The organism is Reyranella aquatilis (genome assembly GCF_020880995.1).
Lineage (GTDB): Bacteria > Pseudomonadota > Alphaproteobacteria > Reyranellales > Reyranellaceae > Reyranella > Reyranella aquatilis.
In genome coordinates this window covers 114,645-171,560 of sequence record NZ_JAJISD010000001.1, presented here as the reverse complement: position 1 = coordinate 171,560, position 56,916 = coordinate 114,645, and the positions used below count along the sequence as shown (strand labels likewise).

Annotated in this window: 52 protein-coding genes, 4 tRNA genes and 1 pseudogene (2 of these 57 running past the window's edge); 8 read left to right on the top strand and 49 right to left on the bottom strand. The window is 65.9% G+C overall.

Translation table 11 applies throughout. From position 1 onward, the window contains the following. The 3 genes in view from LJ725_RS00785 to proS are tightly spaced (at most 19 nt apart) and all read right to left on the bottom strand, a layout consistent with a single transcriptional unit that may run on beyond the window. Positions 1 to 1,038: the 5' portion of an ABC transporter permease gene (locus LJ725_RS00785; RefSeq protein WP_230548713.1), read on the bottom strand. The gene continues 222 nt to the left of window position 1, outside the view; only the first 1,038 of its 1,260 coding nucleotides appear in the window; the start codon lies at positions 1,036 to 1,038; the stop codon falls past the left edge of the window. Then, positions 1,031 to 2,341 (bottom strand): lipoprotein-releasing ABC transporter permease subunit, encoded by a 1,311-nt coding sequence (locus tag LJ725_RS00780; RefSeq protein ID WP_230548712.1) that lies wholly within the window; start codon positions 2,339 to 2,341, stop codon positions 1,031 to 1,033. The genes LJ725_RS00785 and LJ725_RS00780 overlap by 8 nt, the downstream gene beginning before the upstream one ends. A gap of 19 nt (positions 2,342 to 2,360) precedes the next feature. Then, the gene (proS, locus tag LJ725_RS00775; protein ID WP_230548711.1) at positions 2,361 to 3,674 is read right to left on the bottom strand and encodes a proline--tRNA ligase; all 1,314 of its coding nucleotides are present in this window, start codon (positions 3,672 to 3,674) and stop codon (positions 2,361 to 2,363) included. 152 nt (positions 3,675 to 3,826) lie between these two features. Here proS and LJ725_RS00770 point away from each other — a divergent pair, with 152 nt between their 5' ends. Then, complete coding sequence (locus LJ725_RS00770; protein ID WP_230548710.1) at positions 3,827 to 5,119, top strand: NCS2 family permease; 1,293 nt, start codon at positions 3,827 to 3,829, stop codon at positions 5,117 to 5,119. Positions 5,120 to 5,365: 246 nt separating this feature from the next. On the opposite strand, the gene LJ725_RS00765 is transcribed toward LJ725_RS00770, so the two are convergent. From LJ725_RS00765 to LJ725_RS00605, 33 genes are all read right to left on the bottom strand, one after another. Then, on the bottom strand, positions 5,366 to 5,611 hold the full coding sequence (locus tag LJ725_RS00765) for a DUF1467 family protein (protein ID WP_230548709.1): 246 nt from the start codon (positions 5,609 to 5,611) through the stop codon (positions 5,366 to 5,368). Positions 5,612 to 5,623: 12 nt separating this feature from the next. Beyond that, complete coding sequence (gene mce / locus LJ725_RS00760) at positions 5,624 to 6,028, bottom strand: methylmalonyl-CoA epimerase (RefSeq protein ID WP_230548708.1); 405 nt, start codon at positions 6,026 to 6,028, stop codon at positions 5,624 to 5,626. 24 nt (positions 6,029 to 6,052) lie between these two features. Then, positions 6,053 to 7,705, bottom strand: coding sequence for a ribonuclease J (locus LJ725_RS00755; protein ID WP_230548707.1), 1,653 nt, complete (start codon positions 7,703 to 7,705; stop codon positions 6,053 to 6,055). Continuing rightward, complete coding sequence (locus tag LJ725_RS00750; RefSeq protein ID WP_230548706.1) at positions 7,702 to 8,472, bottom strand: type III pantothenate kinase; 771 nt, start codon at positions 8,470 to 8,472, stop codon at positions 7,702 to 7,704. Before LJ725_RS00750 ends, LJ725_RS00755 begins: the two co-directional genes overlap by 4 nt. A gap of 12 nt (positions 8,473 to 8,484) precedes the next feature. Beyond that, positions 8,485 to 9,210, bottom strand: a complete 726-nt coding sequence (locus tag LJ725_RS00745; protein WP_230548705.1) for a biotin--[acetyl-CoA-carboxylase] ligase — start codon at positions 9,208 to 9,210, stop codon at positions 8,485 to 8,487. Between the two features lie 5 nt (positions 9,211 to 9,215). Continuing rightward, positions 9,216 to 10,658, bottom strand: coding sequence for an NADH-quinone oxidoreductase subunit NuoN (nuoN, locus tag LJ725_RS00740; protein WP_230548704.1), 1,443 nt, complete (start codon positions 10,656 to 10,658; stop codon positions 9,216 to 9,218). A 19-nt stretch (positions 10,659 to 10,677) separates the two neighbouring features. Next, positions 10,678 to 12,192, bottom strand: coding sequence for an NADH-quinone oxidoreductase subunit M (locus LJ725_RS00735; protein WP_230548703.1), 1,515 nt, complete (start codon positions 12,190 to 12,192; stop codon positions 10,678 to 10,680). A gap of 7 nt (positions 12,193 to 12,199) precedes the next feature. Next, on the bottom strand, positions 12,200 to 14,167 hold the full coding sequence (nuoL, locus tag LJ725_RS00730; RefSeq protein WP_230548702.1) for an NADH-quinone oxidoreductase subunit L: 1,968 nt from the start codon (positions 14,165 to 14,167) through the stop codon (positions 12,200 to 12,202). 12 nt (positions 14,168 to 14,179) lie between these two features. Continuing rightward, entirely contained in the window at positions 14,180 to 14,488 is a 309-nt protein-coding gene (gene nuoK / locus LJ725_RS00725) for an NADH-quinone oxidoreductase subunit NuoK (protein ID WP_230548701.1), read from the bottom strand. Continuing rightward, positions 14,488 to 15,102 carry an NADH-quinone oxidoreductase subunit J gene (locus LJ725_RS00720; RefSeq protein WP_230548700.1) on the bottom strand — a complete coding sequence of 205 codons (615 nt, stop codon included), beginning with the start codon at positions 15,100 to 15,102 and terminating at the stop codon, positions 14,488 to 14,490. The genes nuoK and LJ725_RS00720 overlap by 1 nt, the downstream gene beginning before the upstream one ends. Positions 15,103 to 15,124: 22 nt before the next feature. Beyond that, a complete protein-coding gene (gene nuoI / locus LJ725_RS00715) occupies positions 15,125 to 15,613 on the bottom strand; it encodes an NADH-quinone oxidoreductase subunit NuoI (protein WP_230548699.1) in 489 nt (162 codons plus the stop codon). Between the two features lie 13 nt (positions 15,614 to 15,626). Next, positions 15,627 to 16,652 carry an NADH-quinone oxidoreductase subunit NuoH gene (gene nuoH, locus LJ725_RS00710; protein ID WP_230549679.1) on the bottom strand — a complete coding sequence of 342 codons (1,026 nt, stop codon included), beginning with the start codon at positions 16,650 to 16,652 and terminating at the stop codon, positions 15,627 to 15,629. Between the two features lie 16 nt (positions 16,653 to 16,668). Beyond that, entirely contained in the window at positions 16,669 to 18,717 is a 2,049-nt protein-coding gene (nuoG, locus tag LJ725_RS00705) for an NADH-quinone oxidoreductase subunit NuoG (protein WP_230548698.1), read from the bottom strand. Positions 18,718 to 18,732: 15 nt separating this feature from the next. After that, positions 18,733 to 20,016: an NADH-quinone oxidoreductase subunit NuoF gene (gene nuoF, locus LJ725_RS00700; RefSeq protein WP_230548697.1), complete on the bottom strand. Its 1,284-nt coding sequence runs from the start codon at positions 20,014 to 20,016 to the stop codon at positions 18,733 to 18,735. 4 nt (positions 20,017 to 20,020) lie between these two features. Further along, complete coding sequence (locus tag LJ725_RS00695) at positions 20,021 to 20,602, bottom strand: complex I 24 kDa subunit family protein (RefSeq protein WP_230548696.1); 582 nt, start codon at positions 20,600 to 20,602, stop codon at positions 20,021 to 20,023. 12 nt (positions 20,603 to 20,614) lie between these two features. Beyond that, on the bottom strand, positions 20,615 to 21,799 hold the full coding sequence (locus LJ725_RS00690) for an NADH-quinone oxidoreductase subunit D (RefSeq protein ID WP_230548695.1): 1,185 nt from the start codon (positions 21,797 to 21,799) through the stop codon (positions 20,615 to 20,617). A 1-nt stretch (position 21,800) separates the two neighbouring features. Then, on the bottom strand, positions 21,801 to 22,442 hold the full coding sequence (locus LJ725_RS00685) for an NADH-quinone oxidoreductase subunit C (RefSeq protein ID WP_230548694.1): 642 nt from the start codon (positions 22,440 to 22,442) through the stop codon (positions 21,801 to 21,803). Next, positions 22,442 to 22,975, bottom strand: a complete 534-nt coding sequence (locus tag LJ725_RS00680) for a NuoB/complex I 20 kDa subunit family protein (RefSeq protein WP_408015711.1) — start codon at positions 22,973 to 22,975, stop codon at positions 22,442 to 22,444. Before LJ725_RS00680 ends, LJ725_RS00685 begins: the two co-directional genes overlap by 1 nt. Then, the gene (locus LJ725_RS00675) at positions 22,966 to 23,331 is read right to left on the bottom strand and encodes an NADH-quinone oxidoreductase subunit A (RefSeq protein ID WP_068198877.1); all 366 of its coding nucleotides are present in this window, start codon (positions 23,329 to 23,331) and stop codon (positions 22,966 to 22,968) included. The genes LJ725_RS00680 and LJ725_RS00675 overlap by 10 nt, the downstream gene beginning before the upstream one ends. A gap of 45 nt (positions 23,332 to 23,376) precedes the next feature. Beyond that, positions 23,377 to 23,453, bottom strand: a tRNA-Asp gene (locus LJ725_RS00670). A gap of 140 nt (positions 23,454 to 23,593) precedes the next feature. Further along, a tRNA-Val gene (locus LJ725_RS00665) sits at positions 23,594 to 23,668 on the bottom strand. A 46-nt stretch (positions 23,669 to 23,714) separates the two neighbouring features. After that, complete coding sequence (locus LJ725_RS00660) at positions 23,715 to 23,987, bottom strand: HU family DNA-binding protein (protein ID WP_230548693.1); 273 nt, start codon at positions 23,985 to 23,987, stop codon at positions 23,715 to 23,717. A 175-nt stretch (positions 23,988 to 24,162) separates the two neighbouring features. Continuing rightward, positions 24,163 to 26,562, bottom strand: coding sequence for an endopeptidase La (gene lon, locus LJ725_RS00655; protein ID WP_230548692.1), 2,400 nt, complete (start codon positions 26,560 to 26,562; stop codon positions 24,163 to 24,165). Positions 26,563 to 26,736: 174 nt separating this feature from the next. After that, positions 26,737 to 28,008 carry an ATP-dependent Clp protease ATP-binding subunit ClpX gene (gene clpX, locus LJ725_RS00650; RefSeq protein ID WP_068198887.1) on the bottom strand — a complete coding sequence of 424 codons (1,272 nt, stop codon included), beginning with the start codon at positions 28,006 to 28,008 and terminating at the stop codon, positions 26,737 to 26,739. A gap of 144 nt (positions 28,009 to 28,152) precedes the next feature. Next, a complete protein-coding gene (locus tag LJ725_RS00645; protein ID WP_230548691.1) occupies positions 28,153 to 28,803 on the bottom strand; it encodes an ATP-dependent Clp protease proteolytic subunit in 651 nt (216 codons plus the stop codon). Positions 28,804 to 28,880: 77 nt separating this feature from the next. After that, a complete protein-coding gene (gene tig / locus LJ725_RS00640) occupies positions 28,881 to 30,230 on the bottom strand; it encodes a trigger factor (protein ID WP_230548690.1) in 1,350 nt (449 codons plus the stop codon). 18 nt (positions 30,231 to 30,248) lie between these two features. After that, a tRNA-Leu gene (locus LJ725_RS00635) sits at positions 30,249 to 30,333 on the bottom strand. A gap of 88 nt (positions 30,334 to 30,421) precedes the next feature. Continuing rightward, the gene (locus tag LJ725_RS00630) at positions 30,422 to 31,864 is read right to left on the bottom strand and encodes an NAD(P)H-hydrate dehydratase (RefSeq protein WP_329958342.1); all 1,443 of its coding nucleotides are present in this window, start codon (positions 31,862 to 31,864) and stop codon (positions 30,422 to 30,424) included. A gap of 83 nt (positions 31,865 to 31,947) precedes the next feature. After that, a tRNA-His gene (locus tag LJ725_RS00625) sits at positions 31,948 to 32,024 on the bottom strand. A gap of 56 nt (positions 32,025 to 32,080) precedes the next feature. Then, positions 32,081 to 32,575, bottom strand: coding sequence for a hypothetical protein (locus LJ725_RS00620; protein WP_230548688.1), 495 nt, complete (start codon positions 32,573 to 32,575; stop codon positions 32,081 to 32,083). A 131-nt stretch (positions 32,576 to 32,706) separates the two neighbouring features. Beyond that, a complete protein-coding gene (locus LJ725_RS00615; RefSeq protein ID WP_230548687.1) occupies positions 32,707 to 33,342 on the bottom strand; it encodes a TetR/AcrR family transcriptional regulator in 636 nt (211 codons plus the stop codon). 3 nt (positions 33,343 to 33,345) lie between these two features. Further along, positions 33,346 to 33,999 (bottom strand): TetR/AcrR family transcriptional regulator, encoded by a 654-nt coding sequence (locus LJ725_RS00610; protein WP_230548686.1) that lies wholly within the window; start codon positions 33,997 to 33,999, stop codon positions 33,346 to 33,348. Between the two features lie 155 nt (positions 34,000 to 34,154). Beyond that, positions 34,155 to 35,318 carry an aminotransferase gene (locus LJ725_RS00605; protein ID WP_230548685.1) on the bottom strand — a complete coding sequence of 388 codons (1,164 nt, stop codon included), beginning with the start codon at positions 35,316 to 35,318 and terminating at the stop codon, positions 34,155 to 34,157. A gap of 200 nt (positions 35,319 to 35,518) precedes the next feature. Here LJ725_RS00605 and LJ725_RS00600 point away from each other — a divergent pair, with 200 nt between their 5' ends. The 4 genes from LJ725_RS00600 to LJ725_RS00585 all read left to right on the top strand — a co-directional run bounded on the left by LJ725_RS00600 (position 35,519) and on the right by LJ725_RS00585 (position 39,992). After that, positions 35,519 to 35,857 (top strand): P-II family nitrogen regulator, encoded by a 339-nt coding sequence (locus LJ725_RS00600; protein ID WP_068191833.1) that lies wholly within the window; start codon positions 35,519 to 35,521, stop codon positions 35,855 to 35,857. Between the two features lie 55 nt (positions 35,858 to 35,912). After that, positions 35,913 to 37,319, top strand: coding sequence for a type I glutamate--ammonia ligase (gene glnA, locus LJ725_RS00595; RefSeq protein WP_230548684.1), 1,407 nt, complete (start codon positions 35,913 to 35,915; stop codon positions 37,317 to 37,319). A gap of 616 nt (positions 37,320 to 37,935) precedes the next feature. Next, on the top strand, positions 37,936 to 38,802 hold the full coding sequence (locus LJ725_RS00590) for a hypothetical protein (protein WP_230548683.1): 867 nt from the start codon (positions 37,936 to 37,938) through the stop codon (positions 38,800 to 38,802). Continuing rightward, on the top strand, positions 38,799 to 39,992 hold the full coding sequence (locus LJ725_RS00585) for a CaiB/BaiF CoA transferase family protein (protein WP_230548682.1): 1,194 nt from the start codon (positions 38,799 to 38,801) through the stop codon (positions 39,990 to 39,992). The genes LJ725_RS00590 and LJ725_RS00585 overlap by 4 nt, the downstream gene beginning before the upstream one ends. Here LJ725_RS00585 and LJ725_RS00580 read toward each other — a convergent pair. Genes LJ725_RS00580 through LJ725_RS00560 form a run of 5 tightly spaced genes read right to left on the bottom strand, consistent with a single transcriptional unit; the run spans position 39,989 to position 45,680 of the window. Continuing rightward, entirely contained in the window at positions 39,989 to 42,409 is a 2,421-nt protein-coding gene (locus LJ725_RS00580) for a glycoside hydrolase family 2 protein (protein WP_230548681.1), read from the bottom strand. The genes LJ725_RS00585 and LJ725_RS00580 overlap by 4 nt on opposite strands. Next, a complete protein-coding gene (locus tag LJ725_RS00575) occupies positions 42,406 to 43,380 on the bottom strand; it encodes a DUF1839 family protein (protein ID WP_230548680.1) in 975 nt (324 codons plus the stop codon). Before LJ725_RS00575 ends, LJ725_RS00580 begins: the two co-directional genes overlap by 4 nt. Next, a complete protein-coding gene (locus LJ725_RS00570; protein ID WP_230548679.1) occupies positions 43,364 to 44,287 on the bottom strand; it encodes an amino acid--[acyl-carrier-protein] ligase in 924 nt (307 codons plus the stop codon). The genes LJ725_RS00575 and LJ725_RS00570 overlap by 17 nt, the downstream gene beginning before the upstream one ends. Continuing rightward, positions 44,284 to 45,444 carry an acyl-CoA dehydrogenase family protein gene (locus tag LJ725_RS00565; RefSeq protein WP_230548678.1) on the bottom strand — a complete coding sequence of 387 codons (1,161 nt, stop codon included), beginning with the start codon at positions 45,442 to 45,444 and terminating at the stop codon, positions 44,284 to 44,286. Before LJ725_RS00565 ends, LJ725_RS00570 begins: the two co-directional genes overlap by 4 nt. Then, on the bottom strand, positions 45,441 to 45,680 hold the full coding sequence (locus LJ725_RS00560; protein ID WP_230549678.1) for an acyl carrier protein: 240 nt from the start codon (positions 45,678 to 45,680) through the stop codon (positions 45,441 to 45,443). Before LJ725_RS00560 ends, LJ725_RS00565 begins: the two co-directional genes overlap by 4 nt. 233 nt (positions 45,681 to 45,913) lie before the next feature. On the opposite strand from LJ725_RS00560, the gene LJ725_RS00555 reads away from it, so the two are divergent. Then, entirely contained in the window at positions 45,914 to 47,602 is a 1,689-nt protein-coding gene (locus tag LJ725_RS00555; protein WP_230548677.1) for a serine aminopeptidase domain-containing protein, read from the top strand. Here LJ725_RS00555 and LJ725_RS00550 read toward each other — a convergent pair. The 4 genes and pseudogenes from LJ725_RS00550 to LJ725_RS00535 form a co-directional block, all read right to left on the bottom strand. Further along, positions 47,576 to 48,658, bottom strand: a complete 1,083-nt coding sequence (locus LJ725_RS00550) for an SGNH/GDSL hydrolase family protein (RefSeq protein ID WP_230548676.1) — start codon at positions 48,656 to 48,658, stop codon at positions 47,576 to 47,578. The two genes, LJ725_RS00555 and LJ725_RS00550, sit on opposite strands and share 27 nt — an antisense overlap. Further along, positions 48,658 to 49,497: pseudogene (locus LJ725_RS00545) on the bottom strand (TauD/TfdA dioxygenase family protein). Before LJ725_RS00545 ends, LJ725_RS00550 begins: the two are co-directional and overlap by 1 nt. Positions 49,498 to 49,601: 104 nt before the next feature. Beyond that, positions 49,602 to 50,564: a Bug family tripartite tricarboxylate transporter substrate binding protein gene (locus LJ725_RS00540; RefSeq protein ID WP_230548675.1), complete on the bottom strand. Its 963-nt coding sequence runs from the start codon at positions 50,562 to 50,564 to the stop codon at positions 49,602 to 49,604. Then, a complete protein-coding gene (locus tag LJ725_RS00535) occupies positions 50,561 to 51,916 on the bottom strand; it encodes an arylsulfatase (protein WP_230548674.1) in 1,356 nt (451 codons plus the stop codon). The genes LJ725_RS00540 and LJ725_RS00535 overlap by 4 nt, the downstream gene beginning before the upstream one ends. Positions 51,917 to 52,017: 101 nt before the next feature. Here LJ725_RS00535 and LJ725_RS00530 point away from each other — a divergent pair, with 101 nt between their 5' ends. Then, a complete protein-coding gene (locus LJ725_RS00530) occupies positions 52,018 to 52,923 on the top strand; it encodes a LysR family transcriptional regulator (protein ID WP_230548673.1) in 906 nt (301 codons plus the stop codon). Here LJ725_RS00530 and LJ725_RS00525 read toward each other — a convergent pair. Further along, a complete protein-coding gene (locus tag LJ725_RS00525; protein WP_230548672.1) occupies positions 52,920 to 53,429 on the bottom strand; it encodes a hypothetical protein in 510 nt (169 codons plus the stop codon). The genes LJ725_RS00530 and LJ725_RS00525 overlap by 4 nt on opposite strands. 45 nt (positions 53,430 to 53,474) lie before the next feature. Between LJ725_RS00525 and LJ725_RS00520 the strand changes: the two genes are divergently transcribed. Next, the gene (locus tag LJ725_RS00520) at positions 53,475 to 54,524 is read left to right on the top strand and encodes an alkaline phosphatase D family protein (protein ID WP_230548671.1); all 1,050 of its coding nucleotides are present in this window, start codon (positions 53,475 to 53,477) and stop codon (positions 54,522 to 54,524) included. A 628-nt stretch (positions 54,525 to 55,152) separates the two neighbouring features. Here LJ725_RS00520 and LJ725_RS00515 read toward each other — a convergent pair. The 3 genes from LJ725_RS00515 to nirB all read right to left on the bottom strand — a co-directional run. Beyond that, a complete protein-coding gene (locus LJ725_RS00515; RefSeq protein ID WP_230548670.1) occupies positions 55,153 to 56,136 on the bottom strand; it encodes a tripartite tricarboxylate transporter substrate-binding protein in 984 nt (327 codons plus the stop codon). Positions 56,137 to 56,284: 148 nt separating this feature from the next. Beyond that, on the bottom strand, positions 56,285 to 56,620 hold the full coding sequence (gene nirD, locus LJ725_RS00510; RefSeq protein ID WP_230548669.1) for a nitrite reductase small subunit NirD: 336 nt from the start codon (positions 56,618 to 56,620) through the stop codon (positions 56,285 to 56,287). After that, positions 56,620 to 56,916, bottom strand: the end of a protein-coding gene (nirB, locus tag LJ725_RS00505; protein WP_230548668.1) for a nitrite reductase large subunit NirB. It continues 2,154 nt past the right edge of the window; only the last 297 of its 2,451 coding nucleotides appear in the window; its start codon lies beyond the right edge, outside the window; the stop codon is at positions 56,620 to 56,622. Before nirB ends, nirD begins: the two co-directional genes overlap by 1 nt.

The window sequence follows — 56,916 nt, the reverse complement described above, 5'->3', positions numbered from 1 at the left end:
GCAGAGCAGCAGACCGAGCGCGGCCCCGATCGCCGTGCCGACGACGCCGACCGCGGCGGCGGCCATGAAAAACGCGCGAACGATCGTACCCGGCCCAGCTCCCATGGTGCGGAGGATGGCGATGCTGCCGCGCTTCACGCGAACCAGCATTGTGAAGCTCGCCACCACGTTCATGGCGGCGACCACCACGATCAGGGTCAGGATGATGAACATCATCACGCGTTCGACCTGCAGCGCCCCGACGAACCGGGCGTTGAGGCCGAGCCAGTGCGAGACGCGGAGATCCTCCCGCCCGAGCGACTGACGCAGTTCCTGCGCCACCCGCGGGGCGGCCTGGGGATCCTTCAGGAACAGGTCGATCGAGCTCACCGTGTCCTTGGCGTACTCGAGGTTCTCCTGCAGCACCTCCAGCGGGACGAAGACCAGGGTGCTGTCGAACTCGTAACGCCGGGTCAGGAAGCTCGCGAGGATGTCGTAGTCGGTGTAGCGCGGCGCAATCGTGCCGCTCTCGTTCAACTGGTGGGTCACCACGGTGAGCGGCTCGCCCACGCGAACCTGCATCTGCTGGCGCAGCCGTTCGCCGATCACCAGGCCGGGCTTGGGCCCGAACTCCGCGAGGTCGCCGAAGATGATGTTGCGGACGACGATCTCGCGATCAAGGAGATCCGCGCGCCGCACGCCGCGAAGCTGCGCCCCGCGGGTCTGGCCATGTCCCGTGACCAGTGCCTGCCGTTCCAGGGTGAGTCGCACTGCTTCGACCCCGGGAACCTGCTTGAGCCTGGCGAGCAGTTCAGGAGTGGCCTGCAGGAGACCGCCCCGTGCCGCGACGATAACATGGCCGTTCATGCCGATGATCCGGCCCAGCAGCTGCTCGCGGAAGCCGCCCATCACCGAAAGAACGGCGATGAGCGTTCCCACGCCCAGTGCCACCCCGATCAGCGAGAACATGGCGATGAAGGACACGAATCCCTCGCGCTGGCGCGTGGCGAGGTAGCGCCAGGCGAGCCAGCGCTCGACGGTGGGCGCCCGTTCACTCACGGCGCAGCCCCTCGACCGGATCGAGGCGCGCCGCGCGCGCCGCGGGATACAGCGAGGCCAGAAGAGCGAAAACCAGCGCCATGGCCGCGATGCCCGCGACCTCGCTCCATTCGATCTGCGACGGCAATTCGGCCAGCAGGTAGAGCGTCTGGTCGAACAGCACGATATCGAAGGTCCGTTGAAGCCACTGCCGGATCGCCTCGATGTTGCGGGCGAAGGCAAGTCCGAGCACAACCCCAAGGACGGTGCCGGCGCCGCCGATCGCCAACCCGTCCAGCAGAAAGATCCGCATGATCGCGGCGCGGCTGGCGCCCATGGTGCGCAGGATGGCGATGTCGGCGGTCTTGGTGCGGACCAGCATGACCAGGCTGGACACGATGTTGAAGGCCGCCACGATGACGATCATCGTCAGCACCAGGAAGATCATGTTGGTCTGGGCGACGACTGCCGAGAAGAAGCCGGCATTGGCCTGGAACCAGTCGAAGACCCAGCCTTCCGATCCCACCGCCTGCATAAGCAGCCGGCGCGTCGCGTCGGTCGAGCCCTTGCCGGCGACGAATACCTCGATGCCGGTGACGTTGGGGCCGAGATTCAGCATGTGCTGCGCATCCTGCAGCGGCGCATAGATGAAGTTGGAATCGTAGTCGTACATGCCCGTGCAGAAAATCGCCGCGACCTTCACCGCAGCGGAACGCGGCATGACGCCGAGCGGGGTAGCCACGGAGACGGGCGACACGAGCTGCAGACGGTCACCGACTTTGAGATTCATCAGTTCGGCGAGACGCCGGCCGATCACCACCGAGAAGTCGTCGCCGAAGCCCTTGAGGGTTCCCCAGTCGATCGGCTTGTCGCCCTCCACCTTGCACAGTGCCCGGTAGCGCTCGCGGCTTTCGGGCGTGCCCTCGATCGCCGATGCGAGCGGCGCGCGATTGCGCAGATCATCGGGACGCATCCCGCGCAGCACGACTCCGCGCACGCGATCGCCCGCAACCGCCATGAGGTTGCCCTCGGCCGTCGGCGTGGCCGATGCGACGCCCGGTACCGCCGCCATGCGCGTCAGGAGATCGGGCGTCGGCTCGAGGGCGCCGCGGTTGGACTGGACCCCCAGCTGCCCGCTGATGCTCGACATCTGGGCCAGCATCTCGACCCGGAAGCCGTTCATCACCGACATGACGACGATCAGCGTCCCCACGCCCAGCGTGATGCCGATCAGCGAAAAGCCGGCGATGACAGAGATGAACCCCTCGTCGCGGCGCGCCCGCAGATAGCGGAAGGCGATCAGGCGCTCGACGGCGGAGCCCATGTGAGAGCCTGCTCCCCGTTCAGCCGAACCGCGCGAGAACCTGCTCGGGTGCCATTTCCTCGCGGGCGCCGGTCCTGCGGTTCTTGACCTCGACCTTGCCCGAGGCCAGGCCCTTGGGGCCGACGATGACCTGCCAGGGAATGCCGATCAGGTCCATGTCGGCGAACTTGCCGCCCGGACGCATGTCGCGATCGTCGTGCAGCACCGAAACGCCCTTGGCGCCGAGCGCCTCGTAGAGCTTCTGGCAGGCCCCGCCGACGGCACCGTCGTCCGGCTTCAGGTTGACGATCGCCACCTTGAAGGGCGCCACCTCGTCGGGCCAGACGATTCCGGCGTCGTCGTGGCTCGCTTCGATGATGCCGCCGACCAGGCGCGAGACTCCGATGCCGTAGGAGCCCATCTCGACCGTGATCTGCTCACCGCCCGGGCCGGCGACCACCGCGTTCATCGGCTTGGAGTACTTGGTGCCGAAATAGAAGATGTGGCCGACCTCGATGCCGCGCGCCGCCAGTCGCTCGCCCTCGGGCAGTGCCTCGAAGGCCTTGGCGTCGTGCATCTCGTCGGTCGCGGCGTAGAGCGACGTCCACTCGTTCACGATGCCCTGCAGGTCCGCCGAATAGTCGATCTTGCGGCTGAGGATGTCCTTGTCGACCAGGCCCTTGTGGCAGAACACGGCGCTCTCGCCGGTCTCGGCCAGGATGATGAACTCGTGGCTGAGGTCGCCGCCGATCGGCCCGGTGTCCGCGCGCATCGGAATCGCCTTCAGCCCCATGCGGGCGAAGGTGCGCAGGTACGCCACGAACATCCGGTTGTAGGAATGGATGGCGCCGGCCTTGTCGATGTCGAACGAGTAGTTGTCCTTCATCAGGAACTCGCGCCCGCGCATCACGCCGAAGCGCGGGCGGACCTCGTCCCGGAACTTCCACTGGATGTGATAGAGGTTCTTCGGCAGGTCGCGATAGCTCTTCACGCCCTCGCGGAAGAGCACGGTGATCATCTCCTCGTTGGTCGGCCCGTAGAGCATCTCACGGTCATGCCGGTCCTTGATGCGAAGCATCTCGGGCCCGTAGGCGTCGTAGCGGCCGCTCTCGCGCCACAGGTCGGCCGACTGGATGGTCGGCATCAGCACTTCCTGGGCGCCGGCTGCGTCCTGCTCCTCCCGTACGACCCGCTCGATGTTGCGCAGGACGCGAAGGCCGAGCGGCAGCCAGGCATAGATGCCGGCGCTGGTCTGGCGAACGAGGCCGGCGCGCAGCATCAGCCGGTGCGAAACGATCTGCGCTTCCGACGGAGTCTCCTTCATCGTCGGCAGAAAGTACTGGCTCATGCGCATGCGGAATCGATCCTCGGTCCGGGTCTCGGGGTGGCGGCGGACTGTAGGGAACGGGCCGGCCAAACGCAAACCGGCGCCGGTTCGGCTGGCTTTTCACAAGTCGATGCCCGCACACTTGTCCGCATGCCGGGCGCGACAACAGGGGGACCGCGATGCTCGAACAACTCTTCAAGCTGAAAGCCAACGAAACGAACGTCCGGACCGAACTGGTGGCCGGCCTGACGACGTTCCTGACGATGGCCTACATCATCTTCGTCAATCCCTCGATCCTGGCCGAGGCCAAGATGCCGTTCGGGGCGGTGTTCGCCGCGACCTGCGTCGCGGCGGCGGTCGGCTGCTTCCTTATGGCCTTCCTCGCCAACTACCCGATCGCGCTGGCACCGGGCATGGGGCTCAACGCCTACTTTGCCTTCGGCGTGGTCGGCGGCATGGGACACAGCTGGCAGGTCGCGCTGGGCTGCGTGTTCATTTCCGGCATCATCTTCCTGATCATCAGCGTGCTTCCGATCCGCGAATGGATCGTCAATGCAATTCCCAAGTCGCTGAAGATGGCGATCGCCGCCGGCATCGGACTGTTCCTTGCCCTCATCGCGATGAAGAATGCAGGGATCGTGGTCGGAAATCCCGCTACGCTGGTGGCGCACGGCAAGATGACGAGCTGGCCGGTGGTGATGGCCGTGCTGGGCTTCGCCATCATCGTCGCGCTGGAGTATCGCCGCGTCATGGGCGGCGTGATCATCGGCATCTTGATCGTCACCGTCATTTCCATCCTGGCGGGACAGCAGAAGTTTGCCGGGATCTTCTCGGCGCCGCCGTCCATCGCGCCGGTCTTCCTTCAGATGGATCTCGCGGGTGCCCTGCAGGTCGGCCTCGTTACGGTGGTCTTCGCCTTCCTGTTCGTCGATCTCTTCGACAACACGGGCACGCTGATCGCGCTGGCCCATCGCGGCGGCTTCATGCGGCCCGACGGCACCGTCCCGCGGCTGCGCGGCGCGCTGATCTCGGACAGCGCCGCGGCCATGATCGGCGCGGCCGTCGGCACATCCACGACGACGAGTTACATCGAGAGCGCGTCGGGCATCAATGCGGGGGGGCGCACGGGGCTGACGGCGTTCGCCGTCGGCGTGCTGTTTCTCGGCGCGCTGTTCCTGTCGCCGCTGGCCGGATCTATCCCCGCCTACGCAACCGCGCCCGCCTTGCTGTACGTCGCCTGCCTGATGGCGCGCGGTCTCACCGAGGTCGAGTGGAACGACATCACCGAAGCGGCGCCGGCGGTGATCACGGCCATCACGATGCCCTTCACCTTTTCGATCGCCGACGGCATCGCCTTCGGCTTCATCTCGTACGCCGGAATCAAGATTGCCGCAGGCCGATATCGAGATGTACATCCCGCCGTAGCAATTCTCGCTGTCCTGTTCGTGATCAAATACATGGTCATCGGATGATCAGCGAAACGGTGCGGACATTTGTTTGTCCGCGAACGACCTTCGCAAAAAGAATCTTCTGCCCGACCCCCACCAATCGAAAGAAAAGGTCTTGGCAACCGGCTGGCGGCACGCTAAACAGCCTCAGCCTTGGGCACTGTCCGGGTTTAGGGAGGAGAGCGGCTCAAGCCGCCTACGACGAGTTTCGGGGGTTAAAGGGACGGCGGATCGATGATCCGCCGTTTTCCTTTTGGCGCAGGCCGGGTGTCAGGAGCCCTCGAGTCGCCGGAAGCTGAACACGTCGGCCTGGTGGAGGCCGTAGAAGGCCAGCCACAGCACACCCGCGACGATCGTCGTTATGACCGCCTTTCGCAGCAGTTCCGGGCGCTCGGGAGCGCCTCTCTCCTCGCCCTTCCCGGGATTCGCGGCCTTGCGGACGCCCAGTGGCAGGACGCAGAACAGGATCGTCCACCAGATCACGAAGTAGACCATGACGCCTGTGGCCAAGCCCATGGCGCGGCTCCCTCAGACCTGTTCGAGTTCGATCAGGGTACCGGTGAAGTCCTTGGGATGCAGGAAGAGAACGGGCTTGTCGTGCGCGCCGATCTTGGGCTCGCCGTCGCCTAATACGCGCGCACCCTGCGATTTCAGTTTGTCGCGCGCGGCGTAGATGTCCTCGACCTCGTAGCAGACGTGATGGATGCCGCCGTCGGCATTGCGCGCGAGGAAATTGGCAATCGGCGACTTCTCGCCGAGCGGATGCAGCAGCTCGATCTTGGTGTTGGGCAGTTCCACGAACACGACCGTCACGCCGTGGGCGGGCTGCTCTTTGGGCGCACTCACCTTGGCTCCCATGACGGAGCGGTACAGTTCCGAGGCCTTGGCAAGGTCCGGAACGGCGATCGCGATGTGGTTGAGGCGTCCGATCATCGTCTTCTCCAGCGGCTGCGCGCCTTAGATGCGGACGATGTGCACGTCCGTCAACGGCTTCTTGCCGAGGTGCGCCCGCACGACGCGCCGCACGGCCTGCCGCGCCGCCTCCTCGATGCGCCCGTCGTCCGAGCGTTCAGAGGCCCTGAGACCGGCCAGCATGCCGTCAAGCGCCTCGACGATGGCCTCTTCCAACTCGCCGTCCTTGTCGTCGATGCCCCGCAGCGAGACCTTGGGCGGCGCCAGGGGCTTGCCCTTCCGGTCGACCACCAGCGTGGCTGCAGCGGCGCCGTTCCACAGGAGCTTGCGGCGCTCGCGCAGCGATTCGCCGTCGAGCGGGATCAGCCCGTCGCCATCCCGCGCCAGCCGGCCGGAAAAGACATGGTCGATGATCTCGGCCGGTCCGGGCGCCAGCCGCACCAGGGTCCCGTTGGGGGCCACGATCGTCTCCGGCACCTGGCAGGCGCGGGCGAGTTCGGCATGCTCCATCATGTGCCGGACCTCGCCATGGACCGGCAGCGCGATCTTCGGCCGGACCCACTGATAGACGCGGACCAGTTCATCCCGCGCCGGATGGCCCGACACATGAATGTCGGCCTCGCGATCGGTGATCACCTTCACGCCGCGGGCCATCAGGGCGTTCTGGAGCCGCCCGACCGAATGTTCGTTTCCCGGGATGACGCGCGACGAGAAGATCGCCGTGTCGCCCGCTTCCAGGACGAGGTCCCGGTGCTCGCCGCCGGCGAGCTTGGACATCGACGCGCGCGGCTCCCCCTGGCTGCCGGTACAGATGAACAGGACCTTGTCGCGCGGCAGGTAGCCCGCCTGCTGCTCGGAAACGCACTCGGGGAAGTCGAGCAAGTACCCGCATTCCTGGGCGGCTTCGAGCATGCGGTTCAGTGCCCGGCCCGACAGGACCGGATGACGTCCGGCCGCGACCGCCGCGAGGGCGATGCTCTCCACTCGCGCCAGGTTGGAGGCAAAGCAGGTCACAGCCACCCTGCCCTTGTGCCCCCGGACCAGCTTTTCGAGGTTCGTCCGCACGCGGGCCTCGGAGCCCGCCTCGCCCTCGACGAAGACGTTGGTGCTGTCGCACACCATCGCAAGCGCCCCCTCGTCGCCGATGCGTTTCAGCATGGCTTCGTCGGTGAGGTCGCCCAAGAGCGGCTCGGGATCGATCTTCCAGTCGCCGGTGTGGAAGACCGTGCCGAACTTGGTGCGGATCGCCAGCGCGTTCGGCTCGAGGATCGAATGCGTCATGGTGATCATCTCGAGCTCGAACGGCCTGAGATCGAACTTGCCGCCGAGCGGGATTTCCGTGACCGGCACCTGGTCGCGCAGCCCGGCGTCGATCAGCTTGCGCTTCAGCACCGAGGCCGCGAAGGGTGTCGCATAGACCGGCGCCTTGAGTCGCGGCCACAGGTCGGCGACAGCGCCGAGATGGTCCTCATGGGCGTGGGTCAGGACGATGCCCACGAGATCCTTTCGGCGCTCGACGATGAACTCGGGATCCGGCATCACCACTTCGACGCCAGCCATTGTGCCGTCGGCGAAGCCGATGCCGAGATCGACCATCAGCCATTTGCCGGCCGTGCCGTAGAGATTGAGGTTCATGCCGATCTCGCCGGCCCCGCCCAGGGCGAGGAACAGCAGCTCGTCGTTCGACGGGACGGTCATCCGCGGTTGCGCCGCCAGATCTCCAGCAGGCCGAGCGACATCAGGTCCGGCTCGATGAAGTCGAACAGCCCGATCTCGTCCTTGAACACGCTGGCCAGACCGCCGGTGGCGATCACCTTCATCGGCTCGCCATACTCGTCGCGGATCCGCCGGATCAGGCTCTCAATCAGGCCGACATAGCCCCAGAAGATACCCGACTGCATGTTCGCCACGGTGTTCTTGCCGATCACGTGGGCCGGCTTCTCGACCCGGATGCGCGGCAGCCGCGCCGTCATGAGGTAGAAGGCCTCGATGGTCAGCTCGACGCCCGGGGCGAATACGCCGCCGATGAAGTTGCCGTCCTTGTCGGCGAGGTCGAAGGTCGTGGCGCTGCCGAAATCGATGGTGATCAGCGGCCCACCGTACTTGGTGTGACCGGCGATCACGCCGACCAGCCGGTCCGCGCCCGCCTCTGCCGGCCGGTCGATCAGCACCTTGATGCCGAGGTCGCAGTCGGGCTCGCCGACGATCAGGAGCTTGTTGTGGAAGTAGTTCTCGCAAAGGCGGCGCAGGTGGGGGTTCACCGCCGGCACGACGCTGGCCAGGATCGCGCCCTTGATCGACTTGGGGTCGAAGCCCTGCAGGTTCATGAGCTGCGTGACCCAGGCCGCATACTCGTCGGCCGTGCGCTTGGACTCGGTGCGCAGCCGCCACGCGGCGACGATGCGATCCTTGTCGAACACGACGAACTTCGAGTTGGTGTTGCCGACGTCGATGGCAAGCAGCATCCCGTTCTCTCCTCAGGCCGCCCGGCCCAGCAATTCACCCGACACGATCCGGCGCGGGCCGGCCTCGGTATCCAGCAGCAGCGCGCCCTCGCGGTCCAGGCCCGCGAACCGGCCACGCACCAGCCCTTCGCCCAGCCGGACGTCGACCTCCGCGCCCAGCGGCCCCGCCTTCGCCAGCCATTCGCCCCGCACGGCCTCGAAGCCGTCGCGGCGCCATTGCGCCATCCGTGCCGCCAATGCCCGCGTCAGCCCTTCCAGGGCCGCCTCGACGGTACCGCCCAGCGCCGCACCGGGATAGCGCATCTCGGGAAGCTGCGGCGCGAAGCTCACGTTCACGCCTATTCCCGCCACCACATGCTCGGCCAGCCCGTCCTGGCCGATGGCGCTCTCCAGGAGGATGCCGGCGACCTTGCCGCCGTCCACCAGCACGTCGTTGGGCCATTTCAGGCGCACCGTCCGACCCGCCGGCACGAGGTCGCCGACCGCCAGCGCTGCCACGAAGCCCAGTTCGACGGCGCGCGGCGCGGCACAGGCCGGCCGCAGGATCGTCGTGCTGTAGAGATTGCCCACCGGCGAGGCCCAGTTGCGTCCCCGCCGGCCGCGTCCGCCCGTCTGCTCGCGCGCCCACACGACCGTGCCTTCGGGCGCGCCGTCGTCGGCGAGCCTGGTCGCCTCGTCGTTGGTGCTGCCGACGCTTTCGAGAGCGACCAGCCTCCACCCGTCCGGTAGGACGGGCACCGAGTTCACTGGAAAAGGCCCTTGGCGGCCGCTTCGGCGATCAGGCTGAGGGGCTGGGGAACCAGCGAGAAGATCGCGATCAGGAAGGCCGCCACCAGGGCGACCACGCGGTTGACCCCGAAGGACGGCCGATCGATCGCTTCGGCCGGCTCGTCGAAGTACATCACCTTCACGATGCGCAGGTAGTAGTAGGAGGCGACCACCGAGGCGAGCACGCCCAGCCCCGCCGGCACGAACAGCTTGGCCTCGACCGCGGCCATGAAGATGTAGAGCTTGCCCCAGAAGCCCGCGAGCGGCGGGATGCCGGCCAGCGAGAACATGAAGATCAGCATGCCGAACGCCATCATCGGCTGGCTGCGCGCCAGGCCGGCCAGGTCGGAGACCTCCTCCACCATGATGTTGCGGCGCTTCATCATCAGGATGGTCGCGAACACGCCCAGCGTCATCACCATGTAGATGGCGAGGTAGAAGACCACCGCCTGGATGCCCTTCTCCGTGCCACTGGCGACGCCCAGCAGAACGTAGCCGACGTTGCCGATCGACGAATAGGCCATCAGTCGCTTGATGTTCTGCTGACGGAGCGCCGCGAAGGCGCCGAGCGCCATCGAGAAGACCGAGGCCACGACGATGATCTGCTGCCACTGCGCGAACAGCGGCTTGAACGGCCCCATCAGGACCGAGACAAGCAGCGACATGGCGGCGATCTTCGGGGCGACGGCGAACAGCGCCGTGACCGGCGTCGGGGCCCCCTCGTAGACGTCCGGCGTCCACATGTGAAACGGCACGGCGGAAACCTTGAAGGCGAGGCCCGCGACCACGAACACGAGGCCGATGATCACCCCGATCTCTGCAGAGCGGCCGTCGGCCAGCGCCCCGGAGATCTGCACAAAGGCCGTGCCGCCGCAGAAGCCGTAGATCAGCGACGAGCCGAACAGCAGCATGCCCGAGGCGACCGAGCCCAGAACGAAATACTTCACGCCCGCCTCGGTCGAGCGGACGCTGTCGCGCTGGAAGGCCGCGATGACGTAGAGCGCCAGCGACTGCAGTTCGAGGCCGACATACAGGGCCATGAGGTCGTTGGCCGAGATCATCAGCATCATGCCGAGCGTGGCGAGGGCCACGACCAGCGGATACTCGAAGCGCCAGGCCTTGGCCTGTTCGAAATAGGCGCGCGACATCAGGATGGCCACGGCGGAGCCCACCAGCACCAGTGCCTTCATGGTGGCGGTCAGCCGGTCGGCGATGAACAGCGAGGCGAAGGCCGTGCCCTCGCGATACGGCAGGAACAGCAGGGCGGCCGTCACCAGCAGAGCGACCGCGGTCGCGACCGACACGAAGGCCGTGGCGATCTCGCCGCGCACCACGCCGTAGATCAGCAGCAGCGCGGTGGCCGCCGCGAGGAAGAGTTCCGGCCGGGCCAGGGCCCAGTTTTCGAGACCGACAATCATGTTCATCACTCCCGGCCGCTCACGGCGCCAGCGCCGCGGTACGGGCGAGCTTCAAGGCCGCCTGATAGTCGCCGACCAGCTTGTCCACGGCCGGCGCCATCGGATCGAGGAAGGAATTGGGATACACGCCCATCCAGATCGTGAGCAGGATCAGCGGCAGGAAGATCGCGATCTCGCGCTTGTTCATGTCGAGGATGCCCTTGAGCGAATCCTTCGTCAGTTCGCCGAACACGATCTTGCGGTAGAGCCAGAGTGCGTAGGCCGCGCCCAGGATCAGGCTGGTCGAGGCGAGGAAGGCCACCCAGGTATTGACCTTGAAGGCGCCGAGCAGCACGAGGAACTCGCCGACGAAGCCGGACAGACCCGGCAGGCCGACGCTGGCCAGGGTGAAGAACAGGAAGGTGAAGGCGTAACGCGGCATGCGGTGCACGAGGCCGCCATAGGCGGCGATCTCGCGGGTGTGCATGCGGTCGTAGACCACGCCGACGCAGAGGAAGAGCGCGGCCGAGACGATGCCGTGGCTCAGCATCTGGAAGATCGAGCCCTGCACGCCCTGCATGTTCATGACGAAGGCGCCGATCGTCACGAAGCCCATGTGGGCGACCGACGAATAGGCGATCAGCTTCTTCATGTCCTCCTGCACCAGCGCGACCAGCGAGGTGTAGATCACGGCCACGATAGACAGGCCGAACACCAGCGGCGCGAAGTACTGAGTCGCCTCAGGGAACAGCGGGATCGAGAAGCGCAGGAAGCCGTAGCCGCCCATCTTCAGCAGCACGCCGGCCAGAATGACCGAGCCCGCCGTCGGCGCCTCGACGTGCGCGTCCGGCAGCCAGGTGTGAACGGGCCACATCGGCACCTTGACCGCGAACGAGGCGAAGAATGCCAGCCACAGCCAGCACTGCCAGGTGAACGGCAGATTGAGCTTCTCCATCGCCGTCGGCAGGTCCGTCGTGCCGACCTGCCAATAGACGGCGATGATCGCGAGCAGCATCAGCACCGAGCCGAGCAGCGTGTAGAGGAAGAACTTGAAGGCCGCGTAGACGCGCCGCTTGCCGCCCCACACGCCGATGATCAGGAACATCGGGATCAGGACGCCTTCGAAGAACACGTAGAAGAGTGCCAGGTCGAGCGCGCAGAACATGCCGACCATGAAGGTCTCGAGCACGAGGAACGCGATCATGTATTCCTTGACGCGGACCTTGATCGATTCCCAGCTTGCCAGGATGCAGATCGGCGTCAGCAGCGTCGACAGAAGGACGAAGAACAGCGAGATGCCGTCGATACCGGCGTGGTAGCCGATATTGAGTGCCGGGACCCAGGCGACCTTCTCCTCGAATTGGAAGCCCGCCTTGGTCGGGTCGAAGCGCACCCAGAGCAGCAGCGAGATCAGGAAGGTCACCGTCGTCGTGACGATCGCAACGCTGCGGCAGTTGCGGTCGACGGCCTCCTTGGGGCCGTTGACGATCAGGCAGAACAGCGCCCCCACCAGCGGCAGGAACGTGATCAGGGAAAGGATAGGCCAGCTCGACATCGGGGCCTTACCTCGCCGACAGCATGAAGTATGTGACCAGGCCGGCAACGCCGACCAGCATCACGAACGCGTAGTGATAGAGATAACCGCTCTGGAAGCGCATCAGCATGCCCGCCATGTCCTGCGCCCGCGCCGCGACATTGTCCGGTCCGAGCCCGTCGATCGTGGCGGCATCGCCCTTCTTCCAGAAGAACCGGCCCAGCGCCAGCGAAGGCTTCACGAACACCGCGTCGTACAGCTCGTCGAAGTACCACTTGTTGTAGAACAGCGCGTGCAGGCGCGGGAACGCCTTGATGGTGCGGTCAGGCAGGTCGGTACGAACCACATAGTAGTAGTAGCTGAGCGCGATGCCCGAGAGCGCCAGGACCAGCGGCAGCAACTTCACCCAGAGCGGCACCTCGTGCGCGTGGTGCAGCACCTCTTCCGTCGCCTTCACGGCGAGCGAATTGCCCCAGAACGCCTTCCAATCGTGCCCGACGAACCAGTCGTAGCCGACGAGACCCGAGAAGGCCGCGCCGATGCCCAGCACGTAGAGCGGGATCATCATGACGATCGGCGATTCGTGCGCGTGATCCCAGGTGTGATGATCGCCGCGATACTTGCCGTAGAAGGTCATGAACATCAGGCGCGTCGAGTAGAAGGCGGTCATGAAGGCCGCGATCACGCCCAGCCAGAAGGCGATCATGCCCACCGTGGTGTGCACGCCAAACGCCGCCTCCAGCATGATGTCCTTGGAATAGAAGCCGGCGAATCCCAGGCCGTTGCCGAGGATGAACGGGATGCCGATGCCCGAAAGCGCCAGCGTGCCGACCCACATCAGGATGAAGGTCTGCGGCGCCTTCTCGCGCACGCCGCCCATCAGCCGCATGTCCTGCTCATGGTGGAGACAGTGGATGACCGAGCCCGAACCAAGGAACAGCAGCGCCTTGAAGAAGGCGTGGGTCGTGAGGTGGAACATGGCGGCCGAGTAGCCGCCCACGCCGCAGGCGAAGAACATGTAGCCGAGCTGGCTGCAGGTCGAGTAGGCGACGACCCGCTTGATGTCGAACTGCGTCAGGCCGACGGTGGCGGCGAAGAAGGCCGTCGCGGCGCCGACCAGGGTCACGACCATCGAGGCGGTCGGGGCCAGTTCGAACAGTGGCGACAGGCGGCACACCATGAAGACGCCGGCGGTCACCATGGTGGCGGCATGGATCAGCGCCGACACGGGCGTCGGACCTTCCATGGCGTCCGGGAGCCACGTGTGCAGCCCGAGCTGGGCCGACTTGCCCATGGCGCCGACGAACAGCAGCAGGCAGGCGGTCTCGAGCGCCGGCAGGTCCATGCCGAGGAACTGGATGCGCATCTGCGCCATCTGCGGCGCCTTGCCGAAGATCTCCTCGAAGCCGACCGAGCCCGACAGCATCCAGACGGCGAAGATGCCGAGCGCGAAGCCGAAGTCGCCGACGCGGTTCACGATGAAGGCCTTCATCGCCGCGGCGTTGGCCGAGGGCTTGTCGTACCAGAAGCCGATCAGCAGATAGGACGCGAGGCCCACCCCTTCCCAGCCGAAGAACAACTGCACGAGGTTGTCGGCCGTCACCAGCATCAGCATGAAGAAGGTGAACAGGCTGAGATACGCCATGAAGCGCGGGATGCTGGGGTCCTCTTCCATGTAGCCGATGGAATAGATGTGGACCATCGACGACACGCCCGTGACGACGATCAGCATGACGGCCGTCAGCGTGTCGACGCGCAACGCCCAGGAGATGTCGAGCGTCCCGGAGTCGATCCAGGAGAACAGCTTCACGACGAACAGCTTTTCGGTGCCGAACCCGATCTTCACGAAGACGAAGACCGAGAGGGCTGCCGCGATCAGCAGGGCCGCGCAGGTCACGACCTGCGCCGGGCGGGCGCCGATGACGCGACAGAAGAGGCCCGCGATCGCCGCCGCGACCAGCGGCAGGAAGACGATGAGCTTGATGGCGAGATCCATGATGAGTGCGCCCTAGCCCTTCATCGCGTTGATGTCCTCGACCGCGATGGTCCCGCGGTTTCGGAAGTAGACCACCAGGATCGCCAGCCCGATCGCCGCCTCGGCGGCGGCCACGGTGAGGACCAGCATGGCGAAGACCTGGCCGACGACGTTGCCCTGGAAGACCGAGAAGGCCACCAGGTTGATGTTCACCGCCAGCAGCATCAACTCGACGCACATCAGGATGACGATGACGTTCTTGCGATTCAGGAAGATACCGAGGATGCCCATCGTGAAGAGCACCGCGGCAACGGTCAGGTAGTGGCCCAGTCCGATGGTCATCACACCCCTCCCCGCGTCGGGACCTTGACCACCGAGATGGCCTGCTCCTTCGTGCGGTTGATCTGCTCTCCGGCACGCTGGCGGCGGACGCCCGGCCGGCTGCGCAGGGTGAGCACGATGGCGCCGATCATGGCGACCAGCAGCACCAGCCCCGCCACCTGGAAGAGGTAGAAGTACTGCGTGTAGAGCACGCGGCCGATGGCGCGGGTATTGTCGATCGCGGCCACATGCGGACCATGCGCGTTCAGCGCCGCGACCGTAGTCGATCCGCTGCCGATGATGCCCACGCCCAGCAGGAGCTCGGCGAACAGGACCGCACCGATCAGAGCGCCTACCGGGAAGTATTCCAGGAAGCCCTCGCGCAGCTCCGTGAGGTTGATGTCGAGCATCATGACCACGAAGAGGAAGAGCACCGCCACGGCGCCGACATAAACGATGACCAGAATCATCGCGATGAACTCGGCGCCGATCAGCAGGAACAGGGCCGCCGCGTTGAAGAACGCGAGGATCAGGAACAGCACCGAATAGACGGGATTGCGCGACGTCACGACCATGGCGGCGGAGGCCACCGTGATCGCGGCAAAGACGTAGAAGGCCAGAGCCTGGAGTATCATGATCTCTCTCCCCCGGCCCGGCTCAGCGATACGCCGCGTCGGAATGGAGATTGGCCGCGATCAGGCTCTCCCAGCGGTCGCCGTTCGCGAGCAGCTTGTCCTTGTTGTACATGAGTTCCTCGCGCGTCTCGGTCGAGAACTCGAAGTTCGGACCCTCGACGATGGCATCGACCGGGCAGGCCTCCTGGCAGAAGCCGCAATAGATGCACTTCGTCATGTCGATGTCGTAGCGCGTGGTGCGGCGGCTGCCGTCGTCGCGCGGCTCGGCCTCGATGGTGATCGCCTGCGCCGGGCAAATGGCCTCGCACAGCTTGCACGCGATGCACCGTTCCTCGCCGTTTGGATAGCGGCGAAGCGCGTGCTCTCCGCGGAAGCGCGGGCTGAGTGGCCCCTTCTCGTAGGGATAGTTCACCGTCACCTTGGGCTTGAACATGTACTTCAAGGTGAGGACGAAGCCTGCCACCAGCTCGGACAGGAGAAAGGCGCGCGCGGTACGGTCGAGGGAAGCCATCTGGCGATTGCTCCTAAGGCTTCGGCAGCCAGCCGCCGAACTGCAGGACGGCGGCGGTGAGGACGACCCAGGCGAGCGAAACGGGCAGGAACACCTTCCAGCCCAGCCGCATCAGCTGGTCGTAGCGGTAACGGGGCAGCGTCCCCTTGGTCCAGCTGAAGATGAACAGCAGGAAGGCGATCTTGAGGGCGAACCAGATGACGCCGGGCACCAGCGTGAACGGCGCATAGGGAATCGGCGAATGCCACCCGCCCAGGAACAGGACCGCGCCCAGAGCCGAAAGCAGGATCATGTTGGCGTATTCGCCGAGGAAGAACAGGCCGAAGGTCATGGCCGAGTATTCGGTGTGGAAACCGGCCACAAGCTCGGCTTCCGACATTGGCAGGTCGAACGGCGTGCGGTTCGTCTCGGCCAGCGCCGAGATGAAGAAGATCACGAACATCGGCAGCAGCGGCAGCCAGAACCAGTTCCAGAACCAGCCCGACTGGGCCAGAACGACCTTGGAGAGGTTCAGCGAGCCGACGCACAGAAGGACAGTGACCAGCACGAAGCCGATGGAGACCTCGTAGGAGACCATCTGCGCCGCCGAGCGCAGGGCGCCGAGGAACGCGTACTTCGAATTGGACGCCCAGCCGGCGATGATGATGCCGTAGACGCCGAGCGAGGAGATCGCGAACAGGTAGAGGATGCCCACATTGATGTCGGCGATGACCCAGCCGTTGTCGAAGGGCACGACCGCCCAGGCGACCAGCGCGGTCATGAAGGCGATCATCGGTGCGATCACGAACAGGATGCCGTTGGCGCTCGACGGGATGATCGTCTCCTTGAGCACCAGCTTGAGGCCGTCGGCCATCGGCTGCAGCAGGCCGAAGGGGCCGACAACGTTGGGGCCACGCCTGAGCTGGATCGACGCCCAGATCTTGCGGTCCGCATAGGTCATGTAGGCGACCGCCAGCAGCAGCGGCACGGTCACGGCCAGGCACTGCAGCAGGATCAGGATCGCAATGCCGAGCCAGTTGGTCGTGAAGAAGGTGTGGATATCGGCGAACATGCCCCTACTCCGCCGCCATGAGGTGCGACCGCGAGGCCATGCAATCCGCCATGATCTTCGAGGCGCGGCTGATCGGGCAGGTCATGTAGAAGTTCGCGACCGCCGACTTGAACGGCACGTCGGTGGTCGCGCCGGCCTTGCCGAACGGGCCCCAGGCGGCGGGCGCCTGCTGGTCGATGGCGGCGAAGACCTTGTTGACGGCCACGAGGCGCGACCGGACCTGGTGCAGCGTGTCGTAAGGCAGGGTCTTGCCAAGCCGCTCCGACAGCGCGCGCAGGATCGCCCAGTCCTCCCGGGCGTCGCCCGGCGGATAGCCGGCCCGGCGGCCGACCTGAACGCGGCCTTCGGTATTCACGTATATGCCGGGCTTCTCGGTATAGGCCGCGCCCGGCAGGATCACGTCGGCGCGATGGGCACCGGCATCGCCATGATGGCCCTGGTAGATCACGAAGGCCTTGCCGAGCTTGGTCGTGTCGATCTCGTCGGCCGCGAGCAGGAAGACCGCCTCGATTTCCTTCTTCTGGCAACCTTCCAGGATGCCGGCGACGTCACGGCCGCCCTCGCCCGGCACAAGGCCAAGGTCGAGGCCGCCGACGCGGGCCGCCGCGGTGTGCAGCACCGCAAAGCCGTTCCAGTCCTCTCGCACCGCGTTCAGCTTTTCGGCCAGCTCGCGCGCCATGGCCAGAACCGCAGCGCCATCCTCACGGGACAGCGCGCCCATGCCGACGATGATCAGCGGGTGCTTTGCGCCCTGCAGTTTCTGGGCAAAATCGAGCTTTCCGTCGACCAGGTCACGCAGGGTCGCGGGGCCGGCGCCGAGACGCACGACCGGATAGGTCAGGTCTTCCGCAGGACCGATGCTCGCGATGGCGACGTTGCCGTGGACGTAGCGCTTGCGGATACGCGCGTTCAGCACCGGCGACTCGGCACGCGGGTTGGTGCCGACCAGCAGGATCGCGTCCGCCTGGTCGATGCCACGGACGCCCGGATTGAAGATATAGCTGCCGCGCGGACCGTCGAGCTTCGCGCCGTCCTGGCGGCAGTCGATGTTCGGCGAACCGAGCGCGGTCAACAGGTCCTTGAGGGCGATCATCGATTCGGCGTCGCACTGGTCGCCGGCGATGGCGGCGATCTTCGAGCCCTCCATCCCGTTCAGTTTGGCCGCGATGGCGCCGAACGCCTCATCCCAGGTCGCCTCGACAAGCTTGTTGCCCTTGCGGACATAGGGGCGGTCGAGCCGCTGATGACGCAAGCCGTCGATCGCGTGGCGCGTCTTGTCGGAGATCCACTCCTCGTTCACGTCGTCGTTCAGCCGCGGAAGGACGCGCATGACCTGCGCGCCACGGGTATCGATGCGGATGTTGGAGCCGAGTGCGTCCAGCACGTCGACCGACTCGGTCTTGGTCAGTTCCCAGGACCGCGCCTCGAAGGCATAGGGCTTCGACGTGAGCGCGCCGACCGGGCAGAGATCGACCAGGTTGCCGGACAGCTCGGTCGCGAGGGCCTGCTCGACATAGGTCGTGACTTCCATGCTCTCGCCGCGGCCCGTCGCGCCCAGCTGCTCGACGCCCGCGACCTCGGTCGCGAAGCGGATGCAGCGCGTGCAATGGATGCAGCGGTTCATCGAGGTCTTGACCAGCGGACCCAGCTCCTTGTCGGGCACCGCACGCTTGTTCTCGTGATAGCGGCTGCGGTCGAAACCGTAGGCCATCGCCTGGTCCTGCAGGTCGCACTCGCCACCCTGGTCGCAGATCGGGCAGTCGAGCGGATGGTTGATCAGCAGGAATTCCATCACGCCCTTGCGTGCCTTCTGCACGGTCGGCGTCTGGGTGAAGATCTCCTGCTTGTCGGCCACGGGAAGCGCACAGCTCGCCTGCGGCTTCGGCGGGCCCGGCTTCACCTCGACCAGGCACATGCGGCAGTTGCCGGCGATGGACAGGCGGTCGTGATAGCAGAAGCGCGGAATCTCGAGGCCGGCGAGCTCGCAGGCCTGCAGCACGGTGATGCCGGCCGGCACCTCCAGTTCGACGCCGTCGATCTTGACCTTGGGCATTGACTGCTCCCCGCCCTACTCGGCCGCCAGTTTTTCGGTGCGCGCGCGGATGCGGCGCTCCATCTCGGGGCGGAAATGCCGGATCAATCCCTGGATCGGCCAGGCTGCCGCATCGCCCAGCGCGCAGATCGTGTGGCCCTCCACCTGCTTGGTGACGTCCTCGAGCGCGTCGATCTCTTCGATGCGCGCATTGCCCGTCACCATGCGTTCCATCACGCGCCACATCCAGCCGGTGCCCTCGCGGCACGGCGTGCACTGGCCGCAGCTTTCGTGCTTGTAGAAGTAGCTCAGCCGCGCGATCGCCTTCACGACATCGGTCGACTTGTCCATGACGATGACCGCCGCCGTGCCCAGGCCCGACTTCTGGTCACGCAGAGAGTCGAAATCCATCAGCTGGTTGTCGCAGATCGACTTCGGCAGCAGCGGCACCGAGGCGCCGCCCGGGATCACCGCCAGCAGATTGTCCCAGCCGCCGCGCACGCCACCGCAATGGCGCTCGATCAGCTCGCGCAGGGGAATGCCCATCTCCTCTTCCACGTTACACGGCCTGTTCACGTGGCCGGAAATGCAGAAGAGCTTGGTGCCGGTGTTGTTCGGACGGCCGATGCCCGCGAACCAGGCCGCTCCGCGGCGCAGGATGGTCGGGGCGACGGCGATCGATTCGACATTGTTGACGGTGGTCGGGCAGCCGTAGAGGCCGGCGCCGGCCGGGAATGGCGGCTTCAACCGCGGCATGCCCTTCTTGCCCTCGAGGCTCTCGAGCAGCGCAGTCTCCTCGCCGCAGATGTAGGCCCCGGCGCCGCGATGGACGTAGAGATCGAAATCCCAGCCCGAGCCGCAGGCGTTCTTGCCGAGCAGGCCCGCATCGTAGGCTTCCTTGATGGCGGCGATCAGGTGCTGGGCCTCGTTGTAGAACTCGCCGCGCACGTAGATGTAGCCGGCATGGGCGCGCATCGCGAAGCCAGCGACCAGGCAGCCCTCGATCAGCAGGTGCGGATCGTGGCGCATGATGTCGCGATCCTTGCAGGTGCCCGGCTCCGACTCGTCGGCGTTCACCACGAGATAGTGCGGACGATCCTTCACTTCCTTGGGCATGAAGGACCACTTCATGCCGGTCGGGAAACCGGCGCCGCCGCGGCCGCGCAGGCCGGACTTCTTCATCTCGTCGATGATCCAGTCGACGCCCTTGTCGAGGATCGCCTTGGTGTTGTCCCAGGCGCCGCGCGCCCGCGCGCCGGCCAGGCGCCAGTCGTGGACGCCGTAGATGTTGGTGAAGATGCGGTCCTTGTCGCTCAGCATCGCTCTACTCGCCCTTCAGGGTCGTCAGGCCGCCTTCGGGCGCCGAGGTCTGGCGGTCCACCTGCGGCCCGGGCTTCGGCGTCTCACCGCGCCGGAACGCGTCGAGCACCTTGTTCATCGAGGCCTCGTCGAGGTCCTCGTAGAAATCGTCATTGATCTGCACGACCGGCGCGTTGACACAACCGCCGAGGCACTCGACCTCCTGCACGCTGAAAAGCTCGCCGTCGGCGGCGTGCTGGCAGGCCTTCATCACCGCGTCCGAGCCGCGCAGCCAGCAAGGCGTCGTGGTGCAGACCTGCAGCAGGTACTTACCCTTCGGGCGCAGCTGGAACATCGTATAGAAGGTCGCGACCTCGTAGACGCGAATCGGCGCCATATCGAGGATGCGCGCCACCTCGTTCATCGCGGCGCGCGGCAGCCAGCCGTGCTGACGCTGCGCCAGGTCGAGCACCGCAATCACCGCGCTGGCCTGTCGGCCCGGCGGATAGTGCGCGATCTGCTCCTCGACCTTCGCCATATACTCCGGCGTGAAGGAAAAGTGTGCGACCTGGGGGACGTCCTTGGGGTCGGCGGTGATCATCGCCATCGCTTCGGTCTCCTAGCGGTCGATCTCGCCGAACACGATGTCGAGCGAGCCAATGTTCGCCGACATGTCGGCGAGCTGGTGGCCCTTGGTCATCATGTCGAGCGCCTGCAGGTGCGGGAACCCGGGAGCGCGGATCTTGCAGCGGTACGGCTTGTTGGTGCCATCGGACACGAGATAGACGCCGAATTCGCCCTTGGGTGCCTCGACCGCCGTGTAGGTCTCGCCCGCCGGCACCTTGTAGCCCTCGGTGTAGAGCTTGAAATGATGGATCAGGGCCTCCATCGAGCCCTTCATCTCGCCCCGGCGCGGCGGCGAGATCTTGCGATCGTCGACGCGCACCGGACCGCCCACCGTGCGCAGTGCCTTGACGCACTGCTCCATGATGCGCGCGCTCTGGTACATCTCCTCGATGCGCACGAGGTAGCGCGCGAAGCAGTCGCCGGTCTTGCCGACAGGGATGTCGAAGTCCATGCGGTCGTAGACGTCGTAGGGCTGCGACTTGCGCAGATCCCAGGCAAGACCCGAGGCGCGGATCAGCGGCCCCGAGAAACCCCAGTCCAGCGCCTGCTCCGCAGACACGACGCCGATGTCGACGGTACGCTGGCGGAAAATGCGATTCTCGTTCAGCAGGTACTCGATGTCCTTCATGAACGGATAGAACTGCTTCAGCCAGCCATCCATCGAATCGAGCATGCCGTCCGGCAGGTCCTGATGGACGCCGCCCGGCCGGAAGTAGGCTGCGTGCATGCGCGAGCCGCTCACCTGCTCGTAGTACTCCATCAGCAGCTCGCGCTGCTCGAAGCCCCACAGCGGCGGCGTCAGCGCGCCGACGTCCATGGCGAAGGTCGTGACGTTCAGCAGATGGTTCAGGATGCGCGTGATCTCGGAGAACAGCACGCGGATGTACTGGCCCCGCTCCGGCGCCTGGATGCCCAGCAGCTTCTCCACTGCCAGCGCGTAGGCGTGCTCCTGGTTCATCGGCGACACGTAGTCGAGCCGGTCGAAGTACGGCACCGCCTGCAGGTAGCTCTTGTACTCGATCAGCTTCTCGGTGCCGCGATGCAGCAGGCCGATATGCGGGTCGCAGCGCTCGACGATTTCGCCGTCCATCTCGACCACGAGGCGCAGCACGCCGTGAGCCGCAGGATGCTGCGGCCCGAAATTCATGGTCAGTGTCTTGATTTCGACGTCGGACATGTCAGTTCGCCTTCGCCGGTGCGGGAGCAGGCGCAGCGGCCTTCTCCTGTGCCTTCTCGTCGCCGGGCAGGACCTGCGGGGCGCCTTCCCACGGGCTCAGGAAGTCGAAGCGGCGGAATTCCTGGGCGAGCTTCACGGGCTCGTAGACCACGCGCTTCTGCACGTCATCCCAGCGCAGCTCGACGAAGCCGGTCAGCGGAAAGTCTTTGCGCAGCGGATGACCCTCGAAACCGTAGTCGGTGAGGATACGGCGGAGGTCTGGATGATCGGAGAACCAGACCCCGTAGAGATCGTAGGTCTCGCGCTCGAACCAGCCGGCCGAGCTGAACACCGGCGCGGCCGACGGCACCGGCGTCGTCTCGTCGGTCGCAACCTTCACGCGGATGCGCTGGTTGTTCTTGAGGCTGAGCAGGTTGTAGACGACGTCGAAGCGCTTCTCGCGCTCGGGCCAATCGACACCGCAGATGTCGATCAGCTGCTTGAACAGACACTTCTGATCGTCGCGCAGGAAGGTGAGCAGAGCGATCACCTTGTCCGCCGACGCCTCGAGCATCAGCTCGCCGAGACGCATCTCCGTCCTGGACACCACGCCCGGCAACGCCTGGGCGATATGGTCCCCGAGTTCCTTGAGGGCCTCGCTCATCAGCGCACCAGCGTGCCCGTGCGACGGACCTTCTTCTGGAGCTGGAGCACGCCGTAGAGAAGCGCCTCGGCGGTCGGCGGGCACCCCGGGACGTAGACGTCGACCGGGACGATGCGATCGCAGCCGCGCACGACCGAGTAGCTGTAGTGATAATAGCCGCCGCCATTGGCGCAGGAGCCCATCGAGATCACGTAGCGCGGCTCGGCCATCTGGTCGTAGACCTTGCGCAACGCCGGGGCCATCTTGTTGGTGAGCGTGCCGGCCACGATCATCACGTCGGCGGCGCGCGGGCTCGGCATCGGCGCGAAGCCGAAACGGTCGAGATCGTAGCGGCTCATCCAGCAATGGATCATCTCGACGCCGCAGCAGGCCAGACCGAAAGTCAGGCCCCACATCGACCCGGTACGTGCCCAGGTGACCAGCTTGTCGAGCTGGGCGACGACGAAACCCTTGTCGGCCAGCTCGTCGTTCAATGCCCGCGACAGCGCGGCTTCGGCTGCCGTGTTGGGTTTGGCCGGAGTCATCACTCCCATTCCAGGGCTCCCTTACGCCACTCGTAGATGAAGCCCACCGTCAGCACGCCGAGGAACAGCATCATCGACCAGAAGCCGAAGAGGCCGATGTCCCCCAGAGCCACAGCCCACGGAAACAGGAACGCCACTTCCAGGTCGAAGATGATGAAGAGGATGGCGACGAGATAGAAGCGAACGTCGAACTGACCACGCGCATCGTCGAACGGCGCGAAGCCGCATTCGAAGGGCGAGAGCTTCTCGGAGTTCGGGTTCTGGCGGGCGATCAGGTAGGACCCGCCGAGCATGGCGCAGACCAGCCCGAAAGCTAGTCCGAGGAAGATCAGGATTGGCAGGTATTCCCGCAGAAGAGCTTCCATCGCCACCCCTTGCGCCCTGTTCTTATGGGCTGCCAGTGTTTGGGCTGGCGCGAGCGACGGGACTCGAACCCGCGACCTCCGGCGTGACAGGCCGGCATTCTAACCAACTGAACTACGCCCGCTTTCTCAGCCCCAAACGGCGCGCGGAGAGATATAGGAGCGCCTATTGGGTGTCAAGCATGTTGCACCCGCGAAAAGGTGCACAAATGCCCGATATTTCAACGTCTTCCGTCTCTGACGTGACGACCAGCGAAACTGGGGCTGGTGGGCGATGACGGGATCGAACCGCCGACCGCTCCCGTGTAAAGGGAATGCTCTACCGCTGAGCTAATCGCCCGATGCGCGTGGTAGCACGACGCCCCGTCGGCGCGCGAGGCAAAAGCCTAGTTGATGGCGTCCTTCAGGGCCTTGCTGGCCTTGAACCGCGGCACGATCGCCGCCGGAATCTTGATCTTCTCGCCGGTCTGGGGATTGCGCCCCTCGCCCGCCTTCCGCTTGGTCACCTGGAAGGTGCCGAACCCGACAAGCAGGACCTTTTCCTTCTTCTTGAGTGACTTGGTGATTACCGCGAGGATCGAATCGACGGCGTTTGCAGCATCGACTTTCGAAAGGTTCGTCGAAGCGGCGACGGCGGCGATCAGATCGTGCTTGTTCACGGGCGAGCCTCTGGATGGTCCGACACTCTCAAGTGTACGGGCGGGCTGAAAACGGCGTCAACGCCGGAATACCATATTTTGTGGTTGCGGCCGAAGGTCGACCGTACCGGTTGCGCAAAAATGACAAAGCCCCGGATCGCTCCGGGGCTTCGCCTGTTCGTCGTCCCGGGGACGCTCAGTGCGCCCGGGCAGCCTCCGCGCCTTCCGCCGGCTTCGGCGTCACGGCATCGAGGTCGTTCACCCATTCGATGGCGACCAGCGGCTTGACCAGGGCACGGGCCAGAACCTCGTCCACCGTCGAGACCGGGACGATCTCCAGTCCCTTCTTCACGTTGTCCGGGATTTCCGGCAGGTCGCGCTCGTTCTCCTTCGGGATGAGCACGGTCTTGAGACCGCCACGCAGCGCCGCCAGGAGCTTCTCCTTCAGGCCACCGATCGGCATGACCCGCCCGCGCAGGCTGATCTCGCCGGTCATCGCCACTTCCTTGCGCACCGCGATGCCGGTCAGGGCCGACACGATCGAGGTGACCATCGCCACGCCGGCGGACGGGCCGTCCTTCGGCGTCGCGCCTTCCGGCACGTGGATGTGGATGTCGCGCTTCTCGAAGATGTTCGACTTGATGCCGAACAGGTGCGCCCGCGAACGAACATAGGCGTTGGCCGCCTGCACCGATTCCTGCATCACGTCGCCCAGCTTGCCGGTGACCGACATGCGGCCCCTACCCGGGACCAGCACCGCCTCGATCTGCAGCAATTCGCCGCCAACCTCGGTCCATGCCAGGCCCGTCGTGATGCCGACCAGATCCTCGAGCTCCGCTTCGCCAAATCGAAAGCGCCGGACGCCTGCGTACTTGTCGAGGTTCTTGCGGCCGATCTTCACCTTGGTCGTCCCCTTCATGAGGATTTCCTTGGTGGCCTTGCGCGCGAGATTGGCGATCTCGCGCTCGAGGTTACGGACGCCCGCCTCGCGCGTGTAGTAGCGCACGAGGTCGCGCACCGCGTCGTCGTGAATCTCGATTTCGTTCGGCTTGAGACCGTTCGCCTCGACCTGCTTGGGGATCAGGTGCTTGCGCGTGATCGCGACCTTCTCGTCCTCGGTGTAACCGGCGAGACGGATGATCTCCATGCGGTCCAGCAGCGGCTGCGCCATGCGCAACGAGTTGGCCGTGGTGATGAACATCACGTTCGACAGGTCGTAGTCGATTTCGAGATAGTGATCGTTGAACGTCGTGTTCTGCTCGGGGTCGAGGACCTCGAGCAGTGCCGACGACGGATCGCCGCGGAAGTCCGCGCCGAGCTTGTCGATCTCGTCGAGCAGGAACAGCGGGTTCGACGACTTCGCCTTCTTCATCGACTGGATGACCTTGCCCGGCAGCGAGCCGATGTAGGTCCGGCGATGGCCGCGGATCTCCGCTTCGTCGCGCACGCCGCCCAGCGACATGCGCACGAAGTTGCGGCCCGTCGCCTTCGCGATCGACTTGCCGAGCGAGGTCTTGCCGACGCCCGGCGGGCCGACCAGGCACAGGATCGGGCCCTTCATCTTGTCGACGCGCTGCTGGACCGCGAGATACTCGAGGATGCGCTCCTTCACCTTCTCGAGGCCGTGATGATCGGCGTTGAGAATGTCCTCGGCGTACTTCAGGTCCTTGATGATCTTGGTGGGCTTGCGCCACGGAATCGACAGCAGCCAGTCGAGATAGTTGCGCACCACCGTCGCCTCGGCCGACATCGGGCTCATCGTCCGGAGCTTCTTCAGCTCGGCGTTGGCCTTCTCCTTCGCCTCCTTGCTGAGGCGCGTCTTCTTGATGCGCTTCTCCAGTTCGGAGATCTCGTCGCGACCGTCCTCGGTCTCGCCAAGCTCCTTCTGGATCGCCTTCATCTGCTCGTTCAGATAGTACTCGCGCTGCGTCTTCTCCATCTGACGCTTCACGCGGTTGCGAATCTTCTTCTCGACCTGCAGGACGCCGATCTCGCCTTCCATCAGGCCGAGGATCCGCTCCAGCCGCTTCGACACGGAATCGAGTTCCAGAAGCTGCTGCTTCTCGGCAACCTTGAGGGCGAGATGTGCGGAGATGGTGTCGGCGAGCTTGGCCGGCTCCTCGATCTTGTTGATCGAGACGACGACCTCCGGCGGCACCTTCTTGTTCAGCTTCACGTAGTTCTCGAATTCAGAGACCACGGTGCGCGCGGCCGCCTGCAGCTCGGCGCTGTCGCCGGGCGACTCTTCCATGTCGATCGCCTGCGCCTCGAAGAAGTCCGGACGGTCGTTGTAGCCCGTGATCTTCACGCGGCGGCCACCCTCGACCAGCACCTTCACGGTGTCGTCGGGCAGCTTCAGCAGCTGCAGGACGGTGCCGAGCGTTCCGATCGTGTAGATGTCCTCGGGGCCGGGATCGTCCTGGCTGGCGTTCTTCTGGGCGATCAGCAGGATCTGCTTGTCGTCCTTCATCACCTCTTCGAGCGCCTTGACGCTCTTTTCGCGACCGACGAAGAGGGGGACGATCATGCCGGGGAACACGACGATGTCGCGCAGCGGCAGGACGGGGTAGACGGTTCCTTGAGTGGGGGCGTTCATGATGCCTCGCAACGTACGCTGTTAGAGCTACCCGCGCCTTGGCCGGGGATCCCCTGCGGGCGATCCTCGGCGCGCGAACGCGCGCACTCGATGTCAGAGATTGGCCTGAACAGAGGGTTGTTCAAGACCCGTCGGGAAGACCGCCGGCGACGGTTGTCGCCGACGCAGCAAAACTCAGGCCGGAGCAGCGGCGACGCCTTCTTTGCGCTCACCATGCACGTACAACGGCTGGGCGCGACCCTCGATGACTTCCCGGTTGATCACCACTTCCTCGACCCCGTCGAGCGACGGCAGATCGTACATGGTGTCGAGCAGCACGGTCTCCATGATGGAGCGGAGCCCGCGGGCGCCGGTCTTGCGCTGGATCGCCTTCTGAGAGACCGCGCGCAGGGCATCGTCGGAGAACTTGAGCTTCACGTTCTCCATGTCGAAGAGACGCTGGTATTGCTTGAGCAGCGCGTTCTTCGGGCGCGTCAGGATCTCGATCAGCGCGACCTCGTCGAGATCGTCGAGCGTGGCGACAACCGGCAGGCGGCCGACGAACTCGGGGATCAGCCCGTAGCGCAGCAGGTCCTCAGGCTCGAGGTCCTTCAGGATTTCACCGGTGCGGCGATCCTCGGGTCCGCGCACCTCGGCGCCGAACCCGATCGACGTGCCCTGGCGGCGCATCGAGATGATCTTGTCGAGGCCCGCGAAGGCGCCGCCGCAGATGAACAGGATGTTGGTCGTGTCGACCTGCAGGAACTCCTGCTGAGGATGCTTGCGCCCGCCCTGCGGCGGCACGGAGGCGACGGTGCCTTCCATGATCTTGAGCAGCGCCTGCTGGACGCCCTCGCCCGATACGTCGCGCGTGATCGACGGATTGTCGGACTTGCGGCTGATCTTGTCGACCTCGTCGATATAGACGATGCCGCGCTGGGCGCGTTCGACGTTGTAATCGGCGGCCTGCAGCAGCTTGAGGATGATGTTCTCGACATCCTCGCCGACGTAACCGGCTTCGGTCAGCGTCGTGGCATCCGCCATCGTGAACGGCACGTCCAGCATGCGGGCCAGCGTCTGGGCCAGCAGGGTCTTGCCGCAGCCCGTGGGGCCGATCAGCATGATGTTGGACTTGGCGATCTCGACTTCGTTGGCCTTCCCGCCATGGCTCAACCGCTTGTAGTGGTTGTGCACGGCGACGGCGAGGATGCGCTTCGCCCGGTCCTGACCGATGACGTAGTCATCCAGGATCTGGCGGATCTCCTTGGGAGACGGCACCCCGTCCTTGGATTTGACCAGGGTGGTCTTGCTCTCTTCCCTGATGATGTCCATGCAGAGTTCGACGCATTCATCGCAGATGAAGACGGTCGGACCGGCAATGAGCTTGCGGACTTCATGCTGGCTCTTGCCGCAGAAGCTGCAATACAGGGTGTTGCGGGAATCACCCCCGGACTTGGCGGCTGGCATGTCTGTAACGCACCTCCGCTTGGGGGGCCCTACGACCTGCGGGCCCGCACACAAGCCTATGTTAAACGTGCCGCCCGGACGGCGACAACATCAAAATATGGTGTGCCGCCGTGCGAACGGGAAACAATTGGTCGCTTTTGCCGCCTAGGAGGCAGCAGCCTGAATGGTGGTCGGGGTCGGCCGCTTCTCGAGCACGTCGTCGATAAGGCCGAATTCCTTGGCTTCCAGGGGTGCGAAGAACTTGTCGCGCTCCATGGCCTGCTCGATCACCTCGATCGGCTTGCCGGTATGTTCGACGTACATCTGGTTCAGGCGCGAGCGGGTCGCAAGGATCTCCCGCGCGTGGATCTCGATGTCCGTGGCCTGGCCCTGGGCACCGCCGGAGGGCTGGTGGATCATGATCCGGGCGTTCGGGAGCGCGAAGCGCTTGCCCTTCTCGCCCGCCGTCAGCAGCAGCGAACCCATCGACGCAGCCTGGCCATAGACCAGGGTCGAGATGTGCGGCCGGATGTAGCGCATGGTGTCGTAGATCGCCATGCCGGACGTCACCACGCCACCGGGCGAGTTGATGTAGAACGAGATGTCCTTGGTGGGGTTCTCGGCCTCGAGGTAAAGCAGCTGTGCGCAGAGCACGCCCGCCACATGGTCCTCAACCGGACCATTCAGGAAGATGATCCTTTCCTTCAGCAGCCTCGACCAGATGTCGTAGCCGCGTTCTCCGCGCGCCGATTGCTCGACCACCATCGGGACGTAGTAGTTGTTGTGAACTTCCAGCGGATCGCGGTCGCGAATCATCGCGGTGGCCCCCTTGCGTAACGTTGCTCCAGAAAGTGGCAGCGCCGGCGGTCCTGTTCAAGGCCGCCGGCACAAGATCAGCCCGCTGCCTTCTCCGAGCCCTCTTCTTCCTGCTCGGCCTCACGGGCGGCCTTCAGCAGTTCCTCCGGGGTAACCGACTTCTCCGTCACCTTGGCCAGTTCGAGGATGAAGTCGACTGTCTTCTCCTCGAAGATCGGCGCCCGGAGCTGGTCCTTCATCTCGGCGTTCTTGCTGTAGAACTCGAGCACCTGACGCTCCTGGCCCTGATAGCGCATGGCCTCGCGCATCACCGCCTGGTTGAGCTCCTCCGGCGTCACGTCGATGTTGTTGGAGCGGCCGACATCGGCCAGCAACAGGCCGAGGCGGACGCGCCGCTCGGCGATGTCGCGGTACTCCTTGCGCATCTTCTCTTCGTCGTCCTCGATCTTCAGGCCGTTCTTCTTGGCTTCCTCGATGCGCTGCCAGATGGCGTTGAACTCACCCTCGACGAGGCCTTCCGGCACCGCGAACTTCTGGGTGTCCGCGAGCTTGTCGAGGAGCTGGCGCTTGATCATGCCGCGCGAGATCTGCGTGTAATCCTGGCCGATCCGCTCACCCACCGCCTTGCGCATGGCTTCGAGGTTCTCGAAGTTGTTCTTCTTCGCCAGTTCGTCGTCGACCGGCTTGTCGACGAACTCCAGCACTTCCTTGACCGTGCACTTGAAGACGGCGTCCTTGCCGGCGAGTTCCGGCGCGCCGTACTCGGCCGGGAACGTCACCTTCACGTCGACCGGCTTGCCGACCTCGGCGCCGACCAGCTGGTCCTCGAAGCCCGGGATGAACGAGCCCGAGCCCAGCTCCAGAACGTAGTCCTGCGCCGCGCCACCGGGGAACTCCACGCCGTCGACGGAGCCCACGAAATCGAGCTTGATGGCGTCGCCCTTCTGCGCCGGACGCGCCGGATCGACGGGCTTCTGCTCGCGGTTGGCCTTGCCGATGCGCTCCAGCGCCTCGTCGATGTCCTTCTCAGGCACCTCGGCCTTGAGACGCTCCAGCTCGATGCCCGAGAAGTCGAGCTTGCCGATCTCCGGCAGCACTTCGACGACGACTTCGAACTCGACGTCCTTGCCCTCTTCCAGCTGCTTCAGGTCGACGCGCGGCTGCAGCGCGGGCTTCAGGCCACGATCCTCGATCGCCTTCGCGGTGCTGGTGTTGACGGCCGCCTCGACCGCTTCGCCGAACAACGCCTGGCCGTACTGCTTCTTCAGCAGCCCGACCGGCACCTTGCCCGGACGGAAGCCCGGCAGCGCCGCGGTCTTAGCCATCTCGGCGAGGCGCTCATCGATCTTCGCCGTCAGGTCGCCGACGGGGACGACGATCTTGAACTGGTGCTTCAGGCCTTCGGCCGAGAGTTCCGTAACTTGCATTGTCTCACTTCCATTTCCTGGTGCGGGCGGAGGGACTTGAACCCCCACGCCTTGCGGCACGAGAACCTAAATCTCGCGTGTCTACCAATTCCACCACGCCCGCCCGAAGCCTGCCCAAACGACGTCCTGAGCCATCGGGGCGTGCCGCGAAGGCCGAATCGCGGGCCTCTTAGCCCGACCCCGCGGAACGGTCAATTAAAGGACGACAACGACTGCAGCGCTTGAGGCAGAAGCGCCGGCAGATCCTCGGCAATCAGCCCCGGACGCCCGAACAGGCGCGCACATTCGCCGTGCAGCCAGGCAGCAGCAGAGGCCGCGGCGAACGGCGTCAGCTCCTGAGCCATCAACCCGCCGATCAGCCCCGCCAGCACGTCGCCCGACCCGGCCGTCGCGAGAGCCGGCGATGCGTGAATATTCACGACGGCCCGTCCGTCCGGCGCGGCGATCACGGTGTCCGGTCCCTTCAGCAGGATCGTCGCTCCGCTGCGCGCTGCCGCGCGCCTCGCGCGGCCGAGCTTGTCCGCCTTTCCGGCGAGATCGGGAAACAGCCTGCGGAACTCACCTTCATGGGGCGTGAGCACCGTCGGCCCGTCGATGCTGCCAAACAGGAGGTCCGGATCCGATGCGAACACGGTAATGGCATCGGCGTCGAGGACGACCCGGCGGCGCGCCGCCAGAGCGGCGAGCGCCGCACCCCGCGTGCGATCGGTGACACCCGAGCCGGGACCGATCAGGACGGCATTGCGCCGCTCGTCGCCGAGCAGTCGCTCGAACATCGCAGCGTCGTCGATCTCGACGATCAGGTTTCCGGGCTCAGCCGCCTGGAGGGCGGTCAGTGTCGAGGGAAAGGCTCCGATCGTAACGAGCCCGGCGCCCACCCGGCGGCCGGCCAGGGCCGCGAGACGCGCCGCACCCGTCGCATGCGAGCCCGCGAGGATCGTGAGATGGCCCCGGGCGTACTTGTGATCCGCGATGTCGCCTCGCCGGAGCAGATGTGTCCACAGGGGTGGCGCATTCAGCCAAGTCTTCGGATCGATCGTTGCGAGGGCACCATCTGGAATGCAGATATCAACGATCCGCAGGTAGCCGCAGCGCCGCAAACCCTCGACGGAGTAATGGCCGGGCTTGGCGCGATGGAAGGTGACGGTCGTTTCCGCCTCGACAGCCCGGCCCAGGATTTCCCCGGTATCGCCGTGCAGGCCGCTCGGCACATCGACCGCGACGACGGTCAACTTCCGCTCGTTCACCAGGTCGATAGCCGTTCCGATCTCGCCGTCGATCTTCCGGCTGAGGCCCGCGCCGAATATCGCATCGACGACCAGCGGCGCGCCGTCGAGCAGGCCAGCCGACCACGGCTCGACCGCGCCCGTCCAGGTACTGGCCGCCCAGGCCGCATCGCCCTTCAGCGCCTCGAGGGACCCGAACAGGGCGAGGCGCACGGACCAGCCCGCCGTCCGCAGATGGCGGGCCGCCACGAAGCCGTCGCCGCCGTTGTTGCCGGGCCCGCACAGGAGAACGACGGGGCGTCGCCCGTGGCGCTGCATGACCGCCATGGCCACCGCCCTTCCCGCCCTCTCCATCAGATCGCGTCCAGGTACGCCGCTTGCGATGGCAAAGCCATCCGACTTCGACATCTCGGCACAGGTCAGGAGCGTCAGCTCATCCCGGGGAAGCAGGTCGCGATTTTCAGCCATGGGAAACTTGCAACGTGGGCGATTGGGGCGGCCGACCGGATTTGAACCGGCGACATCCAGAATCACAATCTGGCGCTCTAACCAACTGAGCTACGGCCGCCATCGTGGATCGCTCCCGACGAAGCGGCGCCTTCCTACGCTCCGGCGGCGGGAGCGTCAAGAAACAGGCGGCGTTTCCGGCAGCAGCCGGTCGATGGCGCGGGTCCAGACGCCGCAGGCATCCTCGAAGGACAGGGCAAAATGCTCGCGCATGCGCGCCCAGCTCTCGAAGTCGACCAGCGCTTCCAGCGCGAGCACGGTCTGGCGGCGTTCGCCTTCGCCGAGGGTCGAGAGTTCCGGCGTATAGACTTCCTCGAGCCGTCGTATCACGAGCTCGCGAATCAGCCGGATCCGGCTCTTGAGATCGGCCGAGTCGCCCTGGTTGGCATTGAGGGCCCGCCACAGCGGCAGCCATTCGTCGCATACGCGGCCTCGTGTCCGGACGTGCAGCCCTATCCGCTCGGCGCGGTTACCGACCATCGGCGTGCCGGCGACCTGGGCCGAGACACGCATCATCGCATCGTCCGTTGCCGCGACGCGCAGGGCGTGAAGGTCGGGGAAGCGTTCGAAGATCGATCGCACCGAATAGCCGGCGCGATGGGCGATCGACACAGCTGTGGGTATCTGCGGGCTTTCCCGGAGGAGGGCCAGGTAGGCTTCGATGATCAGCTGGCGGGTGCGTGCACTGCGAAGCCGGCGCCCGTCCGCCCTCCCGGGTGCCGCGGCGGCCCCTTCCGCGCCTGTCACGTCATTGCGCATGGGTCATTCGGATTCGGCAGGAGGCGGCCGATGGTCTGTATCCACACGAGGCAGGCATCGTCGAAGGACAGGCTGAAGAACTCACGCATTCGCGCCCAGCTCTCCACGTCGGTCAGCGCCTCCAGGGCAATCAGCATCTGCTGGCGTTCCTCCGCCGGCAGCGCGGCGAGTTCCGGCGCGAACATCATTTCCATGCGCGACGTCACGCGGTCGCGGGCGATCCGGATGCGGGCCTTGATCTCCGGCGAATCGCCCTGGTTGACGATCAGGGACCGCCATAGCGGCAGCCATCGCTCGCAGGTTTCCCCACGCGTGCGCACATGGGAGATGATTCGGGTCGTGCGGTCGCCGTCGGCGCCCCGCGGCGGCCCCAGGGCGGAAATCTGCGCCAGCGAGTAATCGATCGCCGCCACCTGCAGGGCACGGATATCCGGAAACCGCTCGAAGATCGACCGGACGGAATACCCGGCGCGTTCGGCGATCTCGGCGGCGGTCGGCACTCGCGGCGACATCTCTTCCGCCAGGGCGATATAGGCCTCGATGATCAGCTGCTTGGTGCGCTCGCTGCGCAGGCGGCGACCATCGATCTTGGCGGACTTCGGCAGGGACGTGGCGTGCAAGATTCAATCCGTTCCGGAGCTGGTTTTGGCGGGAGTCGGCGGCAGGACGCGATCAATCGCGCGGATCCACACGGCGCAACTCTCGGCATAGGAAAGGCCGTAGGTTTCGCGCATGCGCGCCCAGCTCTCGATGTCGGTCATGGCTTCGAGCGCGATGAGAAGGTTGCGCTGCTCCAATTCCGGCAGGGTTGCCAGTTCATGACGGTACATGAGACGCATGCGATCGATCGTCCGTTCCCGCGCGATCTTGATCCGCACGGTCAGCGCGTCGTTCTCGTCGATGTTGTAGATCAGAGCCCGCCAGAGTGCGACGCCGCGCTCGCATGTGCCGGCTCGCGTCTCCACCTGGGACCTGATGCGGGTGGCACGGTCGCCGTCTATGTCGCGCGCCGGCGCGAGAGCGGCCGCGTGGGCAAGCCCATAGTCCGCCGCCGCCACGCGCAACGTATGCAGATCGGGGAAGCGCTCGAAGACCGATCGAACGGAATAGCCCGCCCGCGCCGCGATCTCCTGCGCCGTCGGCATGGGCGTCGACGGGTTCTCGCGGATGAGCGCCAGATAGGCTTCGATGATGAGCTGCCGGGTACGCTCGCTCCGCAGGCGACGCCCGTCGATGCGCGCGGGCCCGAGCCTGTCGGGGCTCTCCGAAGAACTCATTCCGAACCCAATCCGGAATGCTTGGGCATACCGATCGAGCAGACATGAGTATATTTAAGCATATTCAATGCGAAAACTCTAGCCATTGTTGCTCTTGCCCTGCAAAAGCCAAACCAATTGCAGACTATAGCTCCCGCAATGCAAATACTAGGGGGCTAACTGCAAAAATGTGCCCGCAGCCGCGCGATCGCGCTGTCGAGTGTGCTGTCGTCCTTGCAGAAGCAGAACCGGGCGAAATAGCGCGGCGCTTCCTGCGACTGATAGAAGGCGCTCACCGGCACCGCGGTGACGCCGGCCTCCACCGTGATGTGCCGGCAGAACTCCTCGTCCGTCCCGTTGAAGCCGAGGGGACGGAAGTCGGCCGTGACGAAGTAGGTACCGTGGGCCGGCAAGACGTCGAACCCGATCTCCGCCAGAGCGGTCGCCAGGCGGTCGCGCTTGCGCTGCATGTCGGCGGCCAGGTTGGAAAAGTACCCATCGCCCAGCCGTAGCCCCGTCGCCGCGCCCCACTGCAGATTGGGCGGCGTCGTGAACGTCATGAACTGATGGGTCTTGGCGATCGCCTTCATCAGCTCCGGCGCAGCCGTGACGTACCCGACCTTCCAGCCCGTGAGGCTGAAGCTCTTGCCTGCGGAGCCGATGCGCACCGTCCGGTCGCGCATGCCCGGCAGGGTCATCATCGAGATGTGGCGCCGGTCGTCGAAGATGATGTGCTCGTAGACCTCGTCGCAGATCGCATAGACATCGTGCTGTTGGCAAAGGCCGGCGATGAAGGACAGTTCCTCCCGATCGAAAACCTTCGAACACGGGTTCATGGGCGTGTTGAACAGGATCAGCTTGGTCTTCGGTCCGAAGGCGGCAGCCAGTTGCTCCCGGGGCAGACGCCAGTGCGGCGGTTCCAGCCGGACCAGCTTCGGCACGCCCCCCGCCCGCCGCACCATGGGGAGATAGGAATCGTAGAGCGGCTCGATGAGAACCACCTCGTCGCCCGGTTCGATCAGGCCGAACAGGCAGTCTCCCAGCGCTTCGGTGGCACCCGAGGTGACGAGGACCTCGCTCTGCCAGTCGATGTCGAGGCCCTGGAACCGCTTCGCGTGCTCGGCCACGGCCTGACGCAATTCGGGAATGCCCATCATCGGCGGATACTGGTTATGGCCGTTCAGCAGAAAGTCGGCCGCCGCAGCCCTCACCTCCTCCGGTCCCTTGTCGTCGGGGAAGCCCTGGCCGAGGTTGACCGACTTGTGCTCACGCGCGAGCGCCGACATGACTTCGAACACCGTCGTCCCGAGGGCGGTCATGGTCGAGTTTGCGGGTTTCATGGGAGTTTCTCTTTTGCCTATTTTCGGATCAATTTGTTGCCGGATTATTGGGCGTATCGCCTTCTAAACAGTCAGTCCGAAGCAATATTTCCCGCGTGGACCTGTGGAAAATATTGGCATGAAGTATGCTTAGCTGTCTGTCATACGGGCTGTCCCAACCGGGAGGGCCCGGTGCCTGTGTGCGGAGTGTCTTTAGCCACATGAAGAAGATCGAAGCGATCATCAAGCCCTTCAAGCTCGATGAGGTGAAGGACGCCCTCAACCAGATCGGCCTCAAAGGCATCACGGTTCTCGAGGCCAAGGGCTTCGGCCGGCAGAAGGGCCATACCGAACTGTATCGCGGCGCCGAGTATGTCGTGGACTTCCTTCCGAAGGTGAAACTCGAACTCGTCATCGAGGACGAGATGGTCGAGAAGGCCGTCGAGGCGATCCGCAGCTCGGCGCACACCGGTCGCATCGGCGACGGCAAGATTTTCGTGTCGAGCATCGACGACGCGATCCGAATTCGTACTGGTGAGCGTGGTGACGCCGCCGTATGAGGACCCGGCCTTTGGGGGCTGAAGCAGTAAACCACAAGTAGAGGGACGACCGACAATGGATGCCAAACAGGTTCTGGCGATGATCAAGGAAAAGGACGTCAAGTTCGTTGACTTCCGCTTCACCGATCCTCGCGGCAAGTGGCAGCACACGGCCCGCATGGCGTCCGCCACCGACGAAGGCACCTTCGAAGACGGCGTGATGTTCGACGGCTCCTCGATCGCCGGCTGGAAGGCGATCAACGAGTCCGACATGATCCTGATGCCGGATCCGTCGACCGCCGTGCTCGATCCCTTCTCGGCCCAGACCACGCTGATCGTGAGCTGCGACGTCGTCGAGCCCTCCACCGGCCAGCTGTACGCCCGCTGCCCCCGCTCGACCGCCAAGCGCGCCGAAGCCTTCATGAAGTCGTCCGGCATCGGCGACACCGCCGTGTTCGGTCCCGAGCTCGAGTTCTTCGTGTTCGACGACGTCCGCTACGACGTCCAGATGCAGGGCAGCTTCTACAGCATCTCCTCCAACGAATCGCCGTGGAACACCGGCATCGCGGTCGAGGGCGGCAACCTCGCACACCGTCCGGCCGTCAAGGGCGGCTACTTCCCCGTCCAGCCGGTCGACACGCACAACGACCTGCGCGCCGAGATGATGTCGGTCTGCACCGACATGGGCCTGACGATGGAAATCCACCATCATGAGGTCGCCCCGGCTCAGAACGAGCTCGGCTTCAAGTTCGACACGCTCGTGAAGACCGCCGACAACGTGCAGAAGTACAAGTATTCGCTGCACAACGTCGCGCACAGCTACGGCAAGTCGCTGACCTTCATGCCGAAGCCGCTCTACGGCGACAACGGCTCGGGCATGCACACCCACCAGTCGATCTGGAAGGACGGCAAGCCGCTGTTCGCCGGTTCGGGCTATGCCGACCTGTCGGAGACGGCGCTGTACTACATCGGCGGCATCATCAAGCACGCCAAGGCGCTGAACGCCTTCACCAACGCCAGCACCAACTCCTACAAGCGCGTGATCCCGGGCTTCGAGGCGCCGGTGCTCCTGGCCTACTCATCGCGCAACCGCTCGGCCTCGTGCCGTATCCCCTACTCGGCCTCGCCGAAGGGCAAGCGCGTCGAGGTCCGCTTCCCGGATCCGTCGGCCAACCCGTACCTCGCCTTCGCGGCGATGCTGATGGCCGGCATCGACGGCATCAACAACAAGATCCATCCGGGCGACCCGATGGACAAGAACCTGTACGACCTGCCGCCGGAAGAACTGTCGAAGGTTCCGACCGTCGCCGGCTCGCTGCGCGAGGCCCTCAATGCCCTCGACGCCGACCGCTCGTTCCTCACCAAGGGCGGCGTGTTCACCGACGACCAGATCGACGCCTACATGGAACTGAAGTGGGAAGAGGTCTACAACTGGGAACATCAGCCGGCCCCGATCGAGTACAAGATGTACTACTCGATCTGATCTCGGCTCCCGAGTTCACGAGAGAAGGCCGCCCCTCACCGGGCGGCCTTTTTCGTGTAGCATCGCGAAATGACGTCCCGCCTATCGCTGGCTGTCCGGATTGTTTCACTCTTGGCAGCCCTGTCTCTGGCACTTTTCGTTGGCTATTTGGATACCATCGTCACGAGTGTGCAGGCTTACGAGCGGTGTAGTGGGCAACCCTCCCTGACGGACGATCTTGCTTTCATTCGCCGGGTCCAAGCGCAATTTCGCGACCATCCCAAGATATCCAACATGATGCAGCCTTCAGAACCACTCGATCCCACACCCGGGGGGCATGGAAGGAAGTGCTACGGAACCGTCCTCAGCCAATCGGCCAAGTGGTGTTTGCGTCCCGACGAGCAACTCTCATGGTTTGGTGCGCAGCTCGTGAGGTTCGAAGGAGCAGCAACTGTCGAGTGCCGCGTCCTGAGGTGCGGTACTTTTCTGAATACTCTCACACATGATCCTTGCCTAACCATGGACCTATACGACTAGCTTGCTAGTCCACCGATTTTTCGGATCATGGAAGGGCCCGCTGTTGCGGGCCCTTCTTTTGTTGGAGGATGCGCGCCGCAACACTTCTGAGGGAACGGACATGGGCTGGATGGACGAAGCGATGGAGACCCTGCGTCCCTGGATCGGGCGGGTTCGCACGGTCGAGGACGATATCGGCATGATGGCCGTCCGCCGCGTCGCTGCGACCTTCGACGTCGATCCCGATTCGATCAGGCGCGGCCAGGAACTGCCGCCGCACTGGTTCACCGTCTTCTTCGCCGAAACCATCCGCCAGGGCGAACTCGGTCCCGACGGCCATCCGAACAAGGGCATCGTCCTGCCGCCGATTCCGATGCCGCGCCGCATGGGCGCCGGCCGCCGGGTCGAGATCATGGGGCGCCTCAAGGCCGGCGAACCGGCGCTCAAGAAGGCCGAGGTGGCGAACATCGTCCCCAAGACCGGCCGCTCGGGCGACATCTTCGTGCTGACGATGCGCCACACGATCGAACAAGGCGACCGCACCATCGCCTCCGACACGTTCGACGCGATCTACCGCCCCGCCGTGCCGCCGGGCCAGAAGACCACCGCCACGGTGGCGACGCAGGCCCGTACCGACCAGGCCTGGACCGAGACGACGCAGCTCACCAACACGCTCAACTTCCGCTACGGCGGCATCACCTGGAACGCCCACCGCATCCACTATGACGGCGACTACACGCGCAGCGAGGAAGGCTATCCCGCGATCGTGTCCAACGGCGGGCTGTCGATGCATCTGATGGTCGATGCCGCGCTGAAGCATGCCAAGGGCGAGCTCAAGGGCTACAGCGCCCGCCTCGTCCATCCGCTGTGGGTCGGCGACTTGATCGAGGTGCGCGGCGAGCAACAGAAGGATGGCAAGCTGAAGCTGTGGGCCGCCGACAAGAACGGCGTGCTGTGCGGCGAGATGGACCTGGAGTTCGCAGCGTGAGCGGTGGTCCGCTCTCCGGCGTGAAGGTGGTCGACCTGACGACGGTGGTCGTCGGGCCGATCTGCACGCGCACGCTGGCCGACTACGGCGCCGAGGTCATCAAGGTCGAGGCGCCGGGCGGCGATCTTTTGCGCACCATGGCGCAGGGCAGCCGCAATCCCGGCATGTCGGGCAAGTTCATCAACTTCAACCGCAACAAGCGGTCGATCGTGCTCGACATCAAGAACCCGGACGGGCTCGCAGCGCTGCATCGGCTGATCGAGAAGGCCGACGTGTTCGTGAGCAACGTGCGGCCCGAGGCGCTGACGCGCGCGGGCCTCGATCATGCGAGTCTCGCGAAGAAGAACCCGCGGCTGATCCACTGCTCGATCCTCGCCTTCGGGCGTGGCGGCCGGTACTACAACCGCCCCGCCTACGATCCGATCGTGCAGAGCCTGTCGGGCGTCGCCGGCACGCTGGAGCGCGCCACCGGCGAGCCGCGCTTCGTGCCGATGGTGATGAGCGACCACACGACCGGCCTGATCGCCGCCCAATGCATCGGCTTCGCGCTTTACCGTCGCGAGAAGACCGGCCAGGGCGAGGCGATCGACGTGCCGATGCTCGAGAACATGGCCTCTTTCGTGTCGAGCGAGCATTTGGGCGCCACCACCTTCGACCCGCCGGTCGGGCCGACCGGCGACAACCGCCTGCTGAGCCCGGATTACAGGCCGCTGCCGACCAAGGACGGCTACATCACGGTCGGCCCCAACACCAACCAGCAGGCCTTCGCCTTCTTCGATGCGATCGGCCGGCCCGAACTCAAGACCGATCCGCGCTTCGACAGCGCCGCCTCGCGCACGAAGAATGCCGCCGCCTACTTCGTCGTGCGCAAGGAAGGCCTCGCCCAGCGGACCACCGCGGAGTGGCTGGAGATCTTCGACAAGGCCGACGTGCCGGCGGCGCGCTACAACACGATCGACGACCTGCTGACCGATCCGCATCTCGGCGACGTGGGCTTCTTCCAGCCCGAGGACCATCCCAGCGAAGGCCGCATCCGGCGATCTCGACGGGCCAACACGTTCTCCGGCGGCGAACGGCAGACCGAGACGCACGCGCCGACCCTCGGCGAACATACCGACGCCATCCTGGCCAGCGCCGGCTACAGCGAGGCCGAGATCGAGAAGATGCGGGCGTCGGGCGCCGTTCGCTAACTGAAGCGGACGCTCGCCGTCCGGTCGCGCTGTGGTGCGACCGAGACGATCTGGCCAGTCGGCCTCCCCTCCCGCTCGCCGGTCGGCACCAGCACCATGCGTCGCCGCTCGCCCGGCAGCAAGAAGAAGCCCTCCTCGGCGCCGCGATGGCCCGGCGCTTCGACCTGGATGCAGGGCGCGAATCTGGTCGCCTGGACCACTACGGACCATCCGGTCTCGTCCTGCTCCAGCGTTGCCGAGAGGCCGGGATCATGCGCCAGTCCTGCGCGGCCCAACGGATAGTGCGCGGCTTCGGCGAGCCGCGCGCCCGTCGAGGCATCGGACAGGGTCACCGCCGCCACGTCGAGCGCCGGCGCTCCGAAGCGGTAGGCGTAGGTGACGTCGAAGAACGATCCGATGATCTCCGCCGTGCTCAACGTCCGGGCGCCATGCGCCGGAAGCTCGACCTCGCACTCGCGCCGCATCGTCACGACGTCGCCGGCCTGCAGGCAGATCAGCAGGAGGCGTGCCCGCAAGGGGGCCGCGGTGTCATTGATCACGTGCACGTCCAGACCGTTCAGTCCCTCGTCGCTCAGCACGACCTGAATCGGCCTGAAGGCGCGGCGCAGCGCATGCCAGGCCAGCTTGGGAACACCCGTCCAGTCGATCACGCCCCAGCCCGGTCCGGGACCGAGGTCCTTGAGCATCCACACGAGTGCTCCCTCGCAGGGAGATGCCGGCCGGCGCCATTCCGCGACCACGGCCTCCATCACCTCGCCGGACACCGCCCGCGCCAGTCGCAGATAGTGAGCCGAGTCCTCGGCCCGCGCCCGGGCCGCATCGACACCGTAGAGTTGGCCCAGGTAGTGATCCCGGACCGCCACGAAATCCCAGTCGGCGCCCCGATCGTGCGGGATCATCTCCGAGGCTTGCGGCAGACCGGCGCCCGTGTTGGCGAGCGCCAGGCATTCCGAGGCGAACCGCACACCCGCCCGGCGCGCATCCTCCAGCGGCCGGCGATAGGCTCCGACTCCGTAATAGTGGGAAACGCCGGCATCGGTCCGGAACGGCAGGTCGCCGCCCTCGGGCGACTGCGCCAGGTAGGGAACGTCCGGGCAGAGAGAGTTCGCGATGCCCGGGAGGATCTCGTCGTAGAGCGGGCTGCTCCACAAAGTGGGAGGCAGTCCGAGCATTGCGGCCTGCTGGGCGATTTCGCTGCCGCCGCACAGCAGGGCCAGAGATGGATGGCTCCGAGCCCGCGAGATAAACTGCTGCGCCTCCCGCTCGACGCTCGCTCGGAAGGCCGGGTCGCCGATCGGGTAATCCATGCTGGCGAACATGAAATCGTGCCAGACGAGGATGCCGAGTTCGTCGCAGAGCGCGAAGAAGTCGTCGCTCTCGTAAGTCATCGTCCCGGCGACGCGGATCATGTTCATGTGGCAGTCGCGGGCCTGCTGCAGCCAGGGCAGAAGCACTGTGCGGTCTGCTGCCAGGGTGACGAGATCGGCGGCGCTCCAGCAGGCCCCGCGCGCGAAGACGGATTGACCGTTGATGCGAAATCCGAAGCCGCGCCCGTCGCTGCCAAGATCGATCTCGATGGAGCGGAAGCCGATGCGGCCGAGGTCGATCTCGATCTCGCCGACCAGGACACGCGCCGGGTAGAGGAACGGCTCGCCATGGGTGTGAGGCCACCATTTGCGGACGTCGCGCAGGCGCAGCCTGCCCTCCAGCCGATCCTCCCCGGTCCATCGGAGCGGTTCACTTTTTCCCCCGACCTCGAGGTGCACCGGCGGGGTCCCGCCCCGACTGACGACCTGGAGCGTGACTTCGACCACGCCGTCTGCGCCGTCCAGGGTTGCGCGCACGTCGGCCGCCCTGAGCTGCAGAGGGCCCGCCGGTTCCAGGATGTCGATCGACCGCCAGGGACCCACGGCATGGATGGGCGGCTGCCAGCCGGTCATGTGGCCCAGCAAGGTCGTGCGCACGTGCCTCAGGGCGTTGTTCGCGACTAGTGCGGTCCGCCAGCGCGCCCTGCCCTTGCGGCGTGCCAGTTCGGCATCGAGCGAGCGGAAGGCGACGAAGAGTTCGTTCTCTCCCTCGAGATCGACCTCGATTTCCTCAGCGAGGAACATGTTGTCCGAAACCAGGATCGACCGGCCGTTCAGCCAGACCTCGGCGAGGGTCGCGAGGCCGTTGAAGCGAAGCACCCGGCGGCCGCTCCCGGGGAAGTTCGTACGATACCAGATGTCCTTTTCGTGCAGCGGCGCCGGTTCCGCCTCGATCCAGCGGCCGGCCGCGCGCAGCGCCTGCGCCGCTGTGCCGGGCACGGGCGCACCGATCCAGTCGAGCGTATCCGAAAGCTCATCGGGTCGGGTCGCCGCCCCCGGCGCGGTGCAGGCCAGTCGCCATTCCGCGCCCAGGGGCCTGTAACAAGTCATCCGCTGAACCGCTCATCGAGGGTGTCGAAGACAGTATCGTAGTGGGCTGCGAGTGGCTCGAGGTCGATGGCCCGGGCGTCAAGCTTCCGCCGATGAACCATTCGCGCAAGCTGGAACTGGATGGCCTTGGCCCCTTCTGCGAGCCGCCGCCCCGCCTCCGCGGCTTCGCCAAGCCCTCCGACGCCCCGGGTGGTCAGCCAATCCAGATACGTCGCCAGCATCTCGAAGTTGGCGCCCAGCTGGCGCGGCCCATTGAAGGCGTAGAGATGGAGGTAGTCCATGTCGCGCAGCCCCAGCATTTCCATCTGCGCCGGGAGCGCAGCCTGCCATTGCCGGATCGGATGGCTTCGCGGACGATGATCCAGGTGGCTTCGAAGCAGGGCAATCGATCCGTCCACGAGCGCGCCTCCGTCGAGCGCCTTCCCGTCCCGCTTGACGAACTCGACGTAGGGAAACAGCAAGGCGGGTTCGCGGAACAGGCCATCGTAATCTTCGCCGGCGAGCTCGTAATAGCCGGTGCCATGGAAGTAACCCAGCCGCCGCTCCTGCGGATGCAGGGCGATCACCCCGATGCTGGTCTTCATGTGCGCCTTGCGATAGGCGTCGCCCGCATCGGGCAGCCAGAAGGCATCGACTTCGACCAGAACGGGATGCCCGCGCCGCAGCTGCGCCATCGACTGCGCCTCGACCGTGTCGAAGATCGGAAGCTCCTGCACCGCGAGACCGAAAAGGACCTGCAGATCCTCCGGCGGAAACTTGAAGAAGGTGAAGTGATCGCCCTCGAAATCCTGCAGCACCGTGAAGGCGAGCGCTGCCTCCGCGGGATGACCCAGGGCCGGCAGCAGTTCGATCCACAGGTCGACGTAGCAGTTCGTCTCCGGCCAGATCCTGTCGCCGCCATGCAGGGGGCTCGACCTCCAGCTGGCCGGGGTAATGCCCAGCAGGTCGGCGGCTTCAGAGTCCGAGGACATGGCGTACGCCGGCCGGCCAGTCGCCCGGCACGAAACCATGGTGGCGGAGAAGCGCCAGCGTCAGCCGCTCGACTCCGAAGCCGACACAGGCCGTGTGCGCCACGCCTCCATCTTGCGCCTCGATCGCCCAGGCGCGTCCGAACAGGTCGCGGTGATCGTTGAAGCTCACGCAGGCGGTACGCGGCGCTTCCGCCACGATCGGCACGAGCAATTCGAACTTGAGACTCCGCTCCCGCTGGCTGTTCGCGAGGATGCGCCCCACCCTGCCGAAAAAGGGATCGTTCGCGACTTCTATGGCCATTGGCAGTCCGAGGGATTCGACCAGCGACCGCGCGCGTTCCAACCAGGTTTCGCGGAATGTCGCGATCTGGGCCGGTGAACCGATCCGGACATGCTCGCGCTGCCGGAACATCTGCATCCGCGCCGGGTCGATCGAAGGCTCGTGACGGAAGCACCACGTGTAGACATCGACAAGAGCGCCCGCCTCCGGCAGTCGTCCGCGCGCGGCCACGACGGGATAGGCGCCGTAACAGGCGGCCGGCGTGAGCGCCACACCGGTCGGGCGCTGCGTGCCGGACCAGTCTTCTCCCTTTGAGAGACTGTCCAGCAACGCACGATGATCGTCGTCGCCGCCGGAGAAGCTCGCCACCGTTCCCGCCAGATGGGGAAAATTGCGGAGATAGCCGCTCTGCTCGAGTTGAAGGCTGCCGATGCCCGGCGGGAAGCGCATCACCTCTGGACGATCGACGTCGCCCACCGCGCCGATCGCCGCGTTGACCCCCTCGAGCACCCGCTCGAAGCCGCCGCTTCGACCGAACAGGCCGTCGACGCCCATCGAAATCAGGAGCCCGTGGTGCAGCAGCTCATCCCGAAAGCGCCTGTAGGCCGAGGCGGCGGGATCCGTCACGCCAGCAGCTCCGGATCGTCGCGCAGCACGAGCCCGAGGTTCGCATTGTTCGCGGCAATGCGATCGTTGCTCACCATCACGACCGCCGAATGGGCGTCTCGCAGCAGGCGGCCGATACTGAAGATCGAATCGTTGCGATAACCTTCGAGCCCGCAGATCAGCATGGCCTGCCCGACGATCCGCACCAGCTTCTCGGAACTCAGGATCTTGAGGTTGTTCATGGCGACCGCGAACGGAATGCCCGAGAGAACGTCTTCCGACGCACGTGCCTGCTCGTACTGATGCAGGCAGGACAGAAGGTCGGACTTCATCGACTGCAACTCGCCGGTGGCCTGCGCCAGGCGTCCGGCACCGGCCGGCAGCGCTCCGGGCTTCCGCTTGGCTTCCGCGCGAACGAAGGCGCGGGCCCGCGACAGGGCTTCGCTGGCGATGCCGAGCCACAGGCCGCCCCAGACGAGATGCGACATGGGCAGCATGGTCTGTGCCGATATATCGGCATAGGCGTCCGGAAGGACCTGGCCCATCTCGCCTTCCGCCAGCAGCCGGTAACCATTGGAACAGGTTCCCCGCATGCCAAGCGTGTTCCAGTTTTCCTGGAGTTCCAGGGTGGCATCGGCTCGCGGGATGACGACGAGCCTCTGGTCCGAAGCGGGCGACTGCGCGGTCCGGCGCGCCGTCGCGAGGATGGCGTCGCAATTCCCGGCATACGAGATCACGGGCGTCTGCTTGGTCAGCCTGAATTTTCCCCGCCTCTCGTCCAGCGCGCAGACACTGCTTCGGACGTCGCCGCCGACACCCACCTCGGTGGTCGCGGAAGCGAGAAGCAGCTGCTCATGTACCAGGCGCTGCATGAAGGCCTGCTGCCAGGGGCTGGTACCGGCGTGCCGCACGATGCAGGCGACCTGGATCTGGTGCATCGCATAGATCATCGCGGTCGATGCGCAGTGCCGCCCGAGTTCGTGGCAGATCGCCACCACGTCGGCGATATCCGCTGCAGGGCCGCCGGCGCTTACGGGCACCAGGATGCCGAGCAGGCCGCGCTCCTTCAGGGCGGCCAAGGATTCTGCTGGAAAACGCGCACGGGAATCGACGTCGTCGGCGTATCGGCCGGCAATCTCGCTTCCCACCGCACGCGCCGCGGCGAGCCAGGGGGTCATGCCGCCTCGTCGCGCACGCCGATCTCCGCCAGGGCCTCGGCGATGGCGTCGATGCTGGAAAAGGTCTTGCGACGCAGCAAGCGGTCGGGAAATTCGATATCGAAAGCCTCTTCCAGGGCCAGCATCAGGCTAACCGTGGCATGGGACGTCAGGCCGGCCGCATGGAGGTCCGAATCGTCCCTGATCGCTTCGACACCCTGCTGCAAGCTGCCGGCAGTCTTCAGTACCGTTCGAATTCGTACCTTGAGGGGGTCGGACACCGGAGCTCCCAGCCACCGCGAATCGAAAATTCGCAAGCATTTCCTGCGGTTTAGGATATTCTCGGGCGGGGAACAAATCAATTTGCAGCGTACCGGGACCGTGGGAAGTCCCGGAAACGCTGGTGGGTCAATGGGGTATCATGAGGCCGGTTGCGGTTAACGACTGCTTCGGGTGGCTGCACACGCCTGTCGATGAACGTGCGAGCGACGTGGCGGTCCTGATCTGCCCCGGCCTTCTGGGCGACGAGTTGGTACCGTACTGCGGGCTCCGGGTTCTCGCCGACCGGCTGGCGCGCGCCGGCTACTGGACGGCCCGTCTCGAGTATCCCGGCACTGGCGATTCCTGTGACTATGCGATCGAGCGCGCGGGAAACCACTGGACGGCCTGGCGCGAGAGCGTCGAGCAGGCGATCGACTGGCTCAAGGAAGTGAGCGGCGCCCGTTCCGTGATGCTGTGCGGCATGCGCGCGGGGGCCATGCTGGCGACGGCCGCCGCCTCGTCGCGCCCGGACGTCGCAGGCTACCTCTTCTTCGAGCCGACCGTCAGCGGCCGATCCTACGTCCGCGAGCTGACTCTCGATGCAGAGCTGCATGGTGGACGGGTGCTGCCCTCCGGCGAGATCGAAGTCGGCGAGTTCCGCTTCGGCCCGGCCACGGTGTCCACAATCGCGGCGACCGACCTGCGCGAGGCTGTGCCGAGGGCCGGCCAGAAGGTCGCGGTGTTTGCCCGAGCCGAAAGCAGACGTCTCGACGCCTTCCTCGCAGCCTGGCGACAGGCTGGAGCCGAGGCCACGACTCACGGCTGGAGCGACGACCTGAATTCCCTGATGGGACATCCGACGTTCGACGCCGTGCGTCTTCCGACTTTCCACGACGTGATCGACTGGATGAACGGCGCCTTCCCCCTCACGGCGCGCCCGGCGGCGGAGCGGGCTCTTCCCAGGCTGCCCGAGGCCGCCGTGCTGCGTCCCCCAGGCTGCGTCGAGACGACCCTGAACTTCGGGCCGGACGGACGCCTCTTCGGCATCCTCTGTGACCCGGATCGCGGTCCCTCGGGCCAGGTCGTCATCATCGTGAACGGCGGGCGCGATCCTCGCTATGGTGCGTCGCGGCAGGGCGTGGAATTCGCGAGGCGTCTCGCCCGCTCCGGCATTTCCTCTTTGCGCGCCGACTTCGCCGGACTGGGCGACAGCCTCGGCCCCGTCGGCACGGAAAACATCCTGAGCCATTCCTTCAGCGACCGGACCGCCGACATCCGTGCGATGATCAACGCGCTGCAGGCCAGAGGCTACCGCAGGTTCACCGTGCAGGGCATCTGCTCCGGCGCCTACCACGCATTCCATGCCGCGCTCGCCGAGCCCCGAATCAGCGGGCTGATGCTGGTCAACCAGCCCCTCTTCACCCTGCCGCGTCGCCCAGACGAGATCACTTATCTCGATCACCGGCGTCTGACGCCGATGTTCTACCTGCGCAAAGTGTTCAGCCCTCAGAGCTGGCAGACCCTGCTCGGGGGACGCGTCGACTTCGGCACCGTGCTGCATTCGCTCTGGGTCCGGGGCCTGCGCTCGGTGCGCCTCGGCATGCGCCGCGCCGGACGGGAGGTGGGCCTGATCCGCAAGCAGTCGTTCGCACAGTCCTCGCTTTCGGACCTCTGCCAGCGCGGCGTCAGGACGCTGTTCCTGTTCTCGCCGGCGGAAGAGGATCTCGAAATGTTCCGGCGGGAGTTCACACTGGAACCCGGCGCCCTCTCATCCTATCGCGGCGCCGAGATGCGCGTGGTGCCGCGCATGGATCACGCGCTGATCTCGTTCGAGAGCCGCCGCGACGCCAATACGGAAATGCTCGACTTCGTCGGTGCCTCGTCTGGCCCCTCAACGGCTTCCCGTGGCCAGCCCTGACGCGATCAACCGAGCGGCAAGGGAATTGGATCGCTCGTTGAAGTGCCATTCGACGAAGAATGCCTCGGGATCGCGGGCAACGCCGGCCCGGGCAAACGCGTCGTAGGTGTCGAGTATCGGCAGGCCCGCCCTGCCGGCACACCCCAACGTCGCGGCAATCCGCTTGCGCTGACGCTCGCCATCCCGCGGCCAGGCCCAATCCTCGTAGCGGGGAAGCGCCACCACAAGTGCCTGCGTGTTCTCGCGCCGCATGAGCGCAGCGAAACGCTCCATCAGCCGGCACGACAGAAGATCGCCGTTCTCGCCGGTTTCGAGCGAGTCGCCATGCCAGATTTCGTAGGCACCCAGCCGATTCATCGCGAAGTGGACGAGCAACGAATGACCGAGGATGCGACGGACCGCCTGATAGGGCGCCGTGTAGGGACCGACGGGCACCGGCACGTTGCGCAACTCCAGGCCTTCCGCCGTCGCGGCAAAGAACGGCTTGTGCCGTCCGCTGCGAACGGCCCGCGCGGTCCGGTCGATGTCGGAGGCAATGAACGCCAGCACGACGGTGGCGGGCTTCAGCAAGGGCACGAGTCGCTCGGCCTTCAGCACCATCTGGTCGATGCCGTAGTCACGCACCCCCGCCGACAGCACTGGCCTGCCGGTCGTTCTCTCGAGGTGGGTGGGCCAGGTCTCGTCGTCCCCAACGGCGTAGCCTTCGGTGTAGGAATCGCCGAGTGCGAGGATCGGCGGACCACTCCCCGGGGGCGCGAACCTGGAGTGACTCCGCATGCCGTCGGCCGAGATGGTGATCGGCCTGCCGGCCAGAAGACCGGATACCTCCGGCTGCAGGTCCCAGCCGAGCACCGGATCGTAGCGAAGCTGATCCCGCTCGCCGTCATTCGCGCGGAGGTCGCGCTCGACGAAGTTCGGAAAGTGCCAGAGCAGGCCGGGAGACGCGTGCCAACGCAGCACGAACTCCGCAACTGCGAGACAGAGAAGCATCGTGCCGGCAGTCAGCGCCCACCCGCTCCACCAGCCGAGCCGGCGTGGCGGGGCCGGCCCGGCCATCAGTAGGGCCGATCGCCCTCGATCAGCACGCGCTGCATGATGCGCGGTTCGCCCTCAGGATAGTCGATGACCACGCGATGCATCGTGGCGCGATTGTCCCAGACGACGATGTCGCCCCGCGTCCAGACATGACCGAAATGATGCCGCGGCTTGCGCGCCTCATCGGCCAGTTCGTCGAGCAACGCGTCGCTCTCGGCCCGCTCCAGCCCGACGATGTGGTCGAGGCGGTTGGGATTGAGGTAGAGCGCCTTGCGGCCGGTCACTGGGTGGGTGCGCACCAGCGGGTGCTCCACGTCCGGCGTCTCGGCGATCTCCTCTGGCGTGCGGGGCGAGGGACGGTTGCGCGCGCGGGGCGTGTCGTAGCCGTGGATTGCCCTCAATCCGTCGATGCGCTTGCGCGTGGCCTCGGGCAGCGCCTCGAAGACCGAGTGCATGTTGCAGAACCATGTGGCCCCGCCCCGGCTCGGAATCTCGATGCTGTGCTAAAGGGTCGCCTTGGCCGGTACGGCGAAATAGGAATCGTCGGTGTGCCAGTCCTCGGCACGGATCGCCGTCTTGTCCGTGGTGCCGTCGGCCATCAGCGTGCTCACCATGACGGACACGTCCGGCACCGCGCCGCTGCGCTTGTAGCGCAGCAACTGCCGCTGCGGCTGGCCGAACGCCGTCGAGAACTCGCGCGTCTGCTCGGGCGTCATCGGATCGCCCGGGACCACCAACAGCAGATGCTCGGCGAGCGCCTGGTTCAGCAGCGCAGCCACCGCGGGCTGCTTCGCGGCGCTGCGATCCAGTCCCTCGATGCGTGCGCCGAGTGCTGCTTTGTTGGGAACGACTTGCGGCATGGCCATGCGACTCCCGTCGGGTTCTTTCGAGTGCGGTGAGCCTAGCCCAACAAGGCGCGACCCTCAGCCTCAAAAGACGCGGAGCCGAGGAGCGGAAGGCCGCCCTACTCCGCCTTGAAGCGCAGTTCCCGCGTGAGCTGGCCGAACCGCCGGTACTCGCCCTGCAACAGCGCACCGAGTTCGGCCGCGCTGCCCCCCACCGGCCGCATCGCCGCGCTCTCATAGGCCGCGCGCAGCCGTGCGTCCCGCAGCGCCGTGTTCACCTCGGCGTTGAGCCGCTCCAAGATGACGGGCGGGACCCTGGCCGGCGCCAGCAGCGCCATCCACTGGTCGACGACGACGTCGTACCCCAGCTCCTTCAGGGTCGGCACGTCGGGCAGCGCGGGCGACTGCTCGGCCGTGGTCACGGCCAGGATCCGGATCCTGCCGGTCTTGTGATAGGGCAGCATCGGCGCGATCCCCAGCACCGCGAGCTGGACCTGGCCCGCCAGGAGATCGCTGACCGCCTGGCCCCCGCCGCGATACGGCACATGCAGCATCTTGAGACCGGCGGCACTGGCGAACCACTCGCCGGCGAAGTTCTGCGATGAGCCGATGCCCGACGTGGCATAGCCGATGGCCTCGCGCTTCGTGCGTCCCAGCTCGACGAGCTGCTGCAGCGTCGTCACGCCGAGCGAAGGATGCACGGCAATCACGAGCGGTTGCGACGAGAGCTGCGCGATCGGCGCGAAGTCGCGGATCGGGTCGTAGTTCGGCGGCGGATCGAGATGAGGCTGCAGACCGAGACTGTCCGTTCCGGCCAGCAGCGTATATCCGTCGGCCGCGGCCTTGGCGGCGAACTCGTAGCCGATGCGCCCGGCCGCGCCCGGCTTGTTCTCGACGACGACGGCGACACCCAGTTGCTGCGACAGCCGGTCCGCCAGCGGCCGCACCGCCGTATCGGTCGTGCCACCGGAAGGAAAGGGCACGACGATGCGGATCGGCTTGCTCGGCCAATCCTGCGCGACGGCCGCGGTCGCCGACAGGGCGGCAAGGGCCGCGAGGCAGGAGATGATCGCGCGCCTCATGGTCCAGCCTTGGCGCGAGGCACGAAGTCATCCGGTGCACCGGGCGGAATCGGCGGATGGGTCTTCAGGCTGTCCTGGAACGCTTCGATCAGGCGGCGGATCGGACCGCGCACCCAGCCCTCGTCCATGTTCGCGTCGGTTTCCTCCTTGGGATCCCGTACGAGATTGAAGAGATACGGCGTCTCGAGCTTGATCGGCCCCTCGTTGGGTTCGACCTCCCACATGAGATGCATTTTCCAGTCGCGCCATTTGACCGCCCGCAGCTCGGTCTTGATGTAGTACGGAAAGCCGTCGCGCGCCGACTTCGCTCGCTCGCCGAGGAAGAAGTCGAGCTGGTCGATGCCGTCGATCGCGCGATCCGCCGGCGGGCTCGTGCCGGCCACCCTGGCCAGCGTCGGATAGAGGTCGGTGATGTGCAGCACGTCGGTCGTGCGCCGCGGCGCGATGCGGCCGGGCCAGCGCAGGATGAAGGGCACGCGCAGCCCGCCTTCCATCGCGGTGTGATAGGTCCCGCGCCACGGTCCCGCGGTGCCGCGCCAGGGCCGCCTGAACTCGGGGCCGTTGTCGCTGCCGAACAGCACCAGCGTATCCTCGCGCAGGCCCAGGCGATCGATGGCGTCGAGGATCTCGCCGACCCGATGGTCCATCTCGGCCATCGCATCGGCGAAATCACCCGCGCCGGTCCGGCCGGCGAAGTCGGGATGCGGCAGGGTCGGAAAGTGCAACTGAGTCAGCGGGACATAGGCGAAGAACGGGCGCGCGGCCGCCGACTGGCGCTCCATGAAGTCGATGGTCCGCCGCGTGAGTTCGCCGTCGATGAGGCGCCGCTGCTCGAGATCGTAGACCGCAAGATTGCGGGCCGGCGCGCCTTTGACACCTTCCATCACGTACGGCATCGGCACGATCGTGGGATCGAAGCCGGGCGCCGCCGTGAACATCGCTTCGTTCGAGGTGCGCGGGATGCCGTACCATTCGTCGAAGCCGCGATCCTTGGGCAGGCGCCCCTCGCGGTCACCGAGATGCCACTTGCCGAAGCAGGCCGTCGCATAGCCAGCGCCCTGCAGCAGCTGGCCGATGGTGATCTCCCAGGGGATCAGCCCCTGCGGCAGGCCGGCGGGCACCGACTGCATGGCCCCAGTGCGGATCGGATGTCGCCCCGTCATCAGGGCCGAGCGCGTCGGCACGCAATCGCTCTCGACGTTGAAGTTGAGACAAGTGAGGCCCTCTTCCGACAGCGCATCGATACGCGGCGTCGGCGCGCCGCGCAGGACGCCGCCACCGTAGCAACCGAGTTCACCCCATCCGAGATTGTCGGCCAGGATCAGGACGATGTTGGGCGGGCGAACGGTCATGGGTCACTCCGGAAGGGCAGCGGCCAAGAGTGACATCCCGATCATCATGTATAAAATGCAAAGCTGAGACGGATTGTTGCGATTTCCGCAAGAGGTCAGCCGTGAAGCTCCAGGCCCTACGCCTCTTCCTGCGCATCATGGAACTGGGAAGCCTCGCCGCCGCGGCCAAGTCGCTGAACATGAGCCAGTCCGCGGCGAGCCGCCTGCTCTCCGGATTGGAGCACGGCACCGGCCTGCGGCTGTTCCATCGCGACAGGATGCGCCTCGTGCCGACCCCCGAGGGCACCAGCTTCTTCGCCGAGGTGCGGCGCGTCCTGGTGGCGATCGACGACCTGCCCCGCGTCGCCCAGCGCGTCGCGGGCGGCACGCGGGTCCGCCTGCGGATCGTCAGCATGCCGCGCTTCGCCGCCAGTCTGCTGGCACCGGCGGTCGCGCAGTTTCATCGCCTTCATCCCGAGGTCGAGGTCGAAGTCGCGATCGTCCACCGCCGCGAACTCGAACTGGCGGTCGCCAACCAGTCGTTCGATCTCGGCATCGGCGCCTTGCCCCTGGACAATCCCGGGATCGAATCGCACCCCCTGCTCAGCCTGCCCGCGGTCGTCGTGCTGCGGCCGGACCACCCCCTCGCCTCCCGCAAATCCCTCGGGGCGCGCGATCTTGCGGCGGAGACCCTGGTCGTGCTCGGTCCGGGGACCCAGTTGCGCCACGACGTCGAGGCCATGTTCGCGGCCGACGGGCTCACCATCCATCCGACGATCGTGGTCGATTCGCTCGAGTTCGCCTGCCGCCTGGTGGCGCAGGGCTCGGGCGTCACCATCGCCGACCCGCTGACGCCGGCCACGCTTGGTGCCGGGCGCCTCGCTATGGTGCCGTGGCGCCCCAGGACCCTGTTCCATGTCGGCGTACTTCGGCCAGCCCTGATGCCATCGTCGCCTTCGGTCGAGCGGTTCGTGGAATGCCTGCGGCGCGAGGGGCGGCAGTTGGGCGGTCGTCTGGCGCGAGCCTAGCGGGCCAGAAGACCGGCCATGAGGCCCGACAGCCAGCGACGCAAACGCAGGACCATGGCCTTCGTCTTCTGCCAGACCGGCAGCGCGCGCACGAAGCCGTAGAGGCGGTCACGCCAGGTGAACAGCCAGGTCTCGGCACGCAGATACCAGGACAGGCGCAGCAGGGTCGGCCGCAGCACCTTGTAGAGCCGCGCAACCAGCGCCGTCGCGACGATCTTGCCCAGCCCGATGGAAACCGCGGCGAGGATGAACTTGCCGTGCAGGGCGAACCAGAATGCCGCGAACTTCACGGGCAGGATCAGGATCGAGGGCGCCACGAAGGCAACCAGCGCCGCGTAAGGCGGCAGACGCGCCAGCCAGGCCTCCAGGCGGGCGATCCACGGCAGCCGGGAGAATGCCGCCATCGCCAGGCCCAGATAGCGAAGCAGCACCTCTTCGATGAACATGATCGCCGCGGCGATCGGCACGAAGAGGAGTTCGAGGGCGCGTTTCAGGTGGCGTTTCATCGGCTTGCAAACTAGAGAGCGGATACTGGCTTTTCGGTGGCTGACATGTTCACACGACGGACGCTTTCCAAACTCCTCGCGGCCCTGCCGCTCGCGCCCGCGACGGCATTGTCGCAGGGCCGCCCGCCGCTGTCGCGCATCGCCTTCGGCTCCTGCGCGAACCAGTCGATGGCGCAGCCTATCTGGGAGGCGATCCTCGCCTACCGTCCCGATCTTTTCATCTTTGCCCGCGACAACGTCTATGGCGACTTCAGCACCCCCGACGGAGAGAATCTCAAGCGGGCCTACGACGCCGCACGAACCATCCCGGGCTATGCCCGTCTGCGCGAGACCGTGAGTCATCTCGCGATCTGGGACGACCACGACTACGGCCTGAACGACGGCGGCGTGGAATTCACCCACAAGGCGCGCTCGAAGGAACTGTTCCTCGAGTTCTGGAACGTGCCGGCCGCAGACGTCCGCCGCCAGCGCGAGGGTCTCTACGAGGCACGCATCATCGGCCCGGAGGGCATGAGGGTGCATGTGATTCTGCTCGACGTGCGCTGGTTCCGTTCGCCTCTCCGGATCACCGACCAGCGCGGCGCTCCGGGCAAGGAGCGCTACCTCCCCGACCCCGATCCCAGCAAGACGATGCTGGGTCCGGAGCAGTGGGCGTGGCTGGCTGAAGAGCTTCGCAGGCCTGCCGAGATACGGCTGATCGTGTCGAGCACGCAGGTTCTGGCCGAGGGCCATGGCTGGGAGCGCTGGGGCAATTTCCCACTGGAGAAGCAGAAGCTGGTCGACACGATCCGGACGAGCGGCGCCAAAGGCGTCGTGTTCCTCTCGGGCGACCGGCACATCGGCGCCCTCTATCGCGAGACGCCGGCGGATCTCTATCCCCTGTACGAAGCCACCTCGAGCGGCCTCAACATGGTCTACTGGGCGGCGAAGGAAGCCGGGCCAAATCGCCTCGGCGCCCTCTACGCCGCCGCGAATTTCGGCGTGGTCGAGATCGACTGGTGGGAACGCAGGCTGCTGCTGGCGCTGCGCGACGAAGGCGGCAGCGTGCGGCGCTCCGTGGAAATCCCCTTCGACACGCTGGGCATTGCCACCTGAATGCCCAGATTGAGTCGAGGGATGGGTCTTCGACGCGGCGCGTAGCCAGAACAAGGCGGTATCGACCGCCGATCCCGCTCAAGGAAGCCTCATGCCATCGGTGAAAACCGTCACCTCGCTCTCGCTTCTCTCGCTCGCCCTCACCGCCTCCACGGTCTTCGCGCAAGACCGGACGCCCCCTCCCTCCTCTTCTCCACAGCCGTCAATGACGGACGACACTGCCAACAGGCCGCAAGGACGCGGAACGGACGACAGGCCCGCGCCTTCGTCCCAGGGCGCACGCGGCGAGCCGGGCGCCACGCCCCAGGGACGGCCGCAAGGTCCGCCGCCGCAAGGCCGGGCCGGCGGGCCGCCGAACGGCGGCAGCCCCGGTCTTCAGGGCGAACGTCGAGGTCCTCCCATGGACGGTCGCGGGGGAAACGGTGGCTCCTCGCCGGACGCACCGCGGATTGGCCAGCAGGGCCAGCCGCCGCGGGCGCCGGATGGACAGCGTCCCGACAGGACTCGCCAGCCGCGCGACCAGCAGTCTCCCGCGCCATCGGGCGCCGCAAATCCCGGCTGATCCGTCTGCGCCCAAAAAAGAAGGGCCGCCCATCGGGCGGCCCTTCGTCGTTCGGTGTAGGGAAGCTTACTGCGGCTGGACGCCAGCGGCCTTGATGGCGGGCACCCACTTGTCGATCGAGGCCTTGAGCTGCGCGCCGAGGGCGGCGGGCGTCGCATCCTTGGGGTCGGGCAGATCGACGGCCTGCTCGATCAGGCGCGCGCGCACCTTCTCGTCGCCGAGTGCCGTGACCAGCGCCTTGTTCAGCGTGTCGATGACGTTCTTCGGCGTGTTCTTGGCGACGAAGAAGCCGTTCCAGATCGTGACCTCGTAACCCTTCAGGCCCGCCTCATCGACCGTCGGCACGTCCGGCAACTGCGGAAGGCGCTTCAGCGTGCTCACGCCCAGCGCTTTGATGGTGCCGGCCTTGATCTGCGGCAGAACGTTCACGGCCTGGTCGACCATGTAGTCGAACTGGCCACTCACGAGGTCGTTCAGCGCCGGGCCGGTTCCCTTGTAGGGAATCTCCAGCACGTCGACCTTCATCATGCTGTTCAGCATCAGGCCGCCGAGATGCGAGGCGGCGCCGATGCCGGCCATGCCGTACTGCGCCTTCTTCTGGTTGGCCTTCACATAGGCCTCGAACTCCTTGAAGTCCTTGGCCGGCAGGTCCTTCTTGGTGACCAGCACCATCGGGTTCGTGCCGCCGAGGCCGACCGGCTCGAGGTCCTTCTGGCTGTCGTAGGGCAGCGTCTTGTAGAGCGCGATGTTCACCGCGAGGGTGCCCATGTGGGTGAACAGGATCGTGTAGCCGTCCGGCGTCGCCTTGGCGGCCTTGTTGACGCCGATCGTGCCGCCGGCACCGCCGACATTCTCGACGATCATGGTCTGGCCGAGCGCCTCGCCCATGCGGGCGGTCAGGACGCGGGCCAGCGCGTCGGTCGGGCCGCCGGCCGCAAAGGGCACGATCACGGTGATGGGCTTGGTCGGATAGGCCTGCGCCATGGCGCCGAGCGGCATGGCAGCAACGCCCATGGCGGCGGCGGCCGCCAGCAGGACACGTCTTTTCACGAGCGACCCCCTAGTTGTATTGGGAGGCGGAATACACTGCGGTCACAGGCTCTGCAACGACAGGCACGCCTGCCAAAACCGGCCGGCAGCGCCAAAACGACACATCCGCCACCCAAGTCGCACGGACGATGCGGCCGCTGGCGCCCCCTCAGGCGGCCTTTTCGGCCCTGCTCCCCAGCGCGATGAACAGCCGCCCGCCTTCGACCCTCACTGGCACCGTCCTGACGGCGCCCTCGTCGGCCCCGAGCGCCTTGCCGGTTTCGAGCGAGATCACCCAGTTGTGAAGCGGGCACGTGACAGAGGCGCCGTGCACGATGCCCTGGGAGAGCGGCCCACCCTTGTGCGGGCAATGGTCCTCGATCGCGAAGACCTGGCCCTCAGCAGTGCGGAACACCGCGAGCCTGCCTTCGTACGTGTCGACGCAGCGGGCGCCCCGGCTCGGAATGTCATCGAGCGAACCGACCTCGACCCATTTGCTGCTCATCACTCTGCCGCCTCCGCAAAACCCACGACCGCCATCGGCCGGAATTCATGCTTGTCCTTGCCCGAGACCCGCTCGTCCCACGGATCGACCTGGGCGAACTTCTGCGAAAAGACGAAGCGCTCGAAGTAGGATCGGCGCCTGTCGCCGTCCTGCACGATCTGGCGCCTGATCTCGTCGACGCCAATACGCTTGGCCCACTTGTAGATCCGCTCGAGATAGCGGGCCTGCTCACGGTACATCTGGACCAGCGCGGCGATGTACTCGACGGTCTCGTCCTCGGTCTTCACCTGGCCCAG

Bases quoted from the DNA above. Each gene is read 5' to 3' on its own strand.
- nuoI (WP_230548699.1), bottom strand. From the start codon at position 15,613: ATGGCTTCCCTCGACCGTACCGCGCGCGCCTTTCTCCTGTCCGAGCTG.
- LJ725_RS00550 (WP_230548676.1), bottom strand. From the start codon at position 48,658: ATGGCCGGGCCGGCCCCGCCACGCCGGCTCGGCTGGTGGAGCGGGTGG.
- LJ725_RS00540 (WP_230548675.1), bottom strand. From the start codon at position 50,564: ATGAGGCGCGCGATCATCTCCTGCCTCGCGGCCCTTGCCGCCCTGTCG.
- mce (WP_230548708.1), bottom strand. From the start codon at position 6,028: ATGATCGGACGCCTCAACCACATCGCGATCGCCGTTCCGGACCTTGCC.
- LJ725_RS00690 (WP_230548695.1), bottom strand. From the start codon at position 21,799: ATGTCCGACGTCGAAATCAAGACACTGACCATGAATTTCGGGCCGCAG.
- glnA (WP_230548684.1), top strand. From the start codon at position 35,913: ATGGATGCCAAACAGGTTCTGGCGATGATCAAGGAAAAGGACGTCAAG.
- proS (WP_230548711.1), bottom strand. From the start codon at position 3,674: ATGCGCATGAGCCAGTACTTTCTGCCGACGATGAAGGAGACTCCGTCG.
- LJ725_RS00735 (WP_230548703.1), bottom strand. From the start codon at position 12,192: ATGTCGAGCTGGCCTATCCTTTCCCTGATCACGTTCCTGCCGCTGGTG.
- LJ725_RS00520 (WP_230548671.1), top strand. From the start codon at position 53,475: ATGTTCACACGACGGACGCTTTCCAAACTCCTCGCGGCCCTGCCGCTC.
- LJ725_RS00680 (WP_408015711.1), bottom strand. From the start codon at position 22,975: ATGGGAGTGATGACTCCGGCCAAACCCAACACGGCAGCCGAAGCCGCG.
- LJ725_RS00755 (WP_230548707.1), bottom strand. From the start codon at position 7,705: ATGACCGTCCCGTCGAACGACGAGCTGCTGTTCCTCGCCCTGGGCGGG.
- clpX (WP_068198887.1), bottom strand. From the start codon at position 28,008: ATGCCAGCCGCCAAGTCCGGGGGTGATTCCCGCAACACCCTGTATTGC.
- LJ725_RS00525 (WP_230548672.1), bottom strand. From the start codon at position 53,429: ATGAAACGCCACCTGAAACGCGCCCTCGAACTCCTCTTCGTGCCGATC.
- LJ725_RS00720 (WP_230548700.1), bottom strand. From the start codon at position 15,102: ATGATACTCCAGGCTCTGGCCTTCTACGTCTTTGCCGCGATCACGGTG.
- nuoF (WP_230548697.1), bottom strand. From the start codon at position 20,016: ATGCTGAGCGACAAGGACCGCATCTTCACCAACATCTACGGCGTCCAC.
- LJ725_RS00630 (WP_329958342.1), bottom strand. From the start codon at position 31,864: ATGTCGAAGTCGGATGGCTTTGCCATCGCAAGCGGCGTACCTGGACGC.
- LJ725_RS00605 (WP_230548685.1), bottom strand. From the start codon at position 35,318: ATGAAACCCGCAAACTCGACCATGACCGCCCTCGGGACGACGGTGTTC.
- LJ725_RS00590 (WP_230548683.1), top strand. From the start codon at position 37,936: ATGGGCTGGATGGACGAAGCGATGGAGACCCTGCGTCCCTGGATCGGG.
- LJ725_RS00780 (WP_230548712.1), bottom strand. From the start codon at position 2,341: ATGGGCTCCGCCGTCGAGCGCCTGATCGCCTTCCGCTATCTGCGGGCG.
- LJ725_RS00770 (WP_230548710.1), top strand. From the start codon at position 3,827: ATGCTCGAACAACTCTTCAAGCTGAAAGCCAACGAAACGAACGTCCGG.
- LJ725_RS00695 (WP_230548696.1), bottom strand. From the start codon at position 20,602: ATGGCGATGATCACCGCCGACCCCAAGGACGTCCCCCAGGTCGCACAC.
- nuoN (WP_230548704.1), bottom strand. From the start codon at position 10,658: ATGATTGTCGGTCTCGAAAACTGGGCCCTGGCCCGGCCGGAACTCTTC.
- nirD (WP_230548669.1), bottom strand. From the start codon at position 56,620: ATGAGCAGCAAATGGGTCGAGGTCGGTTCGCTCGATGACATTCCGAGC.
- LJ725_RS00575 (WP_230548680.1), bottom strand. From the start codon at position 43,380: ATGTCCTCGGACTCTGAAGCCGCCGACCTGCTGGGCATTACCCCGGCC.
- LJ725_RS00675 (WP_068198877.1), bottom strand. From the start codon at position 23,331: ATGGAAGCTCTTCTGCGGGAATACCTGCCAATCCTGATCTTCCTCGGA.
- LJ725_RS00535 (WP_230548674.1), bottom strand. From the start codon at position 51,916: ATGACCGTTCGCCCGCCCAACATCGTCCTGATCCTGGCCGACAATCTC.
- nuoL (WP_230548702.1), bottom strand. From the start codon at position 14,167: ATGGATCTCGCCATCAAGCTCATCGTCTTCCTGCCGCTGGTCGCGGCG.
- LJ725_RS00765 (WP_230548709.1), bottom strand. From the start codon at position 5,611: ATGGGCTTGGCCACAGGCGTCATGGTCTACTTCGTGATCTGGTGGACG.
- LJ725_RS00750 (WP_230548706.1), bottom strand. From the start codon at position 8,472: ATGCTGCTTGCCATCGACGTCGGCAACACCAACTCGAAGTTCGTCGTG.
- LJ725_RS00610 (WP_230548686.1), bottom strand. From the start codon at position 33,999: ATGAGTTCTTCGGAGAGCCCCGACAGGCTCGGGCCCGCGCGCATCGAC.
- LJ725_RS00565 (WP_230548678.1), bottom strand. From the start codon at position 45,444: ATGACCCCCTGGCTCGCCGCGGCGCGTGCGGTGGGAAGCGAGATTGCC.
- LJ725_RS00685 (WP_230548694.1), bottom strand. From the start codon at position 22,442: ATGAGCGAGGCCCTCAAGGAACTCGGGGACCATATCGCCCAGGCGTTG.
- nuoK (WP_230548701.1), bottom strand. From the start codon at position 14,488: ATGACCATCGGACTGGGCCACTACCTGACCGTTGCCGCGGTGCTCTTC.
- LJ725_RS00600 (WP_068191833.1), top strand. From the start codon at position 35,519: ATGAAGAAGATCGAAGCGATCATCAAGCCCTTCAAGCTCGATGAGGTG.
- tig (WP_230548690.1), bottom strand. From the start codon at position 30,230: ATGCAAGTTACGGAACTCTCGGCCGAAGGCCTGAAGCACCAGTTCAAG.
- LJ725_RS00645 (WP_230548691.1), bottom strand. From the start codon at position 28,803: ATGATTCGCGACCGCGATCCGCTGGAAGTTCACAACAACTACTACGTC.
- lon (WP_230548692.1), bottom strand. From the start codon at position 26,562: ATGAACGCCCCCACTCAAGGAACCGTCTACCCCGTCCTGCCGCTGCGC.
- nuoG (WP_230548698.1), bottom strand. From the start codon at position 18,717: ATGCCCAAGGTCAAGATCGACGGCGTCGAACTGGAGGTGCCGGCCGGC.
- LJ725_RS00580 (WP_230548681.1), bottom strand. From the start codon at position 42,409: ATGACTTGTTACAGGCCCCTGGGCGCGGAATGGCGACTGGCCTGCACC.